The sequence below is a fragment of the Longimicrobium sp. genome, from assembly GCF_035474595.1.
Classification (GTDB): domain Bacteria; phylum Gemmatimonadota; class Gemmatimonadetes; order Longimicrobiales; family Longimicrobiaceae; genus Longimicrobium.
The window spans coordinates 1-52,158 of record NZ_DATIND010000038.1; the positions used below are offsets into that span (position 1 = coordinate 1).

At 69.1% G+C, this 52,158-nt stretch carries 46 protein-coding genes and 1 tRNA gene; 14 read left to right on the top strand and 33 right to left on the bottom strand.

Features of this window, described 5'->3' with window-relative positions; all coding sequences use genetic code 11:
- Window positions 1-36: 36 nt before the first annotated feature.
- The 19 genes from rseP to VLK66_RS06440 all read right to left on the bottom strand — a co-directional run bounded on the left by rseP (window position 37) and on the right by VLK66_RS06440 (window position 24,824).
- Complete coding sequence (rseP, locus tag VLK66_RS06350; protein ID WP_325308545.1) at window positions 37-1,398, bottom strand: RIP metalloprotease RseP; 1,362 nt, start codon at window positions 1,396-1,398, stop codon at window positions 37-39.
- Entirely contained in the window at window positions 1,392-2,543 is a 1,152-nt protein-coding gene (locus tag VLK66_RS06355; RefSeq protein WP_325308546.1) for a 1-deoxy-D-xylulose-5-phosphate reductoisomerase, read from the bottom strand. The genes rseP and VLK66_RS06355 overlap by 7 nt, the downstream gene beginning before the upstream one ends.
- Window positions 2,544-2,548: 5 nt before the next feature.
- The gene (locus VLK66_RS06360) at window positions 2,549-3,403 is read right to left on the bottom strand and encodes a phosphatidate cytidylyltransferase (RefSeq protein ID WP_325308547.1); all 855 of its coding nucleotides are present in this window, start codon (window positions 3,401-3,403) and stop codon (window positions 2,549-2,551) included.
- Between the two features lie 29 nt (window positions 3,404-3,432).
- The gene (locus VLK66_RS06365) at window positions 3,433-4,176 is read right to left on the bottom strand and encodes an isoprenyl transferase (protein WP_325308548.1); all 744 of its coding nucleotides are present in this window, start codon (window positions 4,174-4,176) and stop codon (window positions 3,433-3,435) included.
- Window positions 4,177-4,321: 145 nt separating this feature from the next.
- Window positions 4,322-4,873, bottom strand: a complete 552-nt coding sequence (frr, locus tag VLK66_RS06370; RefSeq protein WP_325308549.1) for a ribosome recycling factor — start codon at window positions 4,871-4,873, stop codon at window positions 4,322-4,324.
- A 107-nt stretch (window positions 4,874-4,980) separates the two neighbouring features.
- Window positions 4,981-5,742: a UMP kinase gene (gene pyrH, locus VLK66_RS06375; protein ID WP_325308550.1), complete on the bottom strand. Its 762-nt coding sequence runs from the start codon at window positions 5,740-5,742 to the stop codon at window positions 4,981-4,983.
- Window positions 5,739-6,338, bottom strand: coding sequence for a translation elongation factor Ts (gene tsf, locus VLK66_RS06380; RefSeq protein WP_325308551.1), 600 nt, complete (start codon window positions 6,336-6,338; stop codon window positions 5,739-5,741). Before tsf ends, pyrH begins: the two co-directional genes overlap by 4 nt.
- Before the next feature lie 133 nt (window positions 6,339-6,471).
- Window positions 6,472-7,332 (bottom strand): 30S ribosomal protein S2, encoded by an 861-nt coding sequence (gene rpsB / locus VLK66_RS06385; RefSeq protein WP_325308552.1) that lies wholly within the window; start codon window positions 7,330-7,332, stop codon window positions 6,472-6,474.
- A 197-nt stretch (window positions 7,333-7,529) separates the two neighbouring features.
- Window positions 7,530-7,922: a 30S ribosomal protein S9 gene (gene rpsI, locus VLK66_RS06390; RefSeq protein ID WP_325308553.1), complete on the bottom strand. Its 393-nt coding sequence runs from the start codon at window positions 7,920-7,922 to the stop codon at window positions 7,530-7,532.
- An 11-nt stretch (window positions 7,923-7,933) separates the two neighbouring features.
- The gene (rplM, locus tag VLK66_RS06395) at window positions 7,934-8,362 is read right to left on the bottom strand and encodes a 50S ribosomal protein L13 (protein WP_325308554.1); all 429 of its coding nucleotides are present in this window, start codon (window positions 8,360-8,362) and stop codon (window positions 7,934-7,936) included.
- A gap of 169 nt (window positions 8,363-8,531) precedes the next feature.
- Window positions 8,532-9,146 (bottom strand): hypothetical protein, encoded by a 615-nt coding sequence (locus VLK66_RS06400; RefSeq protein WP_325308555.1) that lies wholly within the window; start codon window positions 9,144-9,146, stop codon window positions 8,532-8,534.
- 5 nt (window positions 9,147-9,151) lie between these two features.
- The gene (locus tag VLK66_RS06405) at window positions 9,152-9,349 is read right to left on the bottom strand and encodes a hypothetical protein (protein WP_325308556.1); all 198 of its coding nucleotides are present in this window, start codon (window positions 9,347-9,349) and stop codon (window positions 9,152-9,154) included.
- A 175-nt stretch (window positions 9,350-9,524) separates the two neighbouring features.
- On the bottom strand, window positions 9,525-11,387 hold the full coding sequence (locus tag VLK66_RS06410; protein WP_325308557.1) for a sensor histidine kinase: 1,863 nt from the start codon (window positions 11,385-11,387) through the stop codon (window positions 9,525-9,527).
- Between the two features lie 37 nt (window positions 11,388-11,424).
- The gene (locus VLK66_RS06415) at window positions 11,425-11,838 is read right to left on the bottom strand and encodes a hypothetical protein (RefSeq protein ID WP_325308558.1); all 414 of its coding nucleotides are present in this window, start codon (window positions 11,836-11,838) and stop codon (window positions 11,425-11,427) included.
- A 162-nt stretch (window positions 11,839-12,000) separates the two neighbouring features.
- On the bottom strand, window positions 12,001-12,795 hold the full coding sequence (locus tag VLK66_RS06420; RefSeq protein ID WP_325308559.1) for a response regulator transcription factor: 795 nt from the start codon (window positions 12,793-12,795) through the stop codon (window positions 12,001-12,003).
- A gap of 189 nt (window positions 12,796-12,984) precedes the next feature.
- The gene (locus VLK66_RS06425) at window positions 12,985-15,066 is read right to left on the bottom strand and encodes an ATP-binding protein (protein ID WP_325308560.1); all 2,082 of its coding nucleotides are present in this window, start codon (window positions 15,064-15,066) and stop codon (window positions 12,985-12,987) included.
- A complete protein-coding gene (locus VLK66_RS06430; RefSeq protein WP_325308561.1) occupies window positions 15,063-15,668 on the bottom strand; it encodes a chemotaxis protein CheB in 606 nt (201 codons plus the stop codon). The genes VLK66_RS06425 and VLK66_RS06430 overlap by 4 nt, the downstream gene beginning before the upstream one ends.
- A complete protein-coding gene (locus tag VLK66_RS06435) occupies window positions 15,668-16,588 on the bottom strand; it encodes a protein-glutamate O-methyltransferase CheR (protein WP_325308562.1) in 921 nt (306 codons plus the stop codon). Before VLK66_RS06435 ends, VLK66_RS06430 begins: the two co-directional genes overlap by 1 nt.
- A gap of 316 nt (window positions 16,589-16,904) precedes the next feature.
- Window positions 16,905-24,824: a HAMP domain-containing protein gene (locus tag VLK66_RS06440; protein WP_325308563.1), complete on the bottom strand. Its 7,920-nt coding sequence runs from the start codon at window positions 24,822-24,824 to the stop codon at window positions 16,905-16,907.
- A 543-nt stretch (window positions 24,825-25,367) separates the two neighbouring features.
- Here VLK66_RS06440 and VLK66_RS06445 point away from each other — a divergent pair.
- The 4 genes from VLK66_RS06445 to VLK66_RS06460 all read left to right on the top strand — a co-directional run bounded on the left by VLK66_RS06445 (window position 25,368) and on the right by VLK66_RS06460 (window position 27,717).
- On the top strand, window positions 25,368-25,721 hold the full coding sequence (locus tag VLK66_RS06445) for a helix-turn-helix transcriptional regulator (RefSeq protein WP_325308564.1): 354 nt from the start codon (window positions 25,368-25,370) through the stop codon (window positions 25,719-25,721).
- Between the two features lie 142 nt (window positions 25,722-25,863).
- Window positions 25,864-26,886: a hypothetical protein gene (locus VLK66_RS06450; protein ID WP_325308565.1), complete on the top strand. Its 1,023-nt coding sequence runs from the start codon at window positions 25,864-25,866 to the stop codon at window positions 26,884-26,886.
- A gap of 130 nt (window positions 26,887-27,016) precedes the next feature.
- Complete coding sequence (locus VLK66_RS06455; protein ID WP_325308566.1) at window positions 27,017-27,319, top strand: type II toxin-antitoxin system HigB family toxin; 303 nt, start codon at window positions 27,017-27,019, stop codon at window positions 27,317-27,319.
- Window positions 27,319-27,717: a transcriptional regulator gene (locus tag VLK66_RS06460; RefSeq protein ID WP_325308567.1), complete on the top strand. Its 399-nt coding sequence runs from the start codon at window positions 27,319-27,321 to the stop codon at window positions 27,715-27,717. Before VLK66_RS06455 ends, VLK66_RS06460 begins: the two co-directional genes overlap by 1 nt.
- Before the next feature lie 93 nt (window positions 27,718-27,810).
- Here VLK66_RS06460 and VLK66_RS06465 read toward each other — a convergent pair whose 3' ends face one another.
- Together VLK66_RS06465 and VLK66_RS06470 are read right to left on the bottom strand one after the other, a co-directional pair.
- On the bottom strand, window positions 27,811-28,362 hold the full coding sequence (locus tag VLK66_RS06465) for a hypothetical protein (protein WP_325308568.1): 552 nt from the start codon (window positions 28,360-28,362) through the stop codon (window positions 27,811-27,813).
- Window positions 28,363-28,446: 84 nt separating this feature from the next.
- Window positions 28,447-28,529: transfer RNA gene (locus VLK66_RS06470), tRNA-Ser, on the bottom strand.
- 233 nt (window positions 28,530-28,762) lie between these two features.
- Here VLK66_RS06470 and VLK66_RS06475 point away from each other — a divergent pair.
- Both VLK66_RS06475 and VLK66_RS06480 read left to right on the top strand, forming a co-directional pair.
- A complete protein-coding gene (locus VLK66_RS06475; RefSeq protein ID WP_325308569.1) occupies window positions 28,763-30,334 on the top strand; it encodes a L,D-transpeptidase family protein in 1,572 nt (523 codons plus the stop codon).
- 327 nt (window positions 30,335-30,661) lie between these two features.
- Window positions 30,662-32,101, top strand: coding sequence for a L,D-transpeptidase family protein (locus tag VLK66_RS06480; RefSeq protein WP_325308570.1), 1,440 nt, complete (start codon window positions 30,662-30,664; stop codon window positions 32,099-32,101).
- A 113-nt stretch (window positions 32,102-32,214) separates the two neighbouring features.
- Here the strand turns inward: VLK66_RS06480 and VLK66_RS06485 are convergent, their stop codons facing one another.
- The 7 genes from VLK66_RS06485 to trxA form a co-directional block, all read right to left on the bottom strand.
- Complete coding sequence (locus VLK66_RS06485; protein ID WP_325308571.1) at window positions 32,215-32,733, bottom strand: DinB family protein; 519 nt, start codon at window positions 32,731-32,733, stop codon at window positions 32,215-32,217.
- Window positions 32,734-32,867: 134 nt separating this feature from the next.
- Window positions 32,868-33,284: a hypothetical protein gene (locus tag VLK66_RS06490; RefSeq protein ID WP_325308572.1), complete on the bottom strand. Its 417-nt coding sequence runs from the start codon at window positions 33,282-33,284 to the stop codon at window positions 32,868-32,870.
- 118 nt (window positions 33,285-33,402) lie between these two features.
- Window positions 33,403-35,820, bottom strand: coding sequence for a hypothetical protein (locus tag VLK66_RS06495; protein WP_325308573.1), 2,418 nt, complete (start codon window positions 35,818-35,820; stop codon window positions 33,403-33,405).
- Window positions 35,817-36,869, bottom strand: a complete 1,053-nt coding sequence (locus VLK66_RS06500) for a hypothetical protein (RefSeq protein ID WP_325308574.1) — start codon at window positions 36,867-36,869, stop codon at window positions 35,817-35,819. Before VLK66_RS06500 ends, VLK66_RS06495 begins: the two co-directional genes overlap by 4 nt.
- A 68-nt stretch (window positions 36,870-36,937) precedes the next feature.
- Window positions 36,938-37,780, bottom strand: coding sequence for a 16S rRNA (cytidine(1402)-2'-O)-methyltransferase (gene rsmI / locus VLK66_RS06505; protein WP_325308575.1), 843 nt, complete (start codon window positions 37,778-37,780; stop codon window positions 36,938-36,940).
- A 381-nt stretch (window positions 37,781-38,161) separates the two neighbouring features.
- Window positions 38,162-39,142 (bottom strand): hypothetical protein, encoded by a 981-nt coding sequence (locus VLK66_RS06510; RefSeq protein WP_325308576.1) that lies wholly within the window; start codon window positions 39,140-39,142, stop codon window positions 38,162-38,164.
- Between the two features lie 208 nt (window positions 39,143-39,350).
- Window positions 39,351-39,695 carry a thioredoxin gene (gene trxA, locus VLK66_RS06515; RefSeq protein WP_325308577.1) on the bottom strand — a complete coding sequence of 115 codons (345 nt, stop codon included), beginning with the start codon at window positions 39,693-39,695 and terminating at the stop codon, window positions 39,351-39,353.
- Between the two features lie 103 nt (window positions 39,696-39,798).
- Here trxA and mce point away from each other — a divergent pair, with 103 nt between their 5' ends.
- The gene (gene mce / locus VLK66_RS06520; RefSeq protein WP_325308578.1) at window positions 39,799-40,212 is read left to right on the top strand and encodes a methylmalonyl-CoA epimerase; all 414 of its coding nucleotides are present in this window, start codon (window positions 39,799-39,801) and stop codon (window positions 40,210-40,212) included.
- Window positions 40,213-40,290: 78 nt separating this feature from the next.
- On the opposite strand, the gene VLK66_RS06525 is transcribed toward mce, so the two are convergent.
- Window positions 40,291-40,722, bottom strand: coding sequence for a hypothetical protein (locus VLK66_RS06525; RefSeq protein ID WP_325308579.1), 432 nt, complete (start codon window positions 40,720-40,722; stop codon window positions 40,291-40,293).
- A gap of 213 nt (window positions 40,723-40,935) precedes the next feature.
- Here VLK66_RS06525 and VLK66_RS06530 point away from each other — a divergent pair, with 213 nt between their 5' ends.
- The 4 genes from VLK66_RS06530 to VLK66_RS06545 all read left to right on the top strand — a co-directional run bounded on the left by VLK66_RS06530 (window position 40,936) and on the right by VLK66_RS06545 (window position 43,062).
- Window positions 40,936-41,418 (top strand): hypothetical protein, encoded by a 483-nt coding sequence (locus VLK66_RS06530; protein ID WP_325308580.1) that lies wholly within the window; start codon window positions 40,936-40,938, stop codon window positions 41,416-41,418.
- 82 nt (window positions 41,419-41,500) lie between these two features.
- Window positions 41,501-42,298, top strand: a complete 798-nt coding sequence (locus tag VLK66_RS06535) for a methyltransferase domain-containing protein (RefSeq protein WP_325308581.1) — start codon at window positions 41,501-41,503, stop codon at window positions 42,296-42,298.
- Window positions 42,299-42,506: 208 nt separating this feature from the next.
- Window positions 42,507-42,794 carry a type II toxin-antitoxin system prevent-host-death family antitoxin gene (locus tag VLK66_RS06540; RefSeq protein WP_325308582.1) on the top strand — a complete coding sequence of 96 codons (288 nt, stop codon included), beginning with the start codon at window positions 42,507-42,509 and terminating at the stop codon, window positions 42,792-42,794.
- Complete coding sequence (locus VLK66_RS06545; RefSeq protein WP_325308583.1) at window positions 42,778-43,062, top strand: Txe/YoeB family addiction module toxin; 285 nt, start codon at window positions 42,778-42,780, stop codon at window positions 43,060-43,062. Before VLK66_RS06540 ends, VLK66_RS06545 begins: the two co-directional genes overlap by 17 nt.
- Before the next feature lie 130 nt (window positions 43,063-43,192).
- Here VLK66_RS06545 and clpB read toward each other — a convergent pair whose 3' ends face one another.
- Window positions 43,193-45,838 carry an ATP-dependent chaperone ClpB gene (gene clpB / locus VLK66_RS06550; protein WP_349260487.1) on the bottom strand — a complete coding sequence of 882 codons (2,646 nt, stop codon included), beginning with the start codon at window positions 45,836-45,838 and terminating at the stop codon, window positions 43,193-43,195.
- 494 nt (window positions 45,839-46,332) lie between these two features.
- Here clpB and VLK66_RS06555 point away from each other — a divergent pair, with 494 nt between their 5' ends.
- On the top strand, window positions 46,333-46,575 hold the full coding sequence (locus tag VLK66_RS06555) for a hypothetical protein (RefSeq protein WP_325308585.1): 243 nt from the start codon (window positions 46,333-46,335) through the stop codon (window positions 46,573-46,575).
- Between the two features lie 67 nt (window positions 46,576-46,642).
- A complete protein-coding gene (locus VLK66_RS06560) occupies window positions 46,643-46,852 on the top strand; it encodes a hypothetical protein (RefSeq protein WP_325308586.1) in 210 nt (69 codons plus the stop codon).
- A gap of 154 nt (window positions 46,853-47,006) precedes the next feature.
- On the opposite strand, the gene VLK66_RS06565 is transcribed toward VLK66_RS06560, so the two are convergent.
- The 3 genes from VLK66_RS06565 to VLK66_RS06575 form a co-directional block, all read right to left on the bottom strand.
- Window positions 47,007-47,369, bottom strand: a complete 363-nt coding sequence (locus tag VLK66_RS06565) for a hypothetical protein (RefSeq protein WP_325308587.1) — start codon at window positions 47,367-47,369, stop codon at window positions 47,007-47,009.
- Between the two features lie 37 nt (window positions 47,370-47,406).
- Window positions 47,407-48,252, bottom strand: coding sequence for a class I SAM-dependent methyltransferase (locus VLK66_RS06570; RefSeq protein WP_325308588.1), 846 nt, complete (start codon window positions 48,250-48,252; stop codon window positions 47,407-47,409).
- A gap of 388 nt (window positions 48,253-48,640) precedes the next feature.
- Window positions 48,641-51,157, bottom strand: coding sequence for a M14 family metallopeptidase (locus VLK66_RS06575; protein ID WP_325308589.1), 2,517 nt, complete (start codon window positions 51,155-51,157; stop codon window positions 48,641-48,643).
- 207 nt (window positions 51,158-51,364) lie between these two features.
- On the opposite strand from VLK66_RS06575, the gene VLK66_RS06580 reads away from it, so the two are divergent.
- Window positions 51,365-51,901: a hypothetical protein gene (locus VLK66_RS06580; RefSeq protein ID WP_325308590.1), complete on the top strand. Its 537-nt coding sequence runs from the start codon at window positions 51,365-51,367 to the stop codon at window positions 51,899-51,901.
- The last annotated feature ends 257 nt before the right edge of the window (window positions 51,902-52,158 follow it).

Consider the following 52,158-nt stretch of genomic DNA (forward strand, 5'->3'; position numbering starts at 1 on the left):
GGGGCCCGCTTCGCCATGGCGATGCGGAAGCCGCGGCTAGCGGCCGAACACCAGCCGGACCACGTCGTTGCCGTTGGCCCAGATCATCAGCGCGACCACGATCACCAAGCCCACCTGCGAGAGGCGGATGCGCGCCTCCACCGAGAGCGGGCGGCCGCGGACGGCCTCGAAGGCCAGGAACATCAGGTGCCCGCCGTCCAGGATGGGGATGGGGAGCAGGTTCAGCACGGCCAGGTTCACCGAGAACAGGGCGATGAACCCCAGCCACACCTCCAGCCCCATCTGCGCCGTCTGCCCCGACGCCTCGCCGATGGAAAGGATGCCGCCCATGTTGCGGGGCGACAGCTGGCCCGTGAGCAGGTCCTTCAGCACCGTGCCGATGAGCACCACCGCGCCCCACGTCTGCTCCGCGCCCGTCCGCACCGATTCCGCGAAGCCCACCCTGCGGTGCGTGGACGGCACCGGCATGGGCGCCGCGCCGATCTTCCCCACCTTCACCGGCTTCCCCAGCGCGTCCTTGTCGGACTGCTCCTCGGGGGTCACGGTGAGCGCCACCGGCTTCCCGGCGCGCTCCACCACCAGCGCCAGCGGCTTCCCGGCGTGGCTCTGGATGGCCGCCACCAGCTGCAGCCACGAGCCCACGGGGCGCCCGTCGGCCCGCACCACCCGGTCGCCCCGCCGCAGCCCCGCGCGCGACGCCGCCGAGCCCGCGACCACGTCCGAAATCACCGGCTCGCGGAAGGGCTCCACCTGGTTCAGCAGCTCCGCGCGCTGCTCCTGCGAGGCGGGAAGGTTCAGCGTCACCGGCGGTGCGTCGGAAAAGCGCAGCTCCAGCGGGCCGCCGGGGGCGCGCGCCAGCGCTCCGCCCACGTCCTGCCAGGTCTTCACCGGCTCCGCGCCCACCGCGGCCAGCGTGGCCCCGTCCGGCACCGCCGCCAGCACGCGCCCGGCGCCCTTCAGCTGCGCCGCGGGCGGGGTGGAGATGCGGGTCACCGGGTGCAGCGTCTCGCCGTACGCCAGCGACAGGCCGGTGAAGACCAGGAAGGCGAAGAGCAGGTTCATGATGACGCCGGCCGAGATCACCAGCGTGCGCGCCGGCAGCGACTTGCTGTCGAAGGTCCGCGCGGGGTCCACCACGTAGTCCTCGCCCGTGCCCTCCAGCGCCTCGGCGGCCTCGTCGTCCTCCATCCCCGCCATCTTCACGTACCCGCCCAGCGGGATGGCCGAAAGCACGAACTCGGTCTCGCCCACGCGGAAGCCGGCCAGGCGCGCGCCGAAGCCCAGCGAGAAGCGCGGCACCTGGATGTTCACGGCCTTCGCCGCCAGGAAGTGCCCCAGCTCGTGGACCAGGATCAGAACGGAAAGACCGATGACGGTCGAGATGATTGTCGTCAGCACGGAGCCAGTCTCTGCACGAATTCCTCAGCGGTGCGGCGCGCCCGGGCGTCGGCCTCGAGCACGTCCTGCAGCGATTGCGCCGCGGCGGCGGGGCAGCGTTCCAACGTTTCCGCGATCGCCTCGGCGATCCCCGGAAAGCCCAGCCGGCCGGACAGGAAGTGCTGCACCGCCACCTCCTTGGCGGCATTGTACACCGCGGGCGCGGTTCCGCCCCGCCGCCCCGCCTCCACCCCCAGCGCGAAGGCGGGAAAGCGGTCGGCGCGCACGGGCTCGAAGGTCAGCGTTCCCGCCGCCACGGGGTCGAAGCGGCGGCACTCGTAGGGCAGGCGCTCGGGATACGAAAGTGCGTAGAGGATGGGGATCTCCATCGTGGGGAAGCCCATCTGCGCCAGCACCGAGCCGTCCACCATCTCCACCATGCTGTGGATGATGGACTGGGGATGCACCACCGCCTCGATCCGCGCATAGTCCACGCCGAACAGGAAGTGGGCCTCGATCACCTCCAGCGCCTTGTTGGCCAGCGTGGCCGAGTCGATGGTGATCTTGGCGCCCATGTCCCACGTAGGGTGGCGCAGCGCGTCCGCCGGCGTGGCCGCCGCCAGCATCTCCGCCGACCAGCCGCGGAACGGCCCGCCGCTGGCGGTGATCACCAGCCGCCGCACGTCCCCGGCCCGCGACCCCTGCAGGCACTGGAGGATGGCGCTGTGCTCGCTGTCGACGGGAACGAGCTCGCCCCCGCCCTGGCGCGCGGCCTCCATCACCAGCTCGCCGCCGCAGACCAGCGACTCCTTGTTGGCGAGCGCCACGCGCTTCCCCGCGCGCAGCGCCGCCAGCGTGGGCTCCAGCCCCGCCGCGCCGACCAGCGCGTTCAGCACCACGTCGGCGTCGGGGTGCGTCGCCGCGTCCAGCAGCGCCTGCCGCCCGCTCGCCCACTCCGTCGGCGTGGAATCCGCGCCGGCCGGCACCTCCCCGTCCGCGATGACGGCGAGCGAGGGGCGGTAGCGGTGCGCCAGCGCCAAGAGCGCCTCGCCGCTGCGGTGCGCGGTGAGCGCCACCGCGCGGAAGCGGTCCGGGTGCTGGTCCAGCACCGCCAGCGCGCTCCGGCCGATGGAGCCCGTGGCGCCCAGGATGGCGACGCCCTTCATCTCGCTCAGCGGTATACCAGCAGCATCAGGAAGCCGTACGCCACCGGGAGGGTGAAGAAGAGCGAGTCGAAGCGGTCCAGCGCGCCGCCGTGCCCCGGCAGCAGCCGCCCCGAGTCCTTCACCCCCACGTCGCGCTTCAGCAGCGACTCGGCCAGGTCGCCCACCTGCGCGGCCAGGGAGATGAGGAGGCCGAAGACCGCGGCCTCCACGATCCCCACGTGCCACGTCGGGAAGAGCGCCAGCAGGAAGCTGTACCCCACCGCGGTGATGGGGGTGCCGATCACCGCCCCCAGCGCGCCGGCCACCGTCTTCCCCGGGCTCACCCTGGGGATCAGCTTCCGCTTCCCCCACAGCCGCCCCGCGAAGTACGCGTAGGTGTCGCTGAGCCAGGTGAGGACCACGGGAAAGAGGAGGATGGCCGTCCCGTGCAGGTTGCCGGTGACGCCGGGGAGATGGCGGAGGAAGAGCGCGAACATCAGCAGCGCCGGGTAGACGGCGCCCATGATCGTCACCGCGACGGAAAGGAGCGGCTCGCCCGCCACGCCGCGCTGCCAGATGGCCGCGGTGAGCGCGGCCAGGATGATGGCGGCGACACCGGAAAAGAGCAGCGGCGTGTCGACGCCGCGCGCCGGGTCGATCGCGGCGAGGAGGATGAGCCCGGCGGCGCCGAGCATCCCCACTACGGCCAGGCCGAAGGCGCGCTTCAGCTCGGCCATGCGGAAGAGCTCGCGCGTGGAGAGCACGGCGCAGAGCGCCAGGAGCGCGGCCAGCACCCAGCCGCCCAGGTACATGGCAGCGACCGCGATGGGAATTCCCACCGCGGCCACGGCAACGCGCGTTGCAGTCTCGGAACGAGCCAACGCCGGCTTCTCCGGAATGTGTCGGGAGGTCAGGTGGCCAGCACGCGGCCGAAGCGCCGCTCGCGCTGCTGGTACTCCAGCAGCGCCGCGAAGAAGTGCTCGCGGGTGAAGTCCGGCCAGAGGACGGGCGAAACGTGCAGCTCGGTGTACGCCAGCTGCCACAGCATGAAGTTGGAGATGCGCATCTCGCCCGAGGTGCGGATCAGCAGGTCGGGGTCCGGGTCGCCGGGGGTGTACAGGTGCTCGGCGAACAGCTCCTCGTCGATCTCGCCCGGCATCAGCGTTCCCTCGCGCACCCGCTCGGCCAGCCGCCGCGCCGCGTGCACGATCTCGGCGCGCGAGCCGTAGCTGATGGCCAGGTTCAGCTTCAGCTTCGTGCCGCCGCGCGTGTGCTCCACGATGCTCTGGATGGCCGCGCGCGTGCGGGGGCCGAGCAGGTGGAGCTGGCCGACGGCGTGCACCTCGACCCCCTTCTCCTTCAGCTCGCGGCGCTCCTTGCGCACGTACAGCTCCAGCAGCGTCATCAGCGCCGCCACCTCGCCCTGCGGCCGGTGCCAGTTCTCCTGGCTGAAGGCAAAGAGGGTGAGCACCTCCACCCCGGCGTCGCCCGCCGCCTCCACCGCCTCGCGCACGGCGCGCATCCCCGCGCGGTGCCCGAACTCGCGCGGGCGCCCGCGCTCGCGCGCCCAGCGGCCGTTGCCGTCCATGATCACGGCCACGTGCCGGGGCACCGGGCCGTTCAGGCGAAGCTGCTGGAGGAGGTCGGAAGCCATGCGGGGAAGATGGACCGGGGCGCCGGGTTTGTCAAAGCAAGTGGTCTGCGAACAGAAGTGCGGAAGTGCGTGAGTGCGGAAGTGCGCTGGATCGGCGCGTCTCACGCACTCCCGCACTTCCGCACTCACGCACTCTGGTGCCGGCTCAGACCTCCATCACCTCGGCTTCCTTGTGCTTCAGCATCTCCTCGATCTTCGCGATGTACTGATCGGTGAGCTTCTGCACCTTGTCCTGCTCGCGGCGGATGTCGTCCTCCGACAGCCCCTCGTCCTTCTGCCGGTGCTTGACCTCGTCGTTGGCGTCCTTGCGCGCGTGGCGCACGGCCACGCGGCCCTCCTCCGCCAGCTTGTGCAGCATCCGCACGTACTCCTTCCGCCGCTCCTCGGTCAGCGCGGGGATGGGGATGCGGATGATCTGCCCGTCGTTCGAGGGGTTCAGCCCCAGGTCGCTCTCGCGCAGCGCCCGCTCGATGTCCTTCATCAGCCCGCGGTCCCACGGCTGCACCGTCAGCATCCGCGGCTCGGGGGCGCTCACGGTGCCCACCTGGTTCAGCGGCACCTTGCTGCCGTACGCTTCCACCCGCACGGTGTCGAGCAGCGCGGGGCTGGCCTTGCCGGTGCGCACGGCGCCGAACTCGCGGCGCAGCGACTCCAGGGCGCCCTCCATCCGCTGCTTGGCTTTGTCTAGGCTGGACATCGGTTCGTCTGGTCCGGAGATCGTGAAACGGAAGGGACTCGGGAGATTGGATTCGAGAGCGCGTCCGTCTCCGGACGCACTCCCGCACTGCCGCACTCACGCACTTCTCATGGATGCACCAGCGTGCCGATCCGCTCGCCACGCACCACCCGCGCCACGGTGTCGGGCGAGTCGAGCGAGCAGACGATCACCGGCGTGCCGTTCTCCTTGCACAGGCTGAGCGCCGCCGCGTCCATCACCCCCAGCTCGCGCGACAGCGCGTCGAGGAAGGAGATCTCGGGGATGAAGGTGGCGGTGGCGTCCTTGGCCGGGTCGGCGGTGTACACCCCGTCGACCTTGGTGGCCTTCACGATGACGTCGGCCTCCATCTCGATCCCCCGCAGCACCGCGGCGCTGTCGGTGGAAAAGTACGGGTTGCCGGTGCCGCCCGCAAAGATCACCACCCGCCCCTTGTCCAGGTGGCGCAGCGCGCGGCGCCGGATGTACGGCTCCGCCAGCTGCTCCATGCGGATGGCCGTGAGCACCCGCGTCTCGGTTCCCTTGCGCTCCAGCCAGTCCTGCAGCGCCAGGGCGTTGATCACGGTGGCCAGCATCCCCATGTAGTCGGCGTTCACCCGGTCCATCCCCTGCTGGCTGGCCAGGGTCCCCCGGACGATGTTCCCGCCGCCGATCACCAGGCCCAGGCTCACGCCCATGTCGTGGACCTGCTTGATCTCGTCGGTCAGCCGGTCGACCACCGGGGGCGAGATGCCGTACTTCATGTCGCCCGCCAGCATCTCGCCGGAGAGCTTCAGCAGCACGCGCCGGTACTTCAGCGCCGCCACGTCGGGAGGCGGCGGGTCGTCGCGCCGCTGCCGGTTGAAGGTCACGACTCGCCGAGCGCGAAGCGCGCGAACCGGCGCACCTCGATCTTCTCGCCGGTGCGGGCCGAGGCGTCGGTCACCAGCTGCCCCACGGTGATGTCGGGGTTCTTCACGTACGGCTGCTCCAGCAGCGCCTGCTCGGCGTAGAACTTCTCCAGCTTGCCGTTCACGATCTTGTCCCAGATCTGCTCCGGCTTGCCGGACTCCTTCGTCTGCTCCAGGTACACCGCGCGCTCGCGCTCCACCAGGTCGGCCGGGAAGTCCTCGCGCCGCACGGCCACGGGCGCCGCCGCGGCGATGTGCATGGCCACGTCGCGCACCAGCTTCTGGAACTCGTCGTTGCGCGCCACGAAGTCGGTCTCGCAGCCCACCTCCACCAGCACGCCGATCTTGCCGCCCATGTGGATGTAGCTGCCGACCGCGCCTTCCTTGGTCTCGCGCTCGGCGCGCTTGGCCGCCTTGGCCGCGCCCTTCGCGCGCAGGATGTCGATCGCCCGTTCCATGTCGCCGCCCGCCTCGTTCAGGGCGCCCTTGCACTCCATCATCCCCGCGCCGGTGCGGTCGCGGAGCTCCTTCACGTCCTTCGCGGAAATCTCGGCCATCCCGTCCTCTTCCCTGTTAGTCGAATCTCGAGTCGCTCAAAAGATAGCCCGCGGGGCGGGCTGAAAAAACGGGGCCACGAGCGCCTGGATAGCGCCGGTGGCCCCGTGTGCTGCTGCGGTCCCGCCGTCGGCGTTACTCCGCGGCCCCCTGGTCGGCCCCGGCGCCCCCCGGCGCGCCGGCGCCCGGACGCCGCTTGCGGCGCGGGCGGCGGCGGCGGCCCCGGTCGTCGTCGGCCGGCGCGCTGCTCCCGGTCTCGGTGCTGTACACCGTGACCTCGGCCTCGTCGGCGGCGCGGCGGGCGTCGGCCGGCATGGCCGCGCGCGCCTCGAGGATCGAGTCCGACAGCGCTCCCGTGATCACGCTCACCGAGCGGATCGCGTCGTCGTTGCCGGCGATCGGCACCGTCAGCACGTCGGGGTCGGCGTTGGTGTCGGCGATGGCGATGACCGGGATCCCCAGCTTGTTGGCCTCGGAGATCGCGATCTTCTCCTTCTTGGCGTCGACCACGAACAGCGCGCCCGGCAGGCGGGCCATGTCCTTCACGCCGGCCAAGTACTTGTCCAGCCGCTCGCGCTCGCGGTCCAGCATCAGGCGCTCCTTCTTCGTGTAGAAGTCGAAGGCGCCCTCCTCCATCCCGCGCTCCAGCTCGCGCAGGCGGCGGATCTGCTTCTTGATGGTGGCGAAGTTGGTGAGCATTCCGCCCAGCCACCGCTCGGTCACGTGGAACGAGCTCGACCGCTCGGCCTCGGCCTGGATCACCTGGCGCAGCTGCTTCTTGGTGCACACGAACAGCACGCGGTCGCCGCGGCTGATCACGTTGCGCACCAGCTCCTGCGCCAGCTCGATCTGCCGGAGCGTCTTCTTCAGGTCGATGATGTAGATGCCGTTCCGCTCCGCGAAGATGAACTTGCGCATCTTCGGGTTCCAGCGGGACGTCTGGTGCCCGAAATGGACACCTGCTTCGAGTAGCTCCTGGATGCTCGGCTGAGCCATGTCTGTTCCTGCGGAAGATTCGGGTTTGCCGGGGCCGCTACGCTGCTGGCCCCGCCTCCATCGCCGTCCCCCGGCGCCCCGACCGCGCTTTCACGCGCGGCACCCGCGGCGTCGTCGGGCGATGTGTGAGATGATGCCGGGATTCGGCGCGCGCGGCCTCCGGTTTGACCCGGAGCCCGCGCGCACCAGGCTCTCGGCTAGCGCTTGGAGAACTGGAACCGCTTGCGGGCGCCCGGACGTCCGGGCTTCTTCCGCTCCACCTCGCGCGGATCGCGGGTGAGCAGCTCCTCGGCGCGCAGGCGCGAGCGGAACTCCTCGTTCACCTGCAGCAGCGCGCGGGCAACGCCCAGCTGGATGGCGTCGGCCTGGCCGCGGAGGCCGCCACCATTCACCGTGACCTTCACGTCGAACTGGCCCTCGGTCTCGGTGGCCGCCAGCGGGCGGGTGGCCGACTGCCGCAGCACGTGGCGCGGCAGGTACTGCTCGAGGGGCCGCCCGTTCACCACCCACGTGCCGTTGCCGGGGCGGAGGTAGACGCGCGCGACCGACGTCTTGCGCCGGCCGATGGCGTGGTACTGTTCGATAGCCATTCTGGGGCTGCTCAGAAGTTGAGGTTTTCGGGGTTCTGCGCCTGGTGCGGGTGCTCGCCCCCCGCGTAGACCTTGAGCTTCTGGCGCATCTGCCGCCCCAGCGCGTTCTTCGGGAGCATGCCCTTCACCGCGAGCTCGATGACGCGCTCGGGGTGCTTGGCCAGCATCTCCTTGAAGGGGATGAAGCGCTCGTGGCCCATGTACCCGCTGTGGCGGAAGTAGGTCTTCTGGTCGGCCTTGTTTCCGCTCAGCTGCACCTTGTCGGCGTTGACCACGATCACGTAGTCGCCGGTGTCCAGGTGCGGGGTGTAGGTCGGCTTGTGCTTGCCGCGAAGGACGCGCGCCACCTCGGTGGCCACGCGTCCCAGGATCTTGCCGGCGGCGTCGACCACGAACCACTTGTGCTCGATCTCGCCCGCCTTGACGGAATACGTCTTCATGACACTCCGCTTGCAGGCGCGCTCCACCGTGCGCGCCGCGCCCGCCGGCCATGCCGGCAAAGGATTGGTATGAAAAAATCGCCGCCCCGGCATACCCTGGGGCGGAAGGCGTGGTCGGGACAGACGGGTAGAATAGCCAAATCGGCCCGTGGTGTCAACCCGCGGCAGGTCAGCTCGCGGGAGCGAAGGGCCGGTTCAGTCGCAGCCATTCGTCCGTGACCGCGACCAGGTCGGCGAACGTCAACGCGTCAGAATCGAGGTCGAGTGGCGCTGTCAGGCTTGGCAGCGCCGTGACGAACTGGCTGTACCGCGCGAACATCACGCCCGCTCCGGGAAGCACCCGGTCGGGCACCCACGTCCGCGCGGCGTCCCGCACTCCGCGGATGAGCGCGTGCTCCTCTCCGCCGTGCGCCCGGATGTCGTGGCCGGCCAGGTCGCTGCAGAACTTCTGGTACCGGTACCGCTCGCGGTCGAAGATGACGCACGCTTTCCCGCCGTGCAGGCGGCCGAAATAGCGCGCGCCGAGATACATCCCCAGCTCGAGCGGCATGTTGAAGCGGGGCAGCCCGTTCGCCGCATCGAGCTCGGTTCGGGAGATGTCGTGCAGCCCGAAGTCGGATTCGTCGATGATCCGCCGGATCTTCTCGATCCGCGGCTCGCTTCCATCGTCGCGCTCCAGCGCGCACCGGGGGAAGAAGCCACAGTCCAGAACCGCGAATACCAATGCACGGAAGAGCGGCTGATATTCATGGTCGAACGGGCAGTTGATGAACACGTGCCGCACGCCGGTCAGCCTGCCCGCTGCACGCCGTGTCCCTCGTAACGCGGCGGATAGCGGGGATCCCGCTCCACCACGTCGGGGCGGATCGGAATGCCGCGCTCCTTCATCACCGCGAGCACGGCCGCGCGCGCCTGCTCGACCGTGAAGCTGTCCGGCGGGAAAAGCGGCTCCTTCAGGGTGCGCAACGGTTTCTTCTTGGCGGCCATCGTAATTCTCCCGGTGACGTCCTCGTCCGCGTTCACTGTGCTTACAGAGTAGCGGAATCGCGCGCCGTTCGGAAGCTGCCGTGAGAAAGCGGCCAGCGGGGGAATGGGCTGGAATTCTCGGCCACGCCCAGGGTGGCGCAAGCGCCTGCGACGGTGCGAGTTGCGGGCGTGCCGGTCAGGCCGCGAACCGCGCTTCGGCGGAAATTCTGGACGTGGATTCGTCGCCGCTGGGGTCGGGGTCGTGGGGGGTGGGGAGGGTAAAGCGGATGGTGGTTCCGCGGCCGAGCTGGCTTTCGGCGCACACGGTGCCGCCGTGGCCCTCGACCATGTGCTTGACGATGGCCAGCCCCAGCCCCGTGCCGCCCTCCTCGCGCGAGCGGGCGGCGTCGGCGCGGTAGAAGCGTTCGAAGATGCGCGGCAGGTGTGCGGAGGGGATCCCCGCGCCGGTGTCCTGCACCTCGATGGTCACCCACGGCCGGGGGCCTCCCGGCGCGGCGGGGGCTTCGGCGGGGGCTTCGGCGCGGCGGCGGCCGGCTTCGGCCGTGGGGCCGGCGGCGGGGCGCGCGGTCACCGAGATCTCCCCCTCGTCGGCGATGTAGCGGAGCGCGTTGCTGAACAGGTTGCTCAGGATCTGCCGGAGCGCGGCGGGGTCGGCCCAGACGAACTCGGCGTCGTGCGGCACGTCGACGCCGAAATGGGCGTGCTTGCGGGCGGCGGCGTCGCCGAAGGCGGACCACGCGTCCTCCGCGATCTCGGCCACGGAGACGATCTCGGGCTGCACGCGCCACCCGCCCGACTCCAGCCGCGACAGGTCCAGCAGGTCGTCGACGATGCGCTGCAGCCGCTCGGCGTTGTCCTTCACCGTGCCGGCGAAGCGGGTGCGCAGCTCGGGCGGCAGGTCGGGGTCCAGCAGCGTTTCGCTGTAGCCGCGGATGTTGGTGAGCGGCGTCTTCAGCTCGTGCGAGGCGTTGGCCACGAAGTCGCGGCGCACGTCTTCCAGCCGCCGCAGCTGCGACACGTCCAGGAACACCATCACCGCACCCCCGGGGGGGAGCGGCTGGGCGGTGGCCAGCAGGCTCCGCCCGTCCACCGTCAGCTCCGTGGCGGGAACGGCGTCGCCGGCCAGGACGCGCCCCACCATCTCCAGGTACGCCTGCCGCCGTGCCACCTCCTCGGGGCTGATGCCGCGCGGGTCCGCGGCCAGCGAGAACATCTTCCGCGCCGCCGGGTTGGCGCGGCGCACGCGGCCCTGCGGGTCGACGGCGATGACGCCCTCGGACATGGCGTCGATGAGCGTCTGCATCTCCGCCCGCTCGCCCTCCAGCTGGCCGAGGCGGCGCTGCAGCTCGCCCGCGAGCAGGTTCAGCGAGTCGGCCATCTCCGCCAGCTCGTCGCGGCCGCGGGTGCGCGCGCGCTGCGTGAGGTCGCCCGCGGACATGGCGCGCGCGGCCTGCGTGATCTGGCGCAGCGGGTGGGTGACGACGCGGCTGAAGCCGAACGAGAGGAGGCCGGTGAGGACGAGCGCGATCACCCCCACGCCGAAGATCCCCCGCTGCACCCGAGTCACCGCACGGTTCACCTCGCGCAGCGGAACGGAGACGCGGATGATCATCCCGGTGGAGGCGGGGATGGCGAGGTACAGGTACTCGGTGCCGATGGTGGAGCTCACCCGCACCGCCTCGCCCATGCGGCCGCGGATGGCGGCGCGGACCTCGGGGCGATTGCCGTGGTTCTCCATCGCCGCCAGCGCGGGCCCGTCCTTCTCCGAATCTCCCCGCACCACGCCGGTCGGGGCGATGATGGTGATGCGGCGTCCGGTGATGTGGCCCAGCCAGTCGGCCAGCGAGTCGGCGTCGAGCTGCGGGTTGCGCTCCTCCAGCGTGCGGACCAGCGCCAGCTCGCGGCTCATGTCGTCGGCCACCATCCCCGTGAGGTGGCGGCGGAGCATGGAGCCCACGCCCAGCGTCAGCGCCACCACCACGGCGGCGATGACGGCGAGGTAGCTGAGGAAGAGCTTCTGGTCGGCGCGAAGGTGCACGGGGACGGAGTGCGAGAGTGCGAGAGTGGACCGGACGTCAGTCGGTGACGAGGCGGTAGTCGGCAACGCGGCCGGTGGCGTTCAGCCGGAACACCAGCCACTCCGAGTCGATGCTGAACAGCCCTCGCTCCGGGCCCAGCCAGTAGACCAGGTCGTACTCGCGGAAGTAGCCGGTGGGCGGCGGCTCGCCCAGGAGCGCCACTACCTGCGTCCGCGACAGGCCGTGCAGGTCGCGGCGGGCGAGCAGGTCGTCCACCATGCAGCCGCGCGGTGCGAGCTCGCCGTACGCCTGCGCGGTGTCGCGCCAGACCGCGGCGGAGAAGCGCTCGTGCCGGCGGCAGCGCCCCTCGGGGAGGCTTCGGGCGAAGGCGGAAAGCGCGATCCAGAGCGCGGCGAGCACGAACCCGAGCCCCACGGCGGAGCCCAGGAGGATGCGGAGCCCACGCGGCATCCGGCCGCGGCGCGAAGGTTTTCGGCTCATGGGTCAGGTACGATGCGGATCGATCCCGGCGGCGACGTCCATCCGTCGACGCGAATCCAATATACACGCGCAGGGCCGGGGCGAATCATCCCCGGCCCTGCCGTTCTTCAATCTACCCCGCGAGTGCGATCTTCAGCGTGGCGGGTCGGTGCGGAAGCGGTAGCCGAAGCCGCGCACCGTCTCCACCCAGTCGGCGTGTTCGTCCAGCTTGTTGCGGAGCCGCTGCACGTGCATGTCCACGGTGCGCGTGGCGATGTTGGCGGTGACCTCCCACACCGCCTCCAGCAGCTGCCGCCGGCTCTGCACCCGGCCGCGGCGCTCCATCAGCGTCAGCAGCAGGCGGTACTCCGTCGGCGTCAGGTCCAGCTCGCGGCCGTCGACCTCCGCCCGCGCGGCGCCGGTGTCCACGGTGAAGGGACCTACCCGCACCACCTTCCCCGTCTTCCCCGCGGGCGGCGCCTGCTGCACGCGGCGCAGCACGGCGCCCACGCGCAGGATCAGCTCCTGCGGCGAGAACGGCTTGGCCACGTAGTCGTCGGCGCCCAGCTTCAGCCCGGTGATGCGGTCCTGCTCCTCGCGGCGCGCGGTGAGAAGGATCACGGGGATCTCCTGCGTTTCCGGGCGCCTGCGCAGCTCCTCCAGCACCTGCAGCCCCGACATCCCGGGAAGCATCAGGTCCAGGATGACCAGGTCCGGGCGCTCCACCTCGGCGGCGCGGATGGCCTCGGGGCCGCTGGACGCGGTGCGGACGCGGTACGACTCGCGCGCCAGGTGATAGGCGACGAGCGCGGAGATGTCGGGCTCGTCGTCGACCACCAGGATGTGGGCGTTGGCCATCTTGGGGGCGTCGGTCCGCGCGGCGCTGGATGCGCCGATGAGGGTGTCGAAGGCGCGCGGAAGATGCGGCGGCGCTGAAGCGGTCGGCAAGGATCACCTCCTCTGGGTTCGGAGGGATTGTATCGGCCGCATGTCACGAAGCTGTCACATCTCTGGATTGAGGTGGTTACGATTCGAGGGGATAGGGGCGGGAATATCGAGCCGCGCTTCCAAAACGGCGGAGGACACGGGAGATGCGTTTCTCTCCGTGTCCTCCGCGTCTCCTCACAGCCCATCCCGTCAGGGGCCGACGTGCGCGGGCGAGTCGGCGGGATCGTCGGCGGCCTCGCCGTGCTCCTCGTCCTCCGGCGGATCGGCGGCGGTCTCCGCGGCGGCGGCGTGGCGGTCCTTCCGGCGGCGCGCGCCCACGCGCCCCGCGGACGCGTCCTCCGCCGCCTCCGAGTGCGACTCCGCCGGCGTTTCGGCAGGCTCGGCGGGCGGTGCGGCTTCGGGCTTCCCTGTCCCCTGTTCCCTGTCCCCTGTCCCCTGCAGTTCCCCGGGAAGCTCCGGCGGCGGCGGAAGGTCGGCCACGTTCATCGGCTCGAGCCCGTTGGAGCTGGGCACGGGGAAGGCCTCCAGCAGCGGCACCCCGCCCATCTCGCTGACCTTGGAGGGCAGCGTGAGGCGGAAGGTGCTTCCCTCGCCCGGCGCCGAGTGGACGGTGAGGCTCCCGTCCAGCAGCTGCGCCAGCCGTCGGGAGATGGGAAGCCCCAGCCCCGTCCCCTGGTGCTGGTTGGGCTGCGAGAGCTGCACGAACTCGTCGAAGATCTTCTCCAGGTCCTCGGGGGGGATGCCGATCCCCCGGTCGGTCACCTCGATCTCCACCCCGGCGTCGTCGCGGCGGCGGCACTCCACGGTGATCGGCTTTCCCTCACCGAACTTGATGGCGTTGGAGAGCAGGTTCAGCAGGATCTGCCGCACGCGGCGCGGGTCGGTGATGATGGACACCGGCTCGCCCGCGAACTCCAGCGCCAGCTCCGACCCGTGCTCGTCGGCCAGCGGCCGCACGGTCACGAACAGGTCCTGGATGACGCCGGGGAACGAGGCGGGCTGGATCTCCAGCTCCAGCTTGCCGGCCTCGATCTTGGACAGGTCCAGGATATCGTTCACCAGCTCCAGCAGGTGCTTGGCCGCCTTGTTGGCGCGGTCGATCCCCCGCTCCTGCTCGGGGGTGAGCGGGCCGTAGATGTTGTCGAGGAGGAGCGCGCTGTACCCCAGGATGGCGTTGATGGGGGTGCGCAGTTCGTGGCTCATCGAGGCGTAGAAGCGGCTGCGCGCGCTGATGGCCGACTCCAGCTCCAGCTGGCGCGCCTGCAGCTGCTCGTTCACCCGCGTCAGCTCCTCGCTGGTCCGCGCGAGCGAGACCGCCTGCTGCCGGAGCGCCTCCTCGGCCCGCTTGCGCTCCGACACGTCGCGGGCGATGACGGTGAAGACGCGCTCGGACTCGAGCTCCAGGCAGCTGATCGACGCCTCGGCGGGGAATTCGGCGCCCTCGGCGCGGCGCCCGGTGAGCGCCAGCGAGCGCGGCGCGGGGCGGCCGGGGCCGCGGCTGTCGGGGGTGCTGCGGGTGTCGGCGCAGACGCGGTCCAGGTCCACGCCGCCGAAGTCCACGAACAGCTCGTCGATGCGGTGCGCCATCGCGTCGTCCTGGTCCAGCCCGAACATCTCCTGCGCCGACTGGTTGAACAGCGTGATCACGCGGTCGTCGCCGAAGGTGATGATGGCCTCGAGCGCCGACTCCACGATCTCGCCCATGCGCGCCTCGCTCTCCAGCAGGCGCGCGCGGTGCTCCAGCTCCAGCTCGCGGCGCTGGCTGTCGCGCAGCTGCTCCTCGCGGCGGCGCAGCTGCTCGGTCTTCAGGTACAGGTCGACGAAGACCGAAACCTTGGAGCGCAGGATGTCGGGGTTGAAGGGCTTGAACATGTAGTCCACCGCCCCCACCGAGTACCCCTGGAAGACGAACGCGTCCTCCTTGCTGATGGCCGTGAGGAAGATGATGGGGGTGAAGCGCGAGCGGTCGCGCCGCTTGATGAGCTCGGCGGTCTCGAAGCCGTTCATCCCCGGCATCTGCACGTCCAGCAGGATGCAGGCGAAGTCGCGCCGGAGCACGGCCCGCAGCGCCTCCTCGCCGCTGGCGGCGCGCACCAGCTCGTGGCCCAGCGGCTCCAGGATGGCCTCGAGCGCCATCAGGTTCTCGGGGCGGTCGTCCACCATCAGGATGCTGGCCCGCGGCTCGCCGCGCGGGCCGTCGGGCCCGGCGAGCGGGGCCCGGGAGCGCCCGGACGCGCCGGCCTCGGCGTAGCCCTCGAACATGCCACTCATGCGCCCACCTTCCGGCACGGGGGCATCCGGCGGCCGCGGATCCCCGCCAGGTACGCGGGGATCTCCGCCATCGGCAGCACGCAAGCCTCGGGAACGGCGCGGATGGCGGCCTGCGGCATCACCTTCACCTCGGCGGTGGCGGGGTCCTGCACCAGGGCGTGCCCGCCGCGGTCCACGATCTTGCGCAGCCCCCGCGCGCCGTCGGCGTTGGCGCCGGTCAGCACGATGCCGATGGTGTCCAGCGCGTAGGCGTCGGCCGCCGAGGCGAACATCACGTCGATCGACGGGCGGCTGAAGCGCACCGGCTCGTCGGTGCTGAGCGCGAAGTATCCCGGCTCCACCAGCAGGTGGTAGTCGGGCGGGGCCACGTAGATGCGTCCGGGAACGATCGCCTCCTTGTCGCTGGCCTCGCCCACCTCCAGGTGCGAGCACTCCTGCAGCAGGTCGCAGAGCAGCTCCGAATCCTTGCTGCGGTGCTGCACCACGGCCACGGGAATGCCGAAGTCCGCCGGCAGCCCCGCCACCAGGGTGCGCAGCGCCAGCAGCCCGCCCGCGCTCACGCCCACCGCCACCAGTCCGTACCCCCGCGCGGGCGCGGCCATCACCCCACCCTCCGGTAGATCTTCTCCTTGACGTCCAGCGCCTCGTACCGCTCCTCGTACGCGGTGAAGCGCAGCGTCTCCTTGTTCCCCATGCAGAGGATGCCGAGCGGGACCAGGGAGGCGTAGAACAGGTCGTGCACGCGGTTCTGCAGCTCGCGGTCGAAGTAGATCATCACGTTCCGGCACAGGATCACGTGGAACTCGGCGAACGAGCCGTCGGTGACCAGGTTGTGCTGCGAGAACACCACGTTGCGCGTGAGCGAGGTGTTGAACAGCGCCCCGTCGTACATCGCGGTGTAGTACTCCGAGAACGAGCGCGTGCCCCCCGCGCGGATGTAGTTCTCGGTGTACTCCTGCATCTTCTCCAGCGGAAAGATGCCGGCCCGGGCGCGGTGCAGCACCACCTCGTTGATGTCGGTGGCGTAGATCCGGGTGCGGTCGTACAAACCCTCCTCCTGCAGGAGGATGGCCATGGAGAAGACCTCCTCGCCCGTCGAGCACCCGGCGTGCCAGATGCGGATGAACGGGTAGGTGCGCAGCAGCGGCACCACCCGGCTCCGGAACGAGGCGTAGAAGCCGGGGTCGCGGAACATGGCCGTGACGTTGATGGAGAGGTCCAGCAGCAGCCTCTCCATGGCGTCCACGTCGTGCAGGATCACGTCCTGCAGCTGGCTCACCGTCTTCAGCCCCTCGTCGGCGATGCGCTTCCACAGGCGCCGCTTGAGCGACGAGTAGGCGTACGAGCGGAAGTCGAAGCCGTAGTGGCGGAACACCGCCTCGAGCAGCACCTGGATCTCCACGCGCTCCAGGTCGGGCGGATAGCCGGTGGGGGTGTCGGGAAGCCCGCCGCCGCCGGTGCGCACGCCGCCCAGGTCCGAACGCCGCCGCTGCAGCCGCTCGCCCGCGGCCGCCGTGTTCATCTCCGCCTCGCTACCCCTGGCCTCCACTGGCATCCGTGTCTCGTGTGCCCCTCGGGTCGTCACCGGCGCAGCCTGCGTGCGCGTGTTGCCACGAGGCGCACTGCGCAATCCTCCTGCCGTTCGGAAAAACGAAGTCGTGAGTGCTAAGTCCTGAGTCCTAAGTGCTGAGTGCTGAGTGCTGAGTGCTGAGTGCTGAGTGCTGAGTGCCGGTCCGGAGCTCCGTCTCCAATTCCTTCACCCACTTGGGACTTAGGACTTAGGACTTAGGACTTCCGTTCTACCCCAGCACTCACGCACTCACGCACTTCCGCACTCCCTACTTGTACAGCCACACCCGCATCAGCGACAGCAGCTGGTCGGTGTCCACCGGCTTGGTGATGTAGTCCGACGCGCCGGCGGAGATCGACTTCTCGCGGTCGCCCTTCATCGCCTTGGCGGTCAGGGAGATGATGGGCAGCTCCGCGAACTCGGGCATCTCGCGGATGGCGCGGGTGGTCTCGTAGCCGTCCATCTCCGGCATCATCACGTCCATCAGCACGATGTCGACGTCGGGGTTGGCCTTCAGCACCTCGACGGCGTCCTTCCCGTTCTCGGCGAACACCACCCCCATCCCCTGCCCCTCCAGCACGCTGGTGAGCGAGAAGATGTTGCGCACGTCGTCGTCCACGATCATCACCTTCTTGCCGCTGAACGCGGTGTCGGTGCTGTGCAGCCGCTCCAGCATCCGCCGCTTCTGCTCGGGAAGCTTGGCCTCCACCCGGTGCAGGAAGAGCGCGGTCTCGTCCAGGAGCCGCTCCGGGCTCTTGGCGTCCTTCAGGATGATGGTCTCGGCGTAGCGCCTCAGCTGCGTCTCGTCCTCGCGGCTCAGCTCCTTGCCGGTGTAGATGATGATGGGCAGGTCCTGCATGGCGTCGTTGCTCTTCACCTGCTCCAGCAGCTTGAAGCCGTCGGTGCCCTGCAGGCCCAGGTCGAGCACCATGCAGTCGTAGTGCTTCTCCGACAGCTCGCGCAGCGCCTCCTCGGCGCTGGCCACCGCGGTGATCTCCACGTCCTCCTCGCCCACCAGCTCGATGATGCTCATGCGCTGCGTCTCGTCGTCCTCCACCACCAGCAGCCGCTTCACCCCGTCGGCCAGGAAGGTGGAGATGCGCTCGAAGGCGCTGTCCAGCGCGTCCTTGCTGACCGGCTTCTCCAGGTAGCTGAGCGCGCCCTGGCGCAGCCCGCGCTGGCGCTTGCCCACGCCCGAGACGATGTGCACGGGGATGTGCCGCGTCTCGGTGTCGTGCTTCAGCCGGTCCAGCACCGTCCACCCGTCGATGCCCGGGAGGTCGATGTCGAGCGTCACGGCGTCGGGGTGGAACTCGTCCACCAGCTCCAGCCCGCTCTCGCCGTCGAGCCCCACCAGCGCCTTGAAGCCCTTCTCGCGCGCCATGTCCAGCAGGATGCGCGCGAACGCCGGGTCGTTCTCGATGATCAGCACCACCCGGTCTCCCGGCTCCACCGAGGCGCGGTCGTCGTGGATCCCCACGGCCTGCGGCTCGCGGGGGCGCCGCCGCCGCTCCACCGTGGGCGCCTCGGCCGGCTCGGCCTCGCCGCCGGGGCGGGGCCGGGGGCGGTTGCGCGCGGGGGCCGGCGCCGGCGTGGCGGCCACCGGCGAGGGCCCGCGCCCGCCGCCGAACCCGCCGTTGCCGGAGCCGCCGTTCCCGCCCTCGTCCTCGTCGTCGCCACCGCCGTACCCGCGCGGCTCGCCCGGCCACTCGCGCGGGAGGAACAGGGTGAAGGTGCTCCCCTCGCCCTCGGCGCTCTCCACCCGGATCTCGCCGCCCAGCAGCCGCGTGATCTCGCGCGAGATGGAAAGCCCCAGCCCGGTGCCGCCGTACTTGCGGCTGGTGGTGCCGTCGGCCTGCTGGAAGGCCTCGAAGATCAGCTTCTGCTTGTCGCGCGGGATGCCGATGCCGGTGTCGCCGACCGCGAAGGCCAGCACCTCGTCGGCCGTGTCCAGGTGCGGGTTGCCGAAGCGCCGGCTCTTGTCGGCCTTGCGCACCGTGAGGCTCACGTTCCCCTCGTGCGTGAACTTGAAGGCGTTGGAAAGCAGGTTCTTCAACACCTGCTGCAGCCGCTGCCCGTCGGTCCACAGCGTCTCGGGAACGTCGGTCTCGATGTTCAGGTTCAGCGCCAGCCCCTTCTGCTCGGCCATGGGGCGGAACGAGCGGTCCACGTAGCTGGTCACGTCCTTCAGGTACACGTCGGCCGGGTTGATCTCCATCTTGCCGGCCTCGACCTTCGACAGGTCGAGCACGTCGTTGATCAGGTTCAGCAGGTCGGTGCCGCTGGCCAGGATGGTGTTGGCGTACTCGACCTGCTTTTCGGTCAGGTTGGCGTCCTTGTTGTCGGCCAGCAGCCTGGCCAGGATGAGCAGCGAGTTCAGCGGCGTGCGCAGCTCGTGACTCATGTTGGCCAGGAACTCGCTCTTGTACTTGGACGAAAGGGCCAGCTGCTCGGCCTTCTCCTCCAGCTCGCGGCGCGCCGCCTCGACCTCGCTGTTCTTCTGCTCGACCTTGCGGTTCTGCTCGGCCAGGAGCGACGCCTTCTCCTCCAGCTCCTCGTTGACCTGCTGCAGCTCTTCCTGCTGGTCGCGCAGCGCCTCTTCCGATGCCTTCAGCGTGCGGGCCTGCGCCTCGAGCTCGGCGTTGGTGCGGCGCAGCTCCTCCTGCTGCGTCTGCAGCTCGCGCGACTGGCTCTGCAGCTCCTGCGTGAGCTTCTGCGACTGCTCCAGCAGCTCCTCGGTGCGCATGTTGGCGGCGATCATGTTGATCACCACGCCCACGCTCTCGGCCAGCTGGTCCAGGAACACCTGGTGGATCTGGTTGAAGGGCTGGAACGAGCCCAGCTCGATCACCGCCTTCACCTCGCCCTCGAACAGCACCGGCATCACGATGATGTTGCGCGGGGGCGCCTCGCCCAGCCCGCTGGAGATGACGATGTAGTCCTCGGGCACCCCGGTCAGCAGGATCGGCTTCTTCTCCAGCGCCGCCTGCCCCACCAGCCCCTCGCCCGGGCGGAAGCGGTTGGCCACCGACTTCCGCTCCTTGTACGCGTAGCTGGCGATCAGCTTCAGCAGCAGGCCGGCGTCGTCGTCGGCCAGGAAGAAGGCGCCGTGGTGCGCGCCCACCAGCGGGGTGAGCTCCGACATGATGAGGCGGCTGATGGACTCCAGGTCCTTCTGCCCCTGCATCATGCGGCTGAACTTGGCCAGGTTGGTCTTCAGCCAGTCCTGCTCCTGGTTGCGCTCGGTGGTCTCCTTCAGGTTGGAGATCATCTGGTTGATGTTGCGCTTCAGCTCGTCGAGCTCGCCGCGCGCCTCCACCGTGATCGTCCGCGTCAGGTCGCCGTTGGTCACCGCGATGGCCACGTCCTTGATCGCGCGCACCTGCGCGGTCAGCGAGTTGGCCATGGCGTTCACGTTGTCGGTCAGCGCCCGCCAGGTGCCCGCGGCGCCCGGCACCTCGGCCTGGCCGCCCAGCTTCCCTTCGGTGCCCACCTCCTTCGCCACGCGCGTCACCTCGTCGGCGAAGATGCGCAAGCTGTCCACCATGTCGTTGATGGTGTCCTTAAGCTCGGCGATCTCGCCCTTCACGTCCACCGTGATCTTCTGGCTCAGGTCGCCGTTGGCCACCGCGGTGGTGACGACGGCGATGTTGCGCACCTGGTTGGTCAGGTTGCTGGCCATGAAGTTCACGCTGTCGGTCAGGTCCTTCCACGTGCCCGCCACCCCCGGCACGTTGGCCTGGCCGCCCAGCACGCCCTCCGTGCCCACCTCCCGCGCCACGCGCGTCACCTCGCTCGCGAAGGCGCTGAGCTGGTCCACCATCACGTTGATGGTGTTCTTCAGCTCCAGGATCTCGCCCTTCACGTCCACCGTGATCTTGCGCGTCAGGTCGCCGCGCGCCACGGCGGTGGTCACGTCGGCGATGTTGCGCACCTGGCTGGTGAGGTTCAGCGCCATGAAGTTCACGTTGTCGGTCAGGTCCTTCCACGTGCCCGCCACCCCCGGCACGTTGGCCTGGCCTCCGAGTCTCCCCTCCGTGCCTACCTCGCGGGCCACGCGCGTCACCTCCGATGCGAAGGCGCTGAGCTGGTCCACCATGGTGTTGACGGTCTTCTTCAGCTCCAGCACCTCGCCCTTGGCGTCCACCGTGATCTTGCGCGTCAGGTCGCCGCGCGCCACCGCCGTGGTCACGTCGGCGATGTTGCGCACCTGGTTGGTGAGGTTCGACGCCATGAAGTTCACGGAGTCGGTCAGGTCCTTCCACGTCCCGCTGACCCCGGGCACGTTGGCCTGGCCGCCGAGGACGCCTTCCGTGCCCACCTCGCGCGCGACTCGCGTCACCTCGCTGGCGAAGGCGGAGAGCTGGTCCACCATGGTGTTGATGGTGTTCTTCAGCTCCAGGATCTCGCCCTTCACGTCCACGGTGATCTTGCGCGTCAGGTCGCCGCGCGCGACCGCGGTGGTCACGTCGGCGATGTTGCGCACCTGGTTGGTCAGGTTGGACGCCATGAAGTTCACCGAGTCGGTGAGGTCCTTCCACGTCCCGCCCACGTTCGGCACCTCGGCCTGGCCTCCGAGCCTCCCCTCCGTGCCCACTTCCCGCGCGACTCGCGTCACCTCGTCGGCGAAGACGGAGAGGCGGTCGACCATGGAGTTGATCACCTCCTTGATCTGCAGGATCTCGCCCGCCGCCTCCACCGTGATCTTGCGCGTCAGGTCGCCGTCGGCGATGGCCGTGGCGACGGCGGAGACGTCTCGCAGCTGGACCGTCAGGTTGCCGGCCAGCTGGTTCACGTTCTCGGTCAGGTCGCGCCACACGCCGGCCACGCCTTCCACCCGCGCCTGGCCGCCCAGCTTGCCCTCCGTGCCCACCTCCTTCGCCACGCGCGTCACCTCGGCGGCGAAGGCGGAGAGCTGGTCCACCATCGTGTTGATGGTGTTCTTCAGCTCCAGCATCTCGCCCTTCAGCTCCACCGTCACCTTGCGGGAAAGGTCGCCGTTGGCCACCGCGGTCGTCACCTGGGCGATGTCGCGCACCTGTCCGGTGAGGTTCGACGCCATGAAGTTCACCGAGTCCGTGAGGTCCTTCCACGTTCCCGCCACTCCCGGCACCTCGGCCTGGCCGCCCAGCACGCCCTCCGTGCCCACCTCTCGCGCCACGCGCGTCACCTCGTCGGCGAACACGGAGAGCCGGTCGACCATCGCGTTGATCACCTCCTTGATCTGGAGGATCTCGCCCGCCGCCTCCACGGTGATCTTGCGCGTCAGGTCGCCGTCGGCGATCGCCGTGGCCACGGCCGACACGTCGCGCAGCTGCACCGTCAGGTTGCTGGCCAGCTGGTTCACGTTCTCGGTCAGCCCGCGCCACACGCCCGCGACGCCCTCGACCCGCGCCTGGCCGCCCAGCTTCCCTTCCGTGCCCACTTCCTTGGCCACGCGCGTCACCTCGGCGGCGAAGGCGGAGAGCTGATCGACCATCGTGTTGATGGTGTTCTTCAGCTCCAGCATCTCGCCCTTCAGCTCCACCGTCACCTTGCGGGAGAGGTCGCCGTTGGCCACGGCCGTCGTCACCTGGGCGATGTCGCGCACCTGCCCGGTGAGGTTCGACGCCATGAAGTTCACGCTGTCGGTGAGGTCCTTCCACGTTCCCGCCACTCCCGGCACCTCGGCCTGGCCGCCCAGCACGCCCTCGGTGCCCACCTCGCGCGCCACGCGCGTCACCTCGTCGGCGAAGATCGAGAGGCGGTCCACCATCGCGTTGATCACCTCCTTGATCTGCAGGATCTCGCCCTGCACCTCCACGGTGATCTTGCGCGTCAGGTCGCCGTTGGCGATGGCCGTGGCGACCGCGGAGACGTCGCGCAGCTGCACCGTCAGGTTGCCGGCCAGCTGGTTCACGTTCTCGGTCAGGTCGCGCCACACGCCGGCCACGCCCTCCACCCGCGCCTGGCCGCCCAGCTTCCCTTCCGTACCCACCTCGCGCGCGACTCGCGTCACCTCGCTCGCGAAGGCGGAGAGCTGGTCGACCATGGTGTTGATGGTGTTCTTCAGCTCCAGCACCTCGCCGCGCACCTCCACGGTGATCTTCTGGCTCAGGTCGCCGTTGGCCACCGCGGTGGTGACCAGGGCGATGTCGCGCACCTGGTTGGTGAGCGAGCTGGCCATGAAGTTCACGCTGTCGGTCAGGTCCTTCCACGTTCCCGCCACGCCCGGCACGTCGGCCTGCCCGCCGAGGCGCCCCTCCGTTCCCACCTCTCGGGCGACGCGTGTGACTTCGGACGCGAAGGCGGAGAGCTGGTCCACCATCACGTTGATGGTGTTCTTCAGCTCCAGGATCTCGCCCTTCGCGTCGGCGGTGATCTTCTGGCTGAGGTCGCCGTTGGCGACCGCCGTCGTCACCATGGCGATGTTTCGCACCTGCCCGGTGAGGTTGCCGGCCATGAAGTTCACGGCGTCGGTCAGGTCCTTCCAGGTGCCGCCCACGTTGGGCACCTCGGCCTGGCCGCCCAGGATCCCCTCGGTGCCCACCTCGCGCGCCACGCGCGTCACCTCGTCGGCGAAGACGGAGAGCCGGTCGACCATGGAGTTGATGGTGTTCTTCAGCTCCAGCACCTCGCCCTTCACGTCCACCGTGATCTTCTGGGAGAGGTCGCCGTTGGCCACGGCCGTCGTCACCATGGCGATGTTGCGCACCTGGTTGGTCAGGTTGCCGGCCATGAAGTTCACGCTGTCCGTCAGGTCGCGCCAAACGCCGGCGACCCCCTCCACGTTGGCCTGCCCGCCCAGGATCCCCTCCGTCCCCACCTCGCGGGCCACGCGCGTCACTTCGCTGGCGAAGGCGGAGAGCTGGTCCACCATCACGTTGATGGTGTTCTTCAGCTCCAGCACCTCGCCCTTCACCTCCACCGTGATCTTCTGGCTCAGGTCGCCGTTGGCCACCGCGGTGGTGACGACGGCGATGTTGCGCACCTGGTTGGTGAGGTTCGACGCCATGAAGTTCACGGAGTCGGTCAGGTCCTTCCACGTTCCGCCCACCCCCGGCACGTTCGCCTGCCCGCCCAGGATCCCCTCCGTCCCCACCTCTCGCGCCACGCGCGTCACCTCGCTGGCGAAGGCGGAGAGCTGGTCGACCATGGTGTTGATGGTGTTCTTCAGCTCCAGCACCTCGCCGCGCACCTCCACGGTGATCTTGCGCGTCAGGTCGCCGCGCGCCACCGCCGTGGTCACGTCGGCGATGTTGCGCACCTGCGCGGTGAGGTTGCCGGCCATCTGGTTCACCGAGTCGGTGAGGTCCTTCCACGTCCCGGCCACGCCCGGCACCTCGGCCTGGCCGCCCAGGACGCCCTCGGTTCCCACCTCGCGGGCCACGCGCGTCACCTCGCTGGCGAACGCGGAGAGCTGGTCGACCATGGTGTTCACCGTCTGCGCGATGCGCAGGAACTCGCCCTGCACCGGCTTGCCGGCGATCTCCAGCGCCATCTTCTGCCCCAGGTCGCCGCGCGCCACCGCCGTCAGCACGCGCGCCACCTCGGTGGTGGGCTGCATCAGGTCGGTGAGCAGCGAGTTCACCGAGTTCACCGTGGTGGCCCATCCCCCGCCGACTTCGCCCAGGGAGACGCGGTCGGTGGCCTGCCCCTCGCGGCCCACGGTGATGGAGACGCGCGAGACCTCCGAGGCGTAGCGCTCCTGCCGCGCCGAGATCTCGTTGAAGGTGACCGCGATTTCGCCCAGCAGCGGGTCGCCCGAGTCGGGAAGGCGCACGGAGAAGTCGCCCGCGCGCACCGCCCGCATGGCCATCAGCAGCCGCCGCAGCTCGGCGCGCGAACCGCCGCCGCCGCCCCCGTCGCCATCTCCCCCGCCATCGCCGCCGTTGGCGCGCGCGCGGGCCCGGCGCGCGACCGGCGGCGCCGCTTCGGCCACCGCGGCGCCGGAGCCGTTCCCGCGGCGGGCGCGGCGCGCGGGCACCGGCACCGTCTCGGTGTCGGGTACGGTCGAGGCGGCGCGGTTCACGCGCCCGCGCGGGCGCCGGCCGGCGGGCGCGGGCCCGGCGAGCGACTCGACGGCTTCGGGGGAAAGGATGCCGGCGTCCGCGGGGGGCGTGGCGCGCACCCCGCGGCGGCGGGGCGCGCCGTCGCCGGCGCTCGGCTGCGGGGGCGTGTCCATCGGGCGGTCGTCACCGTTCGGCACGGTCTTGCTCCTGCGGTGGAGAAATGGGGTCGTGGAACGCTCGAATTCGCCGGTTGCCCCGCGTTTCGGGCAAGCGGCTCGTGTTCCGGGCTGCTGCAAACGTCCGGAGTGCCCGCGCACGCGGTCGCGCGGAGGCGGTCGGGCGGGGCGCTCGGGATGTCCGGCTGATCTGCGCAAGTGCCCCGGACGCACGGAGATCCGGGGTGGGGCTCAGGGCGTGAATGGCCGCGGGAAGCGCGGGTTCGCGGGATGAGCGGAACCGGAAGACGCAAACCATGGGCCCCGCGCCGCGCAGTTTGCGGAGCCAACCATTTACTGCTTCGCCCTGAACATCTGGATTTTTCGCACCCGGGAGGATGGGGACGAACGCGCGTTCCCGCAACGGTATCGGAGCGTTCCCCGGCATCGGAGGATCTCACGCGGAGACGCGGAGGCGCGGAGAACTCATCGCATCCCGTGTCTCAGCATCTCCCGCCTCGCCGCGCGCGAGACCTGTGCATCCCCCCCTTGACATCGTGTACTGTTTGGTACACACTACATGTCATGGCGAGCCTGGGTGAGTTCCTGCGGGAGCGGCGCGAGGCGCTGCGGGAGAAGGACCGGCGCTATTCGCTGCGGCAGGTGGCGCAGCGGGTGGGGATCGAGCCGTCGTTCCTGAGCAAGGTGGAGCGCGGCGAGGGCGCGCCGCCGGGCGAGGACACGCTGCGGCGCCTCGCGGCGGAGCTGGACGTGGACGCCGACGCGGTGCTGGCGCTGGCCGGCAAGGTGTCCAGCGACCTGCAGGACGTCATCCGCCGCCGCCCCATGCTCTTCGCCGCGCTGCTGCGGGAGCTGAAGGACATGCCCGACCACGCAGTCCTCCGCCTCGTTCGGGAGGTCCGCGACGGAGAGTGGTAGTGCGGTAGTGCGGTAGTGCGGTAGTGCGGTAGTGCGGTAGTGCGGTAGTGCGGAAGTGCGCGAGTGGGAGCGATGGACGGCCGTTCGTGATCCGCCGTCCCTGTCCCCTGTAACCTGTCCCCTGCAACCTGCCGAGGCCGTGATGATCGAGCTGCGCAACGACGTGCTGGCCTTCTCCTTCCCCGACGTCCACGCGGACGCGCGGGTGGAGATCGAGCTGCAGCGCACGCTCCGCATCCCCGACGACGGGCGCGACTACCCGCTGCCGCCGGGGCTGGGCCGCTTTCCGCTGCGCCACGTGGACGACTTCGCCGGCCGCCTCCCCGCCCAGTGGGGCCGCCACGGCGGGGTGATGCTCCCCATGTACCAGGCCGAGGCGCTGTGGCTGAGCTTCCGCTCGCCCACCGGCTTCCCGTTCGCGGTGAAGGTGGCGACGGGGAAGATCAACGCCGTCACCGGCGAGTCGTGGCGCGACGGGCTGAACCGCCATCCGCAGGACTACGTGACCGTGCCCGGGCAGCCGTGGCTGGACGGCTACTGCGTGGAGAAGGGATACATCCGCCAGTTCGTGGCCATGCCGCTGGGCGCCGGCTACACCGCCGAGGAGCAGATCACCGGCGAGGCGGAGCACGGCGGGCTGCAGCTGGCCGTGTACCCCATGAAGCGCGAGGCGTGGGAGCGGATTGTGGCCGAGCGCACGGAGATGGCGAGGCGCATGCCCCCCGCGCCGATGTTCGCCGCCGCCCCGGCCGCGGCCGCCGCCCTGGGAATGGAGATGGGGCTGGGCGCCGGCGGGCGGATGCGGCAGTCGATCTACGACGACCGCTACACGATGGAGGACTGGGACCTGCGCGTGACCAGCCGCTGCTTCATCCACATCGCCAACTCGCTGGTGTGGCGCTCCATCACCGGTACCGAGGCGCCCACCGCGCCGCCCACCGCCGAGGCGTACACCCGCGCCGGGCTCCCGTGGTTCGACTACTACGCCGAGAACCGCACCGCGGTCGAGGGCTCCGGAACGCTGGCCAGGCTCAAGAGCATCTTCAACCTGGGCAAGGAGAAGGGCGACGTTCCCCTCCCCGAGAACCAGTCCGTCGAGACCACCCACGTCGTCGGCCTGAAGGAAAAGCCCACCCCCGAGACGGTGCGCGAGGGGACGTTCTAGCCGGAACCGCCGGAAGACGAATCGCCCCGGAGCGCAGCGCGTTCCGGGGCGATTTGCTGGATCGTACGCGGCATCGTTTCAAGGCGGGGACGTTTGCTCCCAAGGCGGGAACACTATAGATTCATCATCCATGCGGATCATCTCGAAGCGCACGCTGCGCGAGTTCTGGGCGACGCATCCGAGGGGAGCTGAGGCCATGACCCCGCTTCAGGTCTGGCACAGCACGTCAGAAGGCAAAGACTGGGCAACTCCCGCCGACGTAAAGGCCACTTACGGCGATGCCAGCATCCTGAGGAACAATCGAGTGGTGTTCAACATCGGGGGAAACAAGTTCAGGCTGGTCGTACAGATCAACTATCGCTTTAGAGTCGTGTATATTCGGTTTGTTGGCACCCACGACGAGTACGACGCGATTGACGCGGAGACGATCTAATGGACGTGAAGGTACGACCGATCCGTACGGAGGCCGACTACGATGCGGCGCTGGCTGAGGTCAGTGTCCTGATGGACGCCGTTCCCGGTACACCGGATGGCGACCGATTCGACGTACTTGTAACGCTTGTCGAGGCCTATGAGGCGCGACATTGGGCGATCGCTGCTCCAGATCCGATCGAAGCCATTCGGATACGGATGGAGCAGAAACACCTCCGGCCTCGCGACCTCGAGCCTATGATCGGTTCGCGTGGCAGGGTATCGGAAGTGCTTTCCCGGAAACGAGCTCTGACCTTGCCAATGATCCGGCGGCTGTCCAGGGAGCTCGATCTCCGCGCTGACGTTCTGATTCAAGAGATCCTCCCTCCTGCTCGCGAAAGCACTGCATCCGACCGCTAGGAACAGAATCCCGTAGCTTCTAAAAGGCCCACACCGAATGCCGGTGTGGGCCTTTGTACTCGCGAACGCTCAAGGAACCGGGACAGATCAGTTCTAGCCGTGAGCCTCAACTGCCGGCCCGCCCAGCTTCTCCACCACCTCGCCGATCTCCGCGTTGCCCTCCAGCACGAACACCACGCCGGGGGTGGGGATGACGTCGACCAGCGGGGTGCCGGGGGCGAAGCCGTGCGGGAGGGTGAGGAGGCCGGCGTGGTCGGTGCCCAGCTCCAGCTCGTCCGCCGACCCCAGCATCCCCTCCGAGACCTCGCCGCGGAGCTTGCCGCGCTTGATCTTGCGCCCGTCCGGCAGGGTCACGCCGCTGCGGATCAGCGGGTAGAACGCCTCCGCCTGCACGTTGTCCGCGCCGGTGACGATCTGCAGGCGCTGCCCGGTGCCGTCGTCCACCACGCACACCTTCAGCCGGTCGGCGTTGGGGTGCTGCGCCACGCTCTCCACGCGGCCCACCACGATGGGGCGCAGCAGCTCGGCCAGCGGGACGACGCGGGAAACGCGGAAGCCGCGCTCCTCCAGCAGCCGCGCGACCTCGTCCGGGCTTTCGGGAAGGGTGGGAATGCGCGAGCGAAGCAGGTTCAGGCCTACGTTCACGGCAGCACGACTCCGTCAGGAAGATGGGGATGAAGCGAGGAGCGCCGGGCACGTGCGCCGGCGCTCCTCGCGAGAGCGATCGAGCGGAGGGAGTGGGATTCGAACCCACGAGCCTTGCGGCCGCCGGTTTTCAAGACCGGTGCATTCAACCACTCTGCCATCCCTCCAGGCGCGCCAAAGATAATGTCTCCCCCGCGCTTCTCAAACCCGCCGCGGCGCGGATCGCGAGCACCCGGGCGGCATCCCTCCCGCCGCGGCGGGCCGAAACGTATCTCCCTGTCGCGCAGATCTCTTACGCCACCATTGCTCCCGCGCGCGCGGACGCTATCTTTCGCTGCGCCGGACCACCCTGCAGCACCCGCATCGGCAGTCCACGAAACGCATTCTCGCGAAACATCAGATGATCGACCGACCACGTGCCGCACTCGCGGCGCCGGCGCTGGCGTGCATCCTGGCCCTCGCGGGCCTGTCCACGCACGCGCAGGCGCAGGCCCCCGGACCCGCCCGGCAGGCGGGCACGCCCGGGATCCTGCAGCTTCCCGCGGTGCGGGCGCGCCCGCCCGCGTCGCGGGTGAACGCCGCCGGGCAACCCGTGGCCCGGCCGGCGGCGCTGGTGCGCCGCCCGGCGGTGCGGCCTGCGCTGGCCCCGGCCACCGCGCTGGACGAGTCGCCGCAGAAGCCGAACGGCGAGACGCTGGCGCAGATGACCCCCGAAGCGGTGAACGGCGGGCGCCAGCTCTTTCCCGTGGGCGCGCGGCTGCGCGGGCCGTCGGTGCTGCGCGTGCAGGTGCTGCTGGACCGCGCGCTCTTCTCGCCGGGGATGATGGACGGGAGCTGGGGGAAGAACACCTCGGTCTCCGTCTACTGGTTCCAGGCGCGCGAGGGGCTGACGCCCACCGGCGTGGTGGACAGCGCCACCTTCGCGCGGCTGGAGCAGGTGGCCGGCCGCCCGCGCGAGATCGTCGTCCGCCATGTGCTGACGGCCGACGAGGTGCGCGGGCCCTTCCGCGAGCTACCGGGAAACATCTACGAGCAGGCGCGGCTGGACTGCCTGTGCTACGAGTCGCTGACCGAGAAGCTGACCGAGCTCTACCACTCGCGCGCCGAGCTGCTCCAGCAGCTGAACCGCGGCGTGGCGCTCAACCGGCTGAAGGCGGGCGACGCCATCTGGGTGCCCAACGTCCGCGACGCGGCCGCCGCGCCGGCGGGGCTCATCTCCACCCTGGTCATCTCCGGCTCCGACCACTACCTGCAGGCGCTGGACGCCGGCGGGCGCATCCTCTACCACTTCCCCACCACGCTGGGCTCGTCGTACGACCCGTCGCCCGAGGGAAGCTTCCACGTGCTGCAGGTGACGGAGAACCCCTGGTGGCACTACCAGCCCGCCATCCTGCACCACGGCCACGAGGACGCGCCCGACGCCCAGATCCCGCCGGGGCCGAACAGCGCCGTGGGGAAGGTGTGGATGACGCTCTCGGCCGGGCACTACGGGATCCACGGCACCAAGAGCCCGGAGACGATCGGGTACGCGGTGTCGGCCGGGTGCGTGCGGCTGACCAACTGGGACGCGCTGTACCTGGCCCGCCGCATCACCGCGGGAACGCCGGTGGTGTTCCGCGGCACCCGCACGCGCGCGCAGCAGCCGGCGCAGGCGAGTGCGGCCGCGCGCCAGCCCTCCGCGCCCGCGCAGGCTCGCCCGCCGCTGGCCGGCGTGCGCGCGGACAGCGCCCGTGCGGCGGCCGCGAAGCCCGCGGCCGGCGACAGCACGCGCCGCGACTCGTCGCGCACCGCCCCCGCGAGGCCGGACAGCGCGCCGTCGCAGCCCGCCACCCCGCCGGCCGCGCCGCAGACGCAGGCGCCCGCACCGGCTCCGGCAACGACGCAACCTGCAGCGGCAGCGCCCACGTCGACGCCGGCTCCGGCGCCGACGTCTCCCGCGCCCGTGCGCGCCGACAGCGCGGCAAAGCCGTAAGCGCCATCCGCGGCACCGAGGAAAGAAGCGGCTCCCGAGTGATCGGGGGCCGCTTCTTCATTGACCCGGGAATCTGGGGACGAGGATACCGAAAATGCGACTGAAGTCGCGGCTACAACGGCACACACTCCGCCTGCGCGGAGTTCGAGCACTCCCCCACCTCCGGCTCGGGAATCGGGCTCCGAGCCGGTACGGACGGACGTAACTTCATCCCGCTTCCATACTTCGTACTCCCGTACTCTCGTACTTTCCACCCCTCCGGCCCGAAACCTGCCTTCGTGGCCGCCGCACGTACACGGTTGGTCCAACGAAACGAAGGCGAATCTCATGAAGAAGATCCTGGTCGCGGCGCTGGCGGGGCTGGCCCTGGCCGCGGGGTGCACGGTGGAGGACAAGACCGGCGAGAAGCAGGCGCCGCCCGCCGAGCGCGGCACCGCGCAGGCCGCCCAGCCGAGTGCCGCGGACCTGCAGCCGGCCGACGAGCCCGACCTTACGCCGCAGCAGATCGAGCAGGGGCGCTACGCCACCGACTGGACGCAGGTGGTGCAGCTCGACACCACCGGCGCGGGAAGGCCCATCCGCAACCCCGAGAAAGTGGAGCAGATCACCGCCGACCGGGTGAACAACGGGCCGATGTTCCTCCCGCTCTTCGGAGAGGTGGCCGGGCCGTCGGTGCTGCGGGTGCAGGTGCTGCTGGACCGCGCGCTCTTCTCTCCCGGCGAGATGGACGGGCACTACGGGAAGAACACCGCCAAGGCCGTGTACTTCTTCCAGCAGTCGCACGGCCTTCCCCCCACGGCGCGGGTGGACAGCGCCACCTTCCAGGCGCTCGCCCGCGCGGCCGGCTCGCCGAAGGACCTCGTGGTCCAGCACCGGCTGACCGCGGACGACGTGAAGGGGCCGTTCATCACCATCCCCGAGAACGTGCAGGCGCAAGCCAAGCTCGAGTGCTCGTGCTACAACAACCTCACCGAGAAGCTGGGGGAGATGTTCCACGCCGCGCCCGACCTGCTGAAGCGGCTGAACCCGGGTGTGGACCTGGACCACCTGCAGGCGGGGCAGGCGGTGAACGCGCCGCTGGTGCGCGACGCGGGCGCGGGCGGCGGCGGGCAGGTGGCGCAGATCATCGTGTCGGGCCGCGGCAGCTACGTGCAGGCGCAGGACGCGAGCGGGAAGATCCTCTACCACTTCCCCAGCACGCTGGGGGCAACGTACGACCCGTCGCCCAGCGGCAGCTTCCGCGTGACCAGCGTGACCCAGAACCCGGCATGGCACTACCAGCCGGAGCTGATCGCCACGGCCTCCGACACGGCGCACGAGGCGATGGTTCCCGGCGGGCCCAACAACCGCGTGGGCGCGGTGTGGATGGCCCTGTCGGCGCCGCATTACGGCATCCACGGCACCAACAAGCCGGAGACGATCGGCTACGCGACCTCGTCCGGCTGCGTGCGGCTGACCAACTGGGACGCGCAGTTCCTGTCGCACCACGTGCGCGAGGGAACGCCGGTGCACTTCCGCGACATCCAGGGCCGCTCGTCGGGCCAGGCGTACGGCGACGCGGGAATGACGAACGGCGGCGGAGCGCGCGGCGCCGCGGCTCAGGGGCAGGGGACGAAGGCGGACAGCGCCGCGTCCGCCGCCTCGGGCGAGCCGAAGGCCGGCGCCCACGGCACGCCGTCCGGCTCGCGCTCCGGCAGCGGTGCCCGCGGCGGCCGCTCCGGCGGAAGCGACAGCTCGAAGAGCGGGAGCGGCACCGCGCGGCCGTGACCGGGTGAGAGACCCGGCGCTTCACGAAAACGGCGCGGGGGGGACACGGAGATTTGGATCTCCGTGTCCCCCTGTCGTTTGCTGGCGGCCGATGCCCCGCCGCGCGGGGACGATCAGCCGAACTTCTCGTCGGCCGAGGGGCCGTAGAGGCCGGGGACGGGGACGTCGAGGAGGCGCAGGTAGACGGTGAGCTGGCCGCGGTGGTGGATCGAGTGGCTGATCCCCATGGCGCGGAGCGCCGCGGCGCGCGTCATGGTCAGGAAGGTGCGGCCCTGCGCCTTCAGCGACCAGGTCTGCTTCCACCCCTCGGCGGGCACGGCGTTCACCGTGGCCACCAGCGACGCGGCGGCCTGGTCGAAGGCGCGCAGCAGCTCCTCGCGGTTCGTGGGCTTGGGCGCGTCGCGGGGGTCCGCCACGTCGAACTCGTCGCGCGTCAGCGCGATGATGGCCAGGTGCGGCAGCTCGGCGATGTGCGAGGCGATGCGGCCCAGGGTCATCGACTTCTCGTGCGGCTTCCAGTCCCAGTGCTCGTCGGGAACCTGCTCCAGCGCGCGGCGGGTGTTCGCCAGCTCGGGCTCCAGGTCGTTGAACGCGAGGGGACGCGCGGACGGGGCGGCGGCGGTGTCGGTCATGGCTCGTTCGGCTGCGGGTGATGGGAGACAGCTCTCGGGCTGCATCGTGGCACCCGCGCGGAACCGCGTCAAGCCGAACGGGAGACGAAAGGGAGGGGAGATGGAGATCGATCCGGAGCCGCGAATCCGATCCGCTACGGCCGCGGCGCCTCCGCCTGCTCGCGGTGATAGGCGAAGGTGCCGCGGATCCCCGCCACGAAGGCGACGCCCAGCAGCAGCGCCGGCCCCACGCCGGAGGCGACGGGGCGCGTGTGATAGGCCACCCAGAGCTCCACCACCACGTAGACGAGGAGCAGCACCGCGCAGACGCGGCTCCGGCGGTACAGCCCGTACGCCAGCAGGAGGATGAGGAGGGGATCGAGGAGCCAGGCGAGCTCCTCGTCGTCGCTGAAGCGGGCGATCCAGATGAACGAGATCACGCGCACCGTGCCCCAGAGCGCCGCCACCGGCCAGGCGAGGTCGATCAGCTTGTCGGCCCTGTCCAGCCGCATCTCCAGCCATCCGGGCGAATCGCCGTTCGAGGGGCGGCGGAGCTGGTCCAGCATGCTCATCCTCCCTCCCCCGCGGCTTCCTGGGCGATGCGGTAGGCGTCGTTGCGCGCGATCCCCAGGCGGCGGCGCAGCTCCTTCGCCACCGCGCTGGGCGGCTGCCCCTGCGCCAGCCGATAGGTCAGGCTTCCTTCGTGTGAAACCCAGGCGCATAGATCTCGCGCACGACGGCGAGCATCGAACGCAGGGGGTCACCGATTTGATCAATCACGGGCTGTATCCGCTCTTGTACTCGTTCCGAGAACGCCGGCGGGAGCTTTTCCGTGACAAGCGCCCACTGCAGTTCCGCGACAAGGACAGGGCTCTGACGAAAATCAGAATGCGTTGAAGAGAAACTGATTTCAGCGAGTGCGTCATCAAATTCGCGACCGCTCTCGCTTAGAGCGATCTCCTCCGAAAATGTAGCTCGGAGAAAAGAAGCACTAAGCAGCGGGTCGTGATAGGCTGTGAGAATTTTAGGTACTTGCCAAGCGTAGTTCGCACCGAATTCCTTTGCCCGTGTCACTCTAATTTCTTGTAGGGCTGTCGCAACAGCAGCATATGCAGCAGGTTCCTTCAGCCGCTCTCCAAATAGGCTGTGCGGCGACAGACATTCAGCCTCCCTGGACGTAATAGAGCCATCTGAGCCACACAGGAAGAGTGAGGACGAAAGGCCACTCTCTGCCTCATGCTGCAACGGCTGAAGTATACCGATTCTAGTTTGGACGAGGCTGAGTACGGATTCGAGTTGAAATGCATCTAGCGGAACCAAGCGCATTAACCTTTTCCTTGCTGAATCGTCCGAAAGCTCACTGACGACACGACGAAGGATTGAAAGCTCTTCACACCATGGGCATCGGTGAGGATCATCTGATAGGTAGACCACTTCCCCGGCACCAAGATGTACACCTTCATCTGTTTGTCTAAGAGATGCTAGCAACCGGTCCCAGCGCGTTGCGGTGGGGGGTCTGCCAACGATGACGAATGCATGAATTTGATACTCGTCGAGCGGACGCGCGGCTTTCATTTTTGTGATGGTATCCTGAAGTAGTCGATGGATCGCACGTATACTCCGACCATGAATAACAACATCGTCTAATATCAGTATGTGTTCGACACCGGCCAGTTTCTCCTCTAATTCGGTATGCGCACGGTTCGCGTACACGAGATAGTCGTCGTTCGATTCCGCCGAGATTCTCGGGCGAGGTAGTTTAACAACGCTCGGCTTGTGGTAGGCGATTTCGGCCAAATCCAACAATGCCGGGGTTGACGGGTGCTCCGGAACAACGATTAGATCGCATAGAGGACTGTGCGTCCGCAACTTCGAAATCATTGAGCGCCGGAAATCACGGTCTTTTAGAAGGCGTGCGACATCAATTGCCACGGGCAGGTGGCGACGTTCCCCTGTGGAGTCATCGTCTTTATGAACCTGAATAGCCTCCTGTTCACTCGCGACCTCCCAAAAACGGCGGTGAGCCAACGCATATTCAGGCCGAAGCATCTGTGGCTGGATCGTCCCTTCGATCACGGGAGAGTATGTTCGTGGATGTATTCTCACAATGGGACGCTTCGCAGTATCTCTGCAAAACTCGCATAATTCACCGCGCGGCACATTAAAACGAACGACGTTGGGGAAATGAACGAGGGATGTCGGCTCCGATTCTTCACGGGTATCCACCAGCGCGACCGGGAGAACTCTGGCACGCCGACCGAGAATTCGCGGAGCGAATTCTTGAAATCCTTTCGCCAGTGATCCAGTCGAAACGACGCTCATAATGAACAGCACAGTTGCATCAGTCTCACTCGAGATTGTTGGGGGCACACGCGCGAGCAGTTGTTCGACATGCGACACAAACGGGTAGGACTGAAAAGCTAGGATGTGAGGCCTCTTGCCATTCAGCGCTTCCCCTCTGAAGGCGAGTTCTTGGAGGAGCGGCATAATCGTCCAAGTATCGCCAATGATAACGGTGTTCTCGGTTAGCTCATGAGTGAGCCAATCGGCGATCCGCGCTATTGCAGCGGTTTCATTTAAACAGTCGGCAACACGGATGAAGGTATTAGCATGAGTACCTGCGGGTAGCTCAAAATGCGCATTCGGGGGAGAAACAATAGCTCCGGTCCAGTCTAGTTGCGCGCGAAGTTCTACTTCCCGCAACGTGCGCAGCACGTCGGCCGGGACGTCCTTCTCGGGTTCGACTAAGATGTCTAATCGGGGCGGAAGCGGCCTGCCTTCACTTCGCGCAAATTCAAGTACCGCAAGCCCGATTTTACGACTCGTCCTCTGATTCAGGTATTCGCTTAGAATGCCGCCTTCTAACTCTACGTGCGTTGGAACCGGTCCACGAAGCACTAGCAAATCCACATCTAATACTTCGTACGGAAGATCAAGAAGCAGCTTTGCCGGGGAGTCGCTGACCACCTCTGCGGTGTACCAAAGATCAATCAAAGAGCACGTAAAATCATCGGGTGAAAACGGCAGATCTCTTCGAAACGTCCGAACGCCAAAACCCGGTCGGGCTCTGCAGTAGTACCACGCGGGGAGTTGCAGTGTATCGGTCATAGGGAGAGCTCGTAGCGTGTCGTGATAGGAATTAACAGCTGCCAAGCAGTGCCGTAGTAGCACACGTCCGGTTCGTTACTAACTAAATATTTAGGCGAAGAATCCCAATGTTCACTACCGAGCGTGTCGGAGTACATCGATTGCACGCGTGCTCGACCAGAGCGGAGATTCGCAAAGGCACGGGCCTCCCCAAACTGCTGTCGGATGATCTCCATTCCCATGCCCGGCCGCGTTTGTGTGCTGATCTGACGCCCCCATTTTCCTTTTGTGGAGGCGCCTCGCTGCAATGCCTTCTCAAGACGCATTCTTTCGAATGAATAGGGCTGAACATACAAATTTTCGCCTACGCCATTCCGAGCCGAGACCACAAAGTAGCCAGGGTATGCGACGCCCATTCCACCGTCCGCCACGACCACTTCCAACCATCCGCCTTCTGGTCGCGAGAAGTGGTTAAGATATTTCTCTACGTATCTTGCGACGTTACCACTTAAGTAAGATAGGGTGCTCTTATGATGGACTATTCCAAGTAAACGCGGAACCAATGGTCGGATAGCTGCCGGTCCGACGCGGGCTGACCCATGCTCCTCCGCATTGAGAACTGTCTCAAACGCGAGACGAGTTACCAAGCCGAGCAAGTTCTCAGGAATGGGAATCTCAGCATGGCGGAGGAGCTTGGCGACATTAGCTCTAAAGGTATCAAAGCTCGCCGAAAGGACTGCCTCGGCAGCCGTACAGATCACGCCCCGTGTCACGTAGTGGGGAGCGGCGAAGGAAACCTCGGCAACACGATCCTCACCACGAATAAATAACGGGTTGAATGCTGACTCAGTGTAGGATCGCTCTGCGACGTAGAACCGCGAATCCGGCAATCGCTCTACCTCAACAATATCCGCAAACCCCGACAGCGCCGTATACAACACCATGACGTCGAGAACATCTGCTTTTATGGGACCACTAAGTACTAGACGGATGCGTGGAGGTCGCGCTGCGAGAACATTTGCGATGTCTATGTTCCAACTTTCTCCTGAAACGCGAATCTCCATGATCACCTATGTGTTTCCAGGGAAGCGCACTTACTATGAACGTGAGATACCACTTGTTGAAAAATTTGTCAATCTTACCCCGCGGCTTCCTGGGCGATGCGGTAGGCGTCGTTGCGCGCGATCCCCAGGCGGCGGCGCAGCTCCTTCGCCACCGCGCTGGGCGGCTGCCCCTGCGCCAGCAGCGCCTCGGCGATGGAGCGCGCGGCCAGCGCATCGACCTCGTCCTCGGCCTGCTCGTCGCGGGGGCGGCCGGCGACCACCACCACGATCTCGCCCAGCACCTCGCCCGCGGCGAAGTGCGCGGCGGCCTCGGCCAGCGTGCCGCGCACCATCTCCTCGTGCAGCTTGGTCAGCTCGCGGGCGACGGCCACTCGCCGCGCCGGGCCGCACGACCCGGCCAGGTCCTCCAGCAGCTTCGCCACGCGGTTGGGAGATTCGTAGAGCACCGACGCGCGCGGACTGGACGCGACCTCCTCCAGCAGCTCCGCGCGCTCGGGCCCCTTGCGCGGCGGAAAGCCGAGGAAGGCGAAGGTGTCGGCCTCGATCCCCGACGCCACCAGCGCCGCCAGCAGCGCCGACGCGCCGGGGATGGGAACGACGGGGAAGCCCGCGTCCACCACCTCGCGGACGATGCGCGCGCCGGGGTCGGAGAGGAGCGGCGTCCCCGCGTCGCTGACCAGCGCCACGCGCTTCCCCTCGCGCAGCATGGCGACAACGGTGCCCGCGCGCGCCGCCTCGTTGTGCTCGTGCGCGGAAACCAGGCGCGTGTGGATGTCCAGGTGGCGCAGGAGGATGGAAGTGCGGCGCGTATCCTCGGCCAGCACCACGTCCGCCGCGCGCAGCACCTCGGCGGCGCGCAGGGTGATGTCGCCCAGGTTGCCGATCGGCGTGCTCACCACGTACAGCCCTACGGGCATCTCCCGATCGCTCACGCCCTCTCCCCCATCTTCATCCCCATTTGTGAGCCGATCCGGCTTCATCACCGGCGGCTGAAGCCGCAGCAACAACTACGGGAAGCCCCGCAAACTGCGTGAGGCTGTTCGGCTCGGAACGACGTCCGCGGGCGTCGGTCGAGATTGTCCGAGTTCCAGATTCCCTTTTGACGCACCCATGCCCGCCCGCGAGTCCGCGAAGGCGGACTTCGGGCCGTTGTTGCCGCGAATTCATTCGCCCTCCGGCGGCCCTCCGGCGGCCCTTCGGCTCCCGGCAACGCCATCCGGCCGGCGTGCAGGGCGCGCGCCAGCGTCGGGGAATCGAGCCGCCGGTCCGTCAGGAGGGAGAGATTGGGGCGCGGCGGGTCAGAGCGCCAGCGCCCAGGGGAGGCGGGTGAAGAAGCCGTGCTCGGCCAGCACGAAGCGGCTGTCGCGGGCGGTGCGCTCCACGATCGCCGCGGGGTCCACGCCGTGGTGGTCCGACGCGGTGATCAGCACCTCGGTGACCCACGCCGCCACGCCGTCGGTGAGCCCCGCCGGCGAGTCCACCGGGTCGCCGGAGATGCGCCCTTCGTCGGTCACGTTGAAGGCGCCCACGCACGGGTGCGCCGCGGCGGCCACCTGCTGCGCCCGGCGCACGATTCCCATGGCCGTGTCGCGCCCGGTGGCCTGCGACAGCTCGCGCATCACCCCGCCGATGATGCGGCGGTAGAGGTCCACGAACCCCGGCCCCGCCTGCACCGGCATCTCCGCGAACGCGGGGTAGAGCGTGCAGCGCAGCCCCGGCCCGGCCGTGGTGAACACCGTGCGCAGGAACTCGGCGGCGGGGACCGACGGGTCGCGGTCGCTGAACCACCCCGCGCGGTAGGCGCCGTCCTCGAAGTGCACGTAGTGGAAGCGGCACCCGTCCACCAGCTCGATGACCCCGCTGAACCGGCGCTCGCGCAGGAACGGGAAGAGCATCTCCGGGCGCGACGGGTCCAGCGGATCGGCGAACACGACCGGCTCCTGCAGCAGCGTGGCGAGCATGGCCTGCAGCTGCGCCTCGCCAGTGCCGAAGTAGCCGATCTGCCCGCCCTCGCCGCGCTCGATCTCGGTTCCCACCAGCCGCAGCACCTCGCTCAGCGCCGCCGGGCCGCGCGAGCCGGGCTGCAGGCGCGCCGAGTGGAACGGCTCGCCGTTGCGCATGAACACCAGGAAGCAGCGCTCGCCCAGCTGGATGGAGACATAGCCGGAAACGCGGCCGGACCGGTCGCGCTTCCCGTCGCTCAGGATGCCGGGGAGGTTGACGTACGAGAGCTTGGTGCGCGGAAGGAACGCGGTGTCGAACGGAAACTGGTAGCTCATCCCGTGGGTGGGCCGGCGCGCGCGGTTCGGGGGAGTGGAGACGGAAACGCAGACCGCGGGTACAACTAACGTGCCCGCGCGCAAGTGCTTGCGCCGCAACACGCATCCCGCGGGCGGCGAATCCGCGGGCGTGCAGGACAACGGACGTTCCCGCAAAATGCGGCGGGCCGGGAGGCATGCTCCCGGCCCGCCCGTGCATCCGGAACGGCTACGCCGCGGCGCCGTTCAGGTGCTGCCTGATCTTGTTCTCCAGCACCGGGCGGGGCACCGCGCCGATGACCTGGTCCACCACGTTCCCGTCCTTGAAGAACAGGATGGTGGGAATGGAGCGGACGTTGAACTGCGCCGGCACCCGCGGGTTGTTGTCCACGTCCATCTTTCCCACGGTCACCTGCCCGCTGTACTCGTCGGCCAGCTGCTCCACGATGGGCGCAACGGCGCGGCAGGGCCCGCACCACACGGCCCAGAAGTCGACCATGCTCAGGTTCGAGCTGCCGGTGATGTCCTGGAAGTTCTGGTCGGTCACTTCGACCACGTTCGCGCTGTCGGCCATTGGCTCTTTCCTCTTCTGTGGTGGCCGCGCCGCCCGTCGCGGGCTAGCTTGTCCGGCCACGTGTATCTCTCTACCCCGCCACCACCTGCACGGAGAAGACCGGATGGACGCCCGGCCGCTGGACCACGTTGGAATCGCGGTGCGCTCGCTGGACGAATCGCTTCCCCTGTTCGAATCTATCACGGGGGGCAAGGGGTACGGCCGCGAGGTCGTGGAGCAGCAGGGCGTCGAGGTGGTGTTCCTGGGCACCGGCGACGGCCGTCTGGAGCTGCTCGCCCCCACCCGCGAGGATTCGGGCGTGGCCAAGTTCCTCGCGAAGCGCGGGCCGGGGATGCACCATCTGTGCTACCGCGTCCCCAGCGTGCAAGAAGAGCTGGACCGCTACCGTGCGCAGGGCGCGCAGCTCATCGACGAGCAGCCGCGTCCGGGCGCGGCGGGCCACATGGTGGCGTTCATACACCCGAAGTCGACGGGCGGCGTGCTGGTGGAATTGCTGGAGCTGGCGGCGGGGCACTGAAGGCATTCCGCGAACGCAGATGGGCGCCGCACGACCACTCGCCGTGCGGCGCCCATCGTTCTCCATCTTACGAAATCCCTACTGCGACTTCGTGACCGCCTCGAGGTCGACCTGCTCCACCAGCCATCCGCCCGCGGCGGTGCGGACTACGACGAACGGCACGTCGACGGTGCGTCCGTTCTGCGTCAGCTGCACGGTGAGCTGCTCGGCGTCGGGGCCGCGGCCGGGGATCGGCTGCTCGCCGCGGATCACGAAGCGCTCGTTCTTGAGGATGTTGGCGATGGCGTACATCCGGCGCTCCACCTGCTGCTCCGGGTCGCGGGTGGTGATGGCCCCCTCGCGCGTGCCGAAGAGGTAGCCCATGCGCGTGTAGTCGTTGGCGCCGGCCAGCCGCATGAACTGCTCGACGACCTGCGCCGGCGCGGCGGCGGGCGCCATGCCCGAGGGCGCGGCCATGCGGCCGGTGCCCCCGCAGGCGGCGGCGCCGGCGAGCAGCGCGAAAGCGAGCAAACGGATTCGCCAGGAGCGCAAGCGGACCTCCGGGTGTGGCAAGGGAATTCGGCGTGTGTTGGCGGTCCGCGAATGTTGGCGCCGCGCACTCGCGGTGTCAAGCTGAACGGCTCGCCTGCGGGGCCGTCCATGCTTTCGCCGACGAAATGCTTGCGCACCGGCCCTGCACCCCTGACCCTTGTGCCGTCAGGCGTCCCGTACAAGGATAGTGTCATGCGCACAGGCACCATTCTCCTTGCTCTACTCGCATTCGCCGGGGGATGCAAGCATCAGGCAGCTCCGCCTGCCGAAGTTTCGCCTTCGCCGGCCACGGGCGAGAGCCGCGAGCAGCGAGAAGCCCTGCCCCCGCCGATTCTCGCATTGATCGGAGAGCGTGCGCGACTCTCGCTCACCTCCGAGCAGGTGGTCGCGCTGGACTCCATCCAGCAGCGGTGGAGTGCCGAGAACGCAAGGCTGACGCAAACCGGAATGGTGATGTCGACGAGCGTGCTGGGCACGACGTTCAAGCGCGGCACGGTTGCACCCTCGGGACCCGAAGCGCGGGCGAACCACTTCCGCGCGGCGAAAGCCGTGGAAGCGGTCCTTACCGAGCAGCAGCGACGCGCCGTGTGCGATCTCCACCGCACCAGGCCGGAGCCGGTGCACCGGCTCTGGCCTTGGTGCGGCAGCCGCCCTGGCGCCATACCAGGTGCGTGAACGCGACGCCGAGCCATCCGAGACTCTGTTCCGAGCCGGGCTCCGCGGTCAGGAAGGCAAATGCGCATCGATCGAGGAATGGATGTCCGATACGGACTACCTGCTGGTAAACCGCAAGACGGAAGCAGCGCAGCGCTTCGCCGCACTGTCGGCGCTCTTCGATCCGGGCACGCTCCGGCAGTTCGATGCTTGCGGCATGGCTCGCGGGTGGCGCTGCTGGGAAGTGGGTGCGGGAGGACCCACCCTGGTCCAAGCCATCGCGGAGCGGGTCGGAGATACCGGATACGTTTTGGCGACCGATATCGACCCCACCTGGACCAAGGAGGCGGCGGCCGGCAACGTGGAAATACGCAATCACGACGTGGCCCTCGATCCCCCGCCCGGTGAATCGTTCGATCTGGTTCACGCTCGCCTTGTCCTGGTCCACGTCCCCGAGCGGGAGCGCGCGTTCCGGAACATGATCTCCGCGCTGAAGCCGGGCGGCTGGCTGGTGGTCGAGGACGCCGATCCGGCACTGCAGCCCTTGAGCTGCATCGATGTCTACGGCCCCGAACAGGAGCTGGCCAACCGGATCAGGGTGGGATTCAGGACCCTGTTGTCCGGCCGGGGAGCGGACCTGTCCTTCGGCCGGAAGCTGCCCCGGATGTTTCGTGAGGCCGGCATGCTGGACATGGCCGCCGAGGCTTATTTCCCCATCGCCTTCCCGGAATGCATCCCACTGGAGATCGCCACGATCGGGATGATCCGGAACGATCTGGTGACCCACGGCATTGCAACCGACGACGAAATCGAGCGGCACCTCGACAACGTGCAAGCGGGTACGCTGGATCTCTCCCAGCCGCCGATGATCTCCGTCCGTGGACGCAAGCCACGGGGTTGATCGTGGGCGCCGCTGGAGGGCACGGATCACCTCCCGGCCCGCGTCGTTCGTCCTCCCGTGTCTTCGTGGCCTTCCAGCGCGCAGCATCCCGCCACGCATCGCTCCAGCCGCGCGCCCAATGCAGGTGAACCCCGCGTCGGGTTTCATCGCCTTGACTCCTCACGCAGCTTCCTGTACTGTACTTCTGTACAACTACTCAGGAGCCGCGATGGCGATCGAAATCACCTACACAGCTGCACGCGCGAACCTCGCGAAGCTCCTCGATTCCACCGTCGAGGACCGCGAAATCGTGCTGATTCGGCGCCGCGGTGCGGAAGACGTTGCGCTGATCGCCGCGGATGAGCTGGAGAGTCTCCTCGAGACGGCTCACCTGCTGCGCTCTCCGCGGAATGCGGAGCGGCTCCTCACGGCACTCCAGCGCGCTCGCGCACGGACCGAGACCCCACAGCACCTCGACGACCTCCGCGCGGAACTTGGTCTTGAGCAGCGGGGCTGACCAGAGAACGAAACGAGAAGCCGTTTTCCAGCCAGAGTTCCGCGAGGACCTGCGGTTCTGGGTGGAAACGGATCGCAAGCTCGCGCTACGCTGCCTCGATCTTGTGGAGGCAGTGCTGCGGGATCCGTTCTCCGGGATCGGGAAGCCCGAGCCGCTGAAGTACCTGGCGCCCTGCACATGGTCGCGCCGGCTCTCCCAGGAGCACCGGCTGGTTTATCTCGTGAGTCGCGACCGCATCGATTTCCTCCAGGCCCGCTATCACTACTGACCGCCGGTCCCACAATCGGCTGCCGTACAACCTTTCTCCCGTGCCGCAACCGAAGAGCCGCTCCCGTGCCTCGCGGCACGGGGGCGGCTCTCGTCGATACGGTTGCCCCTGAACTTCTCGTCTCCCACCCTCACACGCCCGCCGGCACCTCCGCCTCCTCGGCGGGGGCGGCGGCGGGGTTGTCGGCGCGGAAGGAGAGCTGCATGGAGCCGGGCTCGCGGTCCACCACGATGGTGTCGCCGTCCTCGAACTCGCCCTCCAGCACGCGGACCGCCAGCGGGTTCTGCACCAGCCGCTGGATGGAGCGCTTCAGCGGGCGGGCGCCGTAGGCCGGGTCGTACCCCTCCTCCGCGATCAGCGCCTTGGCCGCGTCGGTCAGGCGCAGCGACATCTTCCGCTCGGAGAGCAGCGTCTCCAGCCGCTTCAGCTGCAGCTCCACGATCCGCTTCAGCTCCTCGCGGTCCAGCGGCTTGAACACGATGACCTCGTCCACCCGGTTCAGGAACTCGGGGCGGAAGTGGCGCCGCATCTCCCCCAGCACCAGGGCCTCCACCTCCTCTCGCACGCCGGGCTCGCCCATCCGCTCGGCGTACTCCAGGATCATGGAGCCGCCGATGTTGCTGGTCATGATGATGACCGTGTTGCGGAAGTTCACCGCGCGCCCCTGGCTGTCGGTCACCCGCCCATCGTCCAGGATCTGCAGCAGCACGTTGAACACGTCGGGGTGCGCCTTCTCGATCTCGTCGAACAGGATCACGCTGTAGGGGCGCCGGCGCACCGCCTCGGTCAGCTGGCCGCCCTCCTCGTAGCCCACGTACCCCGGCGGCGCGCCGATCAGCCGGCTCACGGCGTGCTTCTCCATGTACTCCGACATGTCGATGCGCACCATGGCCTCGTCGCTGTCGAAGAGGAACTCGGCCAGCGCCCGCGCCGTCTCGGTCTTTCCCACGCCCGTGGGGCCCAGGAAGATGAACGAGCCGATGGGGCGGTTGGGGTCCTGCATCCCCGCGCGCGAGCGGCGCACGGCGTTGGCCACGGCCTCCGTCGCCTCCGGCTGCCCGATCACCCGCTCGTTCAGGTGCCGGTCCAGGTGCGCCAGCCGCTCGCGGTCGCTCTGCAGCATCCGCGAGACGGGGATCCCCGTCCACCGCGCCACCACCTCGGCGATGTCGTCGGCGTCGACCTCCTCCTTCAGGAACTTGCTGCGCGCCTGCAGCTCGGCCAGGTGCTGGTCGCTGCCGGCGATCTCCTTCTGCAGCGCGGGGATCTCGCCGTACTGGATCTGCGCGGCGCGCTCCAGGTCACCCGTGCGCTGGGCGCGGTCCAGCTCCACCTTCAGCTCGTCCAGGCGCTCCTTCTTCCCGCGGATCTCCTGGATCGCCTGCTTCTCGCTCTGCCACTGCGCCTTCATCCCGCTGCTCTTCTCGCGCAGGTTGGCCAGCTCCTCCTCCAGCCGCTGCAGCCGCTCCCTGGACTCGGCGTCCTGCTCGCGTCCCAGCGCCTGCCGCTCGATCTCGAGCTGCATGATGCGGCGCTCCACCTCGTCGATCTCCTGCGGCATGCTGTCGATCTCGATGCGCAGCTTGCTGGCCGACTCGTCGATCAGGTCGATGGCCTTGTCGGGAAGGAAGCGGTCGCCGATGTAGCGGTTGGAGAGGGTGGCGGCGGCCACGATGGCGTTGTCGGTGATGCGCACGCCGTGGTGCACCTCGTAGCGCTCCTTCAGCCCGCGCAGGATGGCGATGGTGTCTTCCACGCTGGGCTCGCCCACGAACACGGGCTGGAAGCGGCGCTCCAGCGCGGCGTCCTTCTCGATGTTCTCGCGGTACTCGTCCAGCGTCGTCGCCCCCACCACCCGCAGCTCGCCGCGGGCCAGCGCCGGCTTCAGCATGTTCCCCGCGTCGGGCGAGCCCTCGGTCTTCCCGGCGCCCACGATGGTGTGCAGCTCGTCGATGAACACGATGAACTGCCCGTTGCTGCTGGTGAGCTCCTTCAGCACCGCCTTCAGGCGCTCCTCGAACTCGCCGCGGTACTTGGCGCCCGCCAGCATGGCGGTGATGTCGAGGGAGATGAGCGTCTTGTCGCGCAGCCCCTCGGGGACGTCGCCGTTCACGATGCGCTGGGCCAGCCCCTCCACGATGGCCGTCTTCCCCACCCCCGGCTCGCCGATCAGCACCGGGTTGTTCTTGGTGCGGCGCGACAGCACCTGGATGACGCGGCGGATCTCCTCGTCGCGGCCGATGACCGGGTCCAGCTTGCCGCGGCGCGCGCGCTCGGTGAGGTCGGTGGAGAAGCGCTGCAGCGCCTGGAACTTCTCCTCGGGGTTCTGGTCGGTCACGGTGTGCGGGCCGCGCACCTGCTCCAGCGCCTCGAGCAGCGTCTTGCGGCTGGCGCCCTGCGCCTTCAGCAGCCCGGCCGCGCTGAACCCCTTCTCGGCCAGCCCCAGCAGGAAGTGCTCGGTGGACACATACTCGTCCTTCAGCTCGCGCGCGTCCTTCTCGGCCTGGTCCAGCACCGCGTTCAGCTCGCGCGAGATGTGCGGCGTGGCCCCGCTCTGCTTCGGCAGCCGCGCGGCGGCCGCGTCGGCCTCGCTGCGCAGCCGGGTGACGTTCACGCCCACCTTCTGCAGGATGGGAACGATGATCCCCTCCTCCTGCTCCAGCAGCGACTGGAGAAGATGCAGATCCTCGATCTGCGGGTTGCCGGCGCGCTGGGCGCGGCTCATCGCGTCCTGCAGCGATTCGGCCGATTTGACAGTCAGACGATCGGGATTGATCATCGGGTCTCCGTAAGTGATTGAATTCTCGGGATCTACCTTGCGCCCGGATACCGGGCGGAACCGCGGGGTTCCGCGTTCCGCGCCGCCGCATGGGCGAGCGCGGCCGGGCGTCGCTGCCCGGGGGAAGGGAAACTTTCGTGCCCGGAAAAGCTTGCCAAATCGTCAGTTTCCCCGCCGAATGCGCGGGCACCCGGCGCGGAGCGATGGTTCGTGGACGAAAGGAGAATGGAAGGAGTCTCACCGGAGAACTGCCACCCTCCGTTTCCTCCGTTCCCTCCGTGTGATGCCCCGCCGTTCGCCCGGTCGAGGAGTGCACAGCCGATTGCCTGATCGGAAGTCGATTGCCTGATCAGAACCGGCGATCGGCTTGCTCGCGGGGATCTCCCGATGTAGAGTGATACCCGCCAGGACGCAAAAGACGCGCAGGCTCGACGCGGATGCATCGCGTTCCGCCGCTCGCCCAGTATCCACCGACCGAATGGAGGAGTGCGATGCGAACGACATCCGGCGTGTTCCGTAATCTCGCCATGGCCGCGCTGACGGCGGCCTCGCTCGCGTTCGGCGCCCGCGCGGCGCTGGCGGACACCGCACCCATGCAGGCGTGCGCCGACCCCACCGCGCAGGGCTCGTGCAACTCGACGTCGGACTGCCGCAAGATCTGCAACCGGCTGTCCAACGGCCTGATCCCCGTCTGCGACACCGCGTCGCACTGCTGCACCTGCCAGAAGCTGTGAGGCGCTGACGTCGCCGGGCGCCGCCCGAGAGGCGGGCGGCGCGCTTCACCCCGAGGAGGGAGGCACCATGACCAGGTCCGCTCGCATCCGGAACGTGCTGTTCGGCGTGGGCGTCTGCACGGCGCTCGGGTTCGGCGCCGCGACGGCGACCGCGCATCCGCGCTCGGCCAGGGCCATCATCACCGACACCGCCGAGGAGTGCACCGCCTACTGCACCTCGACCGGCAAGGCCCACTCCAGCTGGGATCCGCGCACCGGCGCGTGCCGCTGCTTCTGATCGCCACCATGAACGAAGCCCCCGCCGCCCGGTTCGCGGCGGGGGCTCTCGGAAGGATGGCCCGGCAGCGCGCTCTACTGGCGCGCGGTTGCGGCGGGCCTGTATTCCGGCTGCACCAGGGCCCCGGTCGCGCGCACCATCCCCGGATAGCTGGTCAGCAGCGTCCACTGCTCGAGCAGCTCGTCGGCGGCCTGCTGCGCGCCGTGTCGCAGGAACGGTGTGGAACCCTCCTTCTCCACCCGGCGCGCAGCCGCCAGTATGCGTCGATGTCCTGCGCCATCCGCGGCCAGAACGGATGCACGTCACGCAGGGGAGCCAGGGAGTCGTGCAGCGAGCGCAGGGCCTCCTCCTCATCCTGGAACTGGGTGTTGAAGCGCACCCCGGTGTACCGCGCGAACAGCTCGTGAAGCAGGAGAAGGCACTCGTTCAGCGCGTCCTGCGCCTCCTCCATCTCCGGCTCGTACAGCTGCTCGACGTCGGCCCGGGTGAGCGGGGCAAGTCCCCAACCGGTGCTCATGGCATCAGCCTCTCTATTTCTTCGCGGAATCCGGGGCTCAGCCGGATGCGGTTCCATCTCCCGCTCCGCCGTCCGGCTTGCGGAGAACGAAGCTGAGGTAGCGCGTGCGGCCGGTGCGGAAGCGCGCGTAGGCCGCCGAGCCCTTCATCGCCGCGAACTCGTGGAACGAGTCGCGGAACCAGCGGGGGCACTTCTGCTCGATCAGGCGGCGCTTGCGGTCGTCGTCGCGGTCCAGCGCCTCCAGCACGTTGGGGGTGATCTCCGTCTCCCGCAGCACGTCCAGCCCCGAGCCGCGGATCTGCGCGCGCCACTCGTCCAGCTGGTGCGGGCCGCGGTGGTCGGTGTAGAGGAAGTGCCCGCGGGGGCGCAGCACCCGCCGCACTTCGCCCAGGAAGCGCTCCATCGAGCCGTAGCCGTGCGACGACTCCACGTTCAGCACCACGTCGAAGCTGGCGTCGGGGAACGGGAGCGCCTCGGCATCGCCCGCGCGGAAGGCGAGGCGGGGGACGGCGTGGTGGCGCGCGCAGAACTCCACCGCGGCGGCACAGCGGTCCACCCCCACGTACGAGCGCGGCCCCAGGTAGCGGGCGATGTACGACGCGCCGCCGCCCCGCCCCGAGCCCACCTCCAGCACGTCCTTCCCCACCAGCTCGATCTCCCCCGCCAGGTGATGGTAGAGCTGGATGCAGTAGCGGTCGGCCTCGTCCTCGTCGCGCAGCGCCAGCCCGCCGCCGTTCGTCCCCGGCACCGCGAAGCCGTAGTTCATGAACACCATGTCGGCGTCACGGTCCACGCGCGACAGGATGCGGTACAGCAGGCCGATCATCGCCCGTTTGGCGGCGGGGGAAATGGCGAGCGCCGCATCGAAAGCCCGCTTCAGCATCGACCTCTCCCGCGGCAATGGTGATCCGATGATGGGGACCGCCCGACCGGCGTGAAGCGCGGATACAAGAGAGCGTTGCGGACGTCCGCCGCGTCAAGGGAGACGATCGGGTGCGCGAACCGGCCCTCCTCACCGGCGACTGAATCAGTCGCAGCGTCGCATCAACAACCACGGAAAGCCTCGCAAACTGCGCGAGGCTGTTCGGCTCGTCGGCGGCCAGGGCGCATCCTTTCATCCTCCCTGAACGCGCGTTAGCGCGGGGACGACTCGGGACGACGGCCGGGTCGATGCGGCCAGGGATGCGCGAACTGAATTCCCCGATTGGGTAGAAGACGAGCGCCCCGCCGGAACTGGGCCGGCGGGGCGCTCGTTTCGGTGCCGCGGTCGATCAGGGCCCGAGCAGGATCGCGTTCAGCAGGAGCGGCTGGGCGGAGCGCCAGAAGAGGCGGAAGAGCGGGTCGTCGGCGAAGAGGATGATGCTCCCGCGCCCCATCTGCCTGGTCACCAGCCATCCTCCCTGCCCCAGCCGCCGCACGTTCTCGGGCGAGATGACGCCCGAGAGGCGCTGCGGCGCCTGTCCGAAGTAGGCCACCGTCTCGATCCCCTCGCCCGGCTCGAACACGGTCGTCCCCATGTGCAGCACGAAGGTCTGCCCGGGGCGGTCGTCCAGCCCCGCGCCGAAGGCCAGCGGGTGCGCGGGGTCCAGGGTGACGGAGAAGATGGCGCCGGGGACCTCCTGCCTCCACTCCTGCCGCTCGCGCTCCTCGCGCCCGGCCAGGAAGCGCGACCGCGCGCTGGAGCTGTCCTTGGCCGGCTCGCGCACCTTGATCTCCGCCAGCCCCGCCGCGGCTTCCGCGCCGCCGGCCACGGCGATCAGGCGGCCGCCGCGCTGCATGAACTGCTTCAGCGCGTCGTCCGCCCCGCGGATGGCGCGCGGCGCGGCGTCGGGGATGACGATCACGTCGTACCGCGTCAGGTCCGCGCGCCCCAGGTCGGCGCCGTCGATGGCGTCGAAGCGCATCCCCAGCTGCTGGTCGAGCATGAACCAGAACGCGCCGAACGAGCCGGGGTCCACGCCGTCGCCGGAAAGCACGGCCACGCGCGGGCGCTTCACGTTCAGCACGTTCTCGCTCCCCAGGTCGATCCCCTCCTCGCTGTGGCCGGTGGAGGCGACGGCGACCAGCCCGCCCAGCCCGGCGCGCGTGGCCCGCGCCTGCAGCGAGTCGTTCCCCCGCGCGGGAATGAACCACGTGCCCGCCGGCCAGCGCCGCCCGCCGAAGGTCGCGGGCTTGGTGAGCACGCGCGCGCGGCCGCCCACGTCCAGGAAGCGCATCACCGCGGCGCTCCCCGCCTCGCCCGGGGCCACCAGGTAGCCGTAGGCCGGCGCGGGCGCCTGCGTGGCCGCGGTCCCCTCCGACGGCGCGGGGACGGAGGCCCAGCTCCCGCCCGGCGCCGCGGCGGCCCGGTACGCCGACACGCCGTAGGCGTAGGGGAGCGACCAGGCGCTGATGTCGTACGAGAAGTTGGCGCGCAGCGGCGTTTCCTGCTGCAGCAGGGTGACGGCGAGACGGCCCATCCGCTGCCGCGCGCGGACGCGGTAGGTGCCCGCGGGGAACTGGCCGCGCGCGGTGAAGCCCGCCAGCGGCGTGGCCCGCGCGCCGAAGCCGGCGGTGGCGCGCTCCACCTCGATCCCCTGGCGCCGCAGGTGGTCGACCAGGGCCTGGATGCGCGAGGGGTCCGTCCCCGGCACCAGCAGGAAGTCCTGCTCGTTCACGCCCGCCGTCCGCGCGGCGCTGGCGTAGTCGGCCAGCAGCTGCGTCTTCCCCGCCATCGCGGCGCGCAGCGTGGCCTCGCCGCTGGTCCAGTGGTGCAGCGCGCGCTCCTTCAGCGTCAGCGTATCTCCATCTTCCCGCTCCACCGCCTGGCCGGCGGCGCCGTGGCCGGCCTGCTCGTACGTCATCCCGATCGCCCCGGTCAGGCTGGGCCAGCTGTCGCCGTAGCCGGGATAGAACAGGTCGAACTCCTCGCCCGTGTAGTAGTCCCACCCGTGCTGGTCGAACGCCCGCGCGTTGGCGTCGCCGAAGCGCTTCCCCCACTGCAGGATGTACGGCGGGTAGATGGGGTTCACCGGCGCGGTGGCCGGAAAGAAGAAGTAGCTGGAGTTGAAGAACATCTCGTGGAAGTCCACGTGCACCTGCGGGTTCCACCGCCACCAGGTGGCCAGCCGCGCGCGGGTCTCGGCCTGCGTGGCCCAGCTCCAGTCGCGGTTCAGGTCGAACAGGTAGTGGTTGTAGCGCCCGCCGGGCCACGGCTCGCGGTGCTCGCGCGCCTGCGGATCGGGGTTGGGCCGCGCCCCGCGCACGCCGCGGTACCAGTTCACGTAGCGGTCGCGCCCGTCGGGGTTGGTCACGGGGTCGATGACCACCACCAACGAGTCCAGCACGCCGCGCACCTCGGAGGCGCCGCGGGCCAGGTCGTACGCGGTCCACAGCGCCGCCTCGCTGGACGAGCTCTCGTTGCCGTGCACGCCGTAGCTGAAGTAGACCACGGCGGGGTTGGAGGATGCGACCTGCTGCGCGCGCTGGGCGCTCGTCTCGGGCCGCGTGAGCTCCGCGTTGGCCGCGAGCACCTGGTCCAGCCGGGCGAGAACGTCGGGCCGGGCGATGACCAGCTGGAAGAGCTCGCGCCCCTCGTAGGTCTGCCCGTACGCGAGGTAGCGCACGCGGTCGGGCGCGGCGGCGGCCAGCGCCCTGGCGTACTGCTGCACCCCGGCGTACGGGGTGAAGCGCTCGCCCAGGTCGTAGCCCAGCACCTGCGCGGGCGAGGGCACCTGCTGCGCGGCGGCGAGCGCGGGCAGCAGCGCCAGCGCGAGCGCCGCGGCGCGGGGGAAAGTGCGTGGTGGCATGCGGTTTAATGCGGTGGAGGAAACCTTTTCGGGCGCCGCGGGGTGAAGGGGACGAAGCTACGCACGGCGCCGGAAGGGCGCAACGCGCGGGTTGACACGCCTCCGGAGCGCCGGTAGCCTCACCCGCGCCGGGGGAATGGACCGTCCTCCGCCGACCGGCGGCGCGGTGATGCCCGGGGAGATGCCAATTTGTTACGGGAGAAGCAGATGCGGGGGATGATCGTGGCGGGCACGGCGCTCTGCGTCGCGCTGGCGGCGTGCACGGGAAAGAAGCAGGCGCCGACCGCCATCTCCCGCACGAAGTTCGTGCAGGCGAACGCGGACCTGCGCTCCGTTCCCGACACCGTGCCCAACGGCGACCGCCTGCGGGAGGCGGCGCTGAAGAAGCACCGCGTCAGCGAGGCGGACCTGCGGCGCTTCGTGACCGTGCACCAGCGCAACACCGAGTACATGGCCACCGTATGGCGCGAGATCGCCGACAGCGTGCAGAAGCGCTACGACCGCTCGTTCCCGCTGCAGCACCCCACGACGGAGCATCCCCACGTGCCGAACCAGCCACCGGGCGCCACGCCGGTTCCCGCCGGGGAGCCGGTCCCCGCCACGCCGGCCGGGCCGCCGCCCACGGTGAACACGCCGGCCGGGCAGCCGCGCCAGCCGCAGCGCCCGCATCCGCCCAAGCTCCCGGTGACCCCGCCGCGCCTGGTGCGCCCCTCCACCGCCCCGCTCGACACGCTCGACGAGTAGCGGCCGGTCGCCCGGGTTGGCTGACCGGAGCCGCACCACCCGCCCGATTGAGACGTGATACCGAATTCGGGATCGTCGTGCAATCCGGCAGCGCACGTGCGACCTCACCCATGGATCCTTCGGCCTGCAACCGCTCATGCGAGGGAAATGACAGCGTGGGCGGCCTCAGGATGACGTCTCTCTGTGCGTTTGGGTGCACAGGTGATCGCCAGGTCCGAGATGAGAAGTGCGCCGGAGCATCCGCCCCGGCGCACTTC

Coding starts and splice junctions, on each gene's coding strand:
- rpsB (WP_325308552.1), bottom strand. CDS start 7,332: ATGGCTCAGCCGAGCATCCAGGAGCTACTCGAAGCAGGTGTCCATTTC.
- VLK66_RS06565 (WP_325308587.1), bottom strand. CDS start 47,369: ATGAGCACCGGTTGGGGACTTGCCCCGCTCACCCGGGCCGACGTCGAG.
- tsf (WP_325308551.1), bottom strand. CDS start 6,338: ATGGCCGAGATTTCCGCGAAGGACGTGAAGGAGCTCCGCGACCGCACC.
- VLK66_RS06430 (WP_325308561.1), bottom strand. CDS start 15,668: ATGGCCGCGCCCGCGCGGGGGTACGGACTGGTGGCGGTGGGCGTGAGC.
- VLK66_RS06575 (WP_325308589.1), bottom strand. CDS start 51,157: ATGCCACCACGCACTTTCCCCCGCGCCGCGGCGCTCGCGCTGGCGCTG.
- VLK66_RS06485 (WP_325308571.1), bottom strand. CDS start 32,733: ATGACCGACACCGCCGCCGCCCCGTCCGCGCGTCCCCTCGCGTTCAAC.
- mce (WP_325308578.1), top strand. CDS start 39,799: ATGGACGCCCGGCCGCTGGACCACGTTGGAATCGCGGTGCGCTCGCTG.
- VLK66_RS06490 (WP_325308572.1), bottom strand. CDS start 33,284: ATGAGCATGCTGGACCAGCTCCGCCGCCCCTCGAACGGCGATTCGCCC.
- VLK66_RS06540 (WP_325308582.1), top strand. CDS start 42,507: ATGGCGATCGAAATCACCTACACAGCTGCACGCGCGAACCTCGCGAAG.
- VLK66_RS06450 (WP_325308565.1), top strand. CDS start 25,864: ATGATCGAGCTGCGCAACGACGTGCTGGCCTTCTCCTTCCCCGACGTC.
- VLK66_RS06355 (WP_325308546.1), bottom strand. CDS start 2,543: ATGAAGGGCGTCGCCATCCTGGGCGCCACGGGCTCCATCGGCCGGAGC.
- rplM (WP_325308554.1), bottom strand. CDS start 8,362: ATGAAGACGTATTCCGTCAAGGCGGGCGAGATCGAGCACAAGTGGTTC.
- VLK66_RS06455 (WP_325308566.1), top strand. CDS start 27,017: ATGCGGATCATCTCGAAGCGCACGCTGCGCGAGTTCTGGGCGACGCAT.
- VLK66_RS06415 (WP_325308558.1), bottom strand. CDS start 11,838: ATGCCGCGTGGGCTCCGCATCCTCCTGGGCTCCGCCGTGGGGCTCGGG.
- VLK66_RS06475 (WP_325308569.1), top strand. CDS start 28,763: ATGATCGACCGACCACGTGCCGCACTCGCGGCGCCGGCGCTGGCGTGC.
- VLK66_RS06560 (WP_325308586.1), top strand. CDS start 46,643: ATGACCAGGTCCGCTCGCATCCGGAACGTGCTGTTCGGCGTGGGCGTC.
- VLK66_RS06365 (WP_325308548.1), bottom strand. CDS start 4,176: ATGGCTTCCGACCTCCTCCAGCAGCTTCGCCTGAACGGCCCGGTGCCC.
- trxA (WP_325308577.1), bottom strand. CDS start 39,695: ATGGCCGACAGCGCGAACGTGGTCGAAGTGACCGACCAGAACTTCCAG.
- VLK66_RS06555 (WP_325308585.1), top strand. CDS start 46,333: ATGCGAACGACATCCGGCGTGTTCCGTAATCTCGCCATGGCCGCGCTG.
- VLK66_RS06405 (WP_325308556.1), bottom strand. CDS start 9,349: ATGGCCGCCAAGAAGAAACCGTTGCGCACCCTGAAGGAGCCGCTTTTC.
- VLK66_RS06535 (WP_325308581.1), top strand. CDS start 41,501: ATGTCCGATACGGACTACCTGCTGGTAAACCGCAAGACGGAAGCAGCG.
- VLK66_RS06425 (WP_325308560.1), bottom strand. CDS start 15,066: ATGAGTGGCATGTTCGAGGGCTACGCCGAGGCCGGCGCGTCCGGGCGC.
- VLK66_RS06435 (WP_325308562.1), bottom strand. CDS start 16,588: ATGAACACGGCGGCCGCGGGCGAGCGGCTGCAGCGGCGGCGTTCGGAC.
- VLK66_RS06510 (WP_325308576.1), bottom strand. CDS start 39,142: ATGAGCTACCAGTTTCCGTTCGACACCGCGTTCCTTCCGCGCACCAAG.
- VLK66_RS06445 (WP_325308564.1), top strand. CDS start 25,368: ATGGCGAGCCTGGGTGAGTTCCTGCGGGAGCGGCGCGAGGCGCTGCGG.
- VLK66_RS06580 (WP_325308590.1), top strand. CDS start 51,365: ATGCGGGGGATGATCGTGGCGGGCACGGCGCTCTGCGTCGCGCTGGCG.
- VLK66_RS06530 (WP_325308580.1), top strand. CDS start 40,936: ATGCGCACAGGCACCATTCTCCTTGCTCTACTCGCATTCGCCGGGGGA.
- VLK66_RS06460 (WP_325308567.1), top strand. CDS start 27,319: ATGGACGTGAAGGTACGACCGATCCGTACGGAGGCCGACTACGATGCG.
- VLK66_RS06495 (WP_325308573.1), bottom strand. CDS start 35,820: ATGACCGATACACTGCAACTCCCCGCGTGGTACTACTGCAGAGCCCGA.
- VLK66_RS06480 (WP_325308570.1), top strand. CDS start 30,662: ATGAAGAAGATCCTGGTCGCGGCGCTGGCGGGGCTGGCCCTGGCCGCG.
- frr (WP_325308549.1), bottom strand. CDS start 4,873: ATGTCCAGCCTAGACAAAGCCAAGCAGCGGATGGAGGGCGCCCTGGAG.
- rpsI (WP_325308553.1), bottom strand. CDS start 7,922: ATGGCTATCGAACAGTACCACGCCATCGGCCGGCGCAAGACGTCGGTC.
- rsmI (WP_325308575.1), bottom strand. CDS start 37,780: ATGCCCGTAGGGCTGTACGTGGTGAGCACGCCGATCGGCAACCTGGGC.
- VLK66_RS06570 (WP_325308588.1), bottom strand. CDS start 48,252: ATGCTGAAGCGGGCTTTCGATGCGGCGCTCGCCATTTCCCCCGCCGCC.